The organism is Pseudoduganella umbonata (assembly GCF_014192225.1).
GTDB lineage: Bacteria > Pseudomonadota > Gammaproteobacteria > Burkholderiales > Burkholderiaceae_D > Rugamonas > Rugamonas umbonata.
On sequence record NZ_JACHXS010000003.1, the window covers coordinates 230,686 to 288,356 of the forward strand.

At 67.5% G+C, this 57,671-nt stretch carries 44 protein-coding genes (2 of these 44 only partly in view); 16 read left to right on the forward strand and 28 right to left on the reverse strand.

Annotated features, from left to right (window positions below):
- Nucleotides 1-85 carry the beginning of a methyl-accepting chemotaxis protein gene (locus FHS02_RS09765; protein WP_137313251.1) on the reverse strand. The gene continues 1,505 nt to the left of window position 1, outside the view, so 85 of the gene's 1,590 nt are visible here — the first part of the coding sequence; the start codon lies at nucleotides 83-85; its stop codon lies off the left edge, out of view.
- 399 nt (nucleotides 86-484) lie between these two features.
- Here FHS02_RS09765 and FHS02_RS09770 point away from each other — a divergent pair, with 399 nt between their 5' ends.
- The 4 genes from FHS02_RS09770 (at nucleotide 485) to FHS02_RS09785 (ending at nucleotide 7,319) form a co-directional block, all read left to right on the forward strand.
- Nucleotides 485-1,534, forward strand: coding sequence for a glycosyltransferase family 9 protein (locus FHS02_RS09770; RefSeq protein WP_137313252.1), 1,050 nt, complete (start codon nucleotides 485-487; stop codon nucleotides 1,532-1,534).
- Entirely contained in the window at nucleotides 1,531-2,589 is a 1,059-nt protein-coding gene (locus FHS02_RS09775) for a glycosyltransferase family 4 protein (RefSeq protein WP_175424753.1), read from the forward strand. The genes FHS02_RS09770 and FHS02_RS09775 overlap by 4 nt, the downstream gene beginning before the upstream one ends.
- A 170-nt stretch (nucleotides 2,590-2,759) precedes the next feature.
- Nucleotides 2,760-3,893, forward strand: coding sequence for an FMN-dependent L-lactate dehydrogenase LldD (gene lldD / locus FHS02_RS09780; RefSeq protein ID WP_137313254.1), 1,134 nt, complete (start codon nucleotides 2,760-2,762; stop codon nucleotides 3,891-3,893).
- Nucleotides 3,894-4,193: 300 nt separating this feature from the next.
- Nucleotides 4,194-7,319, forward strand: coding sequence for an alpha-1,6-glucosidase domain-containing protein (locus FHS02_RS09785; RefSeq protein ID WP_137313255.1), 3,126 nt, complete (start codon nucleotides 4,194-4,196; stop codon nucleotides 7,317-7,319).
- A gap of 113 nt (nucleotides 7,320-7,432) precedes the next feature.
- Here the strand turns inward: FHS02_RS09785 and FHS02_RS09790 are convergent, their stop codons facing one another.
- Nucleotides 7,433-7,660 carry a hypothetical protein gene (locus FHS02_RS09790; RefSeq protein ID WP_137313256.1) on the reverse strand — a complete coding sequence of 76 codons (228 nt, stop codon included), beginning with the start codon at nucleotides 7,658-7,660 and terminating at the stop codon, nucleotides 7,433-7,435.
- A 354-nt stretch (nucleotides 7,661-8,014) separates the two neighbouring features.
- Between FHS02_RS09790 and ppc the strand changes: the two genes are divergently transcribed.
- Together ppc and FHS02_RS09800 are read left to right on the forward strand one after the other, a co-directional pair.
- The gene (gene ppc, locus FHS02_RS09795; RefSeq protein ID WP_137313257.1) at nucleotides 8,015-10,849 is read left to right on the forward strand and encodes a phosphoenolpyruvate carboxylase; all 2,835 of its coding nucleotides are present in this window, start codon (nucleotides 8,015-8,017) and stop codon (nucleotides 10,847-10,849) included.
- Between the two features lie 88 nt (nucleotides 10,850-10,937).
- Nucleotides 10,938-12,206, forward strand: a complete 1,269-nt coding sequence (locus FHS02_RS09800) for an alpha/beta hydrolase family protein (protein ID WP_137313258.1) — start codon at nucleotides 10,938-10,940, stop codon at nucleotides 12,204-12,206.
- A 41-nt stretch (nucleotides 12,207-12,247) separates the two neighbouring features.
- On the opposite strand, the gene FHS02_RS09805 is transcribed toward FHS02_RS09800, so the two are convergent.
- Nucleotides 12,248-12,703, reverse strand: a complete 456-nt coding sequence (locus FHS02_RS09805; RefSeq protein WP_137313259.1) for a VOC family protein — start codon at nucleotides 12,701-12,703, stop codon at nucleotides 12,248-12,250.
- A gap of 281 nt (nucleotides 12,704-12,984) precedes the next feature.
- Here FHS02_RS09805 and FHS02_RS09810 point away from each other — a divergent pair, with 281 nt between their 5' ends.
- Nucleotides 12,985-13,860, forward strand: a complete 876-nt coding sequence (locus FHS02_RS09810) for an NmrA family NAD(P)-binding protein (protein WP_137313260.1) — start codon at nucleotides 12,985-12,987, stop codon at nucleotides 13,858-13,860.
- Nucleotides 13,861-13,887: 27 nt separating this feature from the next.
- Here the strand turns inward: FHS02_RS09810 and FHS02_RS09815 are convergent, their stop codons facing one another.
- The 16 genes from FHS02_RS09815 to FHS02_RS09890 all read right to left on the reverse strand — a co-directional run bounded on the left by FHS02_RS09815 (nucleotide 13,888) and on the right by FHS02_RS09890 (nucleotide 37,281).
- A complete protein-coding gene (locus tag FHS02_RS09815) occupies nucleotides 13,888-15,132 on the reverse strand; it encodes an acyltransferase family protein (protein ID WP_137313261.1) in 1,245 nt (414 codons plus the stop codon).
- 187 nt (nucleotides 15,133-15,319) lie between these two features.
- On the reverse strand, nucleotides 15,320-16,429 hold the full coding sequence (locus tag FHS02_RS09820) for a porin (RefSeq protein WP_183444252.1): 1,110 nt from the start codon (nucleotides 16,427-16,429) through the stop codon (nucleotides 15,320-15,322).
- Between the two features lie 69 nt (nucleotides 16,430-16,498).
- Entirely contained in the window at nucleotides 16,499-17,851 is a 1,353-nt protein-coding gene (locus FHS02_RS09825) for an MFS transporter (RefSeq protein WP_175424754.1), read from the reverse strand.
- A gap of 242 nt (nucleotides 17,852-18,093) precedes the next feature.
- The gene (locus FHS02_RS09830) at nucleotides 18,094-20,958 is read right to left on the reverse strand and encodes a TonB-dependent receptor (RefSeq protein WP_137313263.1); all 2,865 of its coding nucleotides are present in this window, start codon (nucleotides 20,956-20,958) and stop codon (nucleotides 18,094-18,096) included.
- Between the two features lie 82 nt (nucleotides 20,959-21,040).
- Entirely contained in the window at nucleotides 21,041-21,979 is a 939-nt protein-coding gene (locus FHS02_RS09835) for a carbohydrate kinase family protein (protein WP_137313264.1), read from the reverse strand.
- Nucleotides 21,976-23,115 carry an ABC transporter ATP-binding protein gene (locus FHS02_RS09840; RefSeq protein ID WP_137313265.1) on the reverse strand — a complete coding sequence of 380 codons (1,140 nt, stop codon included), beginning with the start codon at nucleotides 23,113-23,115 and terminating at the stop codon, nucleotides 21,976-21,978. The genes FHS02_RS09835 and FHS02_RS09840 overlap by 4 nt, the downstream gene beginning before the upstream one ends.
- The gene (locus FHS02_RS09845) at nucleotides 23,116-25,446 is read right to left on the reverse strand and encodes a GH32 C-terminal domain-containing protein (RefSeq protein WP_137313266.1); all 2,331 of its coding nucleotides are present in this window, start codon (nucleotides 25,444-25,446) and stop codon (nucleotides 23,116-23,118) included.
- Between the two features lie 44 nt (nucleotides 25,447-25,490).
- On the reverse strand, nucleotides 25,491-26,471 hold the full coding sequence (locus FHS02_RS09850; RefSeq protein ID WP_137313267.1) for a family 43 glycosylhydrolase: 981 nt from the start codon (nucleotides 26,469-26,471) through the stop codon (nucleotides 25,491-25,493).
- Nucleotides 26,472-26,484: 13 nt separating this feature from the next.
- Nucleotides 26,485-27,381 carry a carbohydrate ABC transporter permease gene (locus tag FHS02_RS09855; protein ID WP_137313268.1) on the reverse strand — a complete coding sequence of 299 codons (897 nt, stop codon included), beginning with the start codon at nucleotides 27,379-27,381 and terminating at the stop codon, nucleotides 26,485-26,487.
- Nucleotides 27,378-28,448 carry a carbohydrate ABC transporter permease gene (locus tag FHS02_RS09860; protein ID WP_137313269.1) on the reverse strand — a complete coding sequence of 357 codons (1,071 nt, stop codon included), beginning with the start codon at nucleotides 28,446-28,448 and terminating at the stop codon, nucleotides 27,378-27,380. The genes FHS02_RS09855 and FHS02_RS09860 overlap by 4 nt, the downstream gene beginning before the upstream one ends.
- Nucleotides 28,445-29,713, reverse strand: coding sequence for a sugar ABC transporter substrate-binding protein (locus FHS02_RS09865; protein WP_137313270.1), 1,269 nt, complete (start codon nucleotides 29,711-29,713; stop codon nucleotides 28,445-28,447). The genes FHS02_RS09860 and FHS02_RS09865 overlap by 4 nt, the downstream gene beginning before the upstream one ends.
- Nucleotides 29,710-30,756: a LacI family DNA-binding transcriptional regulator gene (locus tag FHS02_RS09870; RefSeq protein ID WP_137313271.1), complete on the reverse strand. Its 1,047-nt coding sequence runs from the start codon at nucleotides 30,754-30,756 to the stop codon at nucleotides 29,710-29,712. The genes FHS02_RS09865 and FHS02_RS09870 overlap by 4 nt, the downstream gene beginning before the upstream one ends.
- Before the next feature lie 152 nt (nucleotides 30,757-30,908).
- Complete coding sequence (locus tag FHS02_RS09875) at nucleotides 30,909-33,920, reverse strand: TonB-dependent receptor plug domain-containing protein (protein WP_137313272.1); 3,012 nt, start codon at nucleotides 33,918-33,920, stop codon at nucleotides 30,909-30,911.
- A gap of 620 nt (nucleotides 33,921-34,540) precedes the next feature.
- On the reverse strand, nucleotides 34,541-35,572 hold the full coding sequence (locus FHS02_RS09880) for a cation diffusion facilitator family transporter (RefSeq protein ID WP_137313273.1): 1,032 nt from the start codon (nucleotides 35,570-35,572) through the stop codon (nucleotides 34,541-34,543).
- A gap of 111 nt (nucleotides 35,573-35,683) precedes the next feature.
- Entirely contained in the window at nucleotides 35,684-36,646 is a 963-nt protein-coding gene (locus FHS02_RS09885; protein WP_137317323.1) for an extracellular catalytic domain type 1 short-chain-length polyhydroxyalkanoate depolymerase, read from the reverse strand.
- Nucleotides 36,647-36,936: 290 nt separating this feature from the next.
- A complete protein-coding gene (locus FHS02_RS09890; protein ID WP_137313274.1) occupies nucleotides 36,937-37,281 on the reverse strand; it encodes a hypothetical protein in 345 nt (114 codons plus the stop codon).
- Between the two features lie 197 nt (nucleotides 37,282-37,478).
- On the opposite strand from FHS02_RS09890, the gene FHS02_RS09895 reads away from it, so the two are divergent.
- From FHS02_RS09895 to FHS02_RS09910, 4 genes are all read left to right on the forward strand, one after another.
- Nucleotides 37,479-38,072 carry a cyclase family protein gene (locus FHS02_RS09895; RefSeq protein WP_175424755.1) on the forward strand — a complete coding sequence of 198 codons (594 nt, stop codon included), beginning with the start codon at nucleotides 37,479-37,481 and terminating at the stop codon, nucleotides 38,070-38,072.
- Between the two features lie 432 nt (nucleotides 38,073-38,504).
- Nucleotides 38,505-39,083, forward strand: a complete 579-nt coding sequence (locus FHS02_RS31210; RefSeq protein ID WP_217496916.1) for a PEP-CTERM sorting domain-containing protein — start codon at nucleotides 38,505-38,507, stop codon at nucleotides 39,081-39,083.
- An 11-nt stretch (nucleotides 39,084-39,094) separates the two neighbouring features.
- On the forward strand, nucleotides 39,095-39,661 hold the full coding sequence (locus FHS02_RS31470; RefSeq protein WP_229422567.1) for an FxDxF family PEP-CTERM protein: 567 nt from the start codon (nucleotides 39,095-39,097) through the stop codon (nucleotides 39,659-39,661).
- Nucleotides 39,662-40,095: 434 nt separating this feature from the next.
- Nucleotides 40,096-42,528 (forward strand): membrane-bound PQQ-dependent dehydrogenase, glucose/quinate/shikimate family, encoded by a 2,433-nt coding sequence (locus tag FHS02_RS09910; protein ID WP_137313276.1) that lies wholly within the window; start codon nucleotides 40,096-40,098, stop codon nucleotides 42,526-42,528.
- 67 nt (nucleotides 42,529-42,595) lie between these two features.
- On the opposite strand, the gene FHS02_RS09915 is transcribed toward FHS02_RS09910, so the two are convergent.
- From FHS02_RS09915 to FHS02_RS09945, 7 genes are all read right to left on the reverse strand, one after another.
- Complete coding sequence (locus FHS02_RS09915; RefSeq protein ID WP_137313277.1) at nucleotides 42,596-43,243, reverse strand: TetR family transcriptional regulator; 648 nt, start codon at nucleotides 43,241-43,243, stop codon at nucleotides 42,596-42,598.
- Nucleotides 43,244-43,341: 98 nt separating this feature from the next.
- A complete protein-coding gene (locus FHS02_RS09920; RefSeq protein ID WP_137313278.1) occupies nucleotides 43,342-44,922 on the reverse strand; it encodes an isocitrate lyase in 1,581 nt (526 codons plus the stop codon).
- A gap of 328 nt (nucleotides 44,923-45,250) precedes the next feature.
- On the reverse strand, nucleotides 45,251-46,792 hold the full coding sequence (locus tag FHS02_RS09925; protein ID WP_137313279.1) for a methyltransferase regulatory domain-containing protein: 1,542 nt from the start codon (nucleotides 46,790-46,792) through the stop codon (nucleotides 45,251-45,253).
- A 172-nt stretch (nucleotides 46,793-46,964) separates the two neighbouring features.
- Complete coding sequence (locus FHS02_RS09930; RefSeq protein WP_137313280.1) at nucleotides 46,965-48,578, reverse strand: GMC family oxidoreductase; 1,614 nt, start codon at nucleotides 48,576-48,578, stop codon at nucleotides 46,965-46,967.
- Between the two features lie 201 nt (nucleotides 48,579-48,779).
- On the reverse strand, nucleotides 48,780-49,754 hold the full coding sequence (locus tag FHS02_RS09935; RefSeq protein ID WP_137313281.1) for a LysR family transcriptional regulator: 975 nt from the start codon (nucleotides 49,752-49,754) through the stop codon (nucleotides 48,780-48,782).
- A gap of 45 nt (nucleotides 49,755-49,799) precedes the next feature.
- Nucleotides 49,800-50,579: an SDR family oxidoreductase gene (locus FHS02_RS09940; RefSeq protein WP_137313282.1), complete on the reverse strand. Its 780-nt coding sequence runs from the start codon at nucleotides 50,577-50,579 to the stop codon at nucleotides 49,800-49,802.
- Nucleotides 50,576-50,902: a nuclear transport factor 2 family protein gene (locus FHS02_RS09945; protein WP_137313283.1), complete on the reverse strand. Its 327-nt coding sequence runs from the start codon at nucleotides 50,900-50,902 to the stop codon at nucleotides 50,576-50,578. Before FHS02_RS09945 ends, FHS02_RS09940 begins: the two co-directional genes overlap by 4 nt.
- Before the next feature lie 111 nt (nucleotides 50,903-51,013).
- Here FHS02_RS09945 and FHS02_RS09950 point away from each other — a divergent pair, with 111 nt between their 5' ends.
- Complete coding sequence (locus FHS02_RS09950) at nucleotides 51,014-51,934, forward strand: LysR family transcriptional regulator (RefSeq protein ID WP_137313284.1); 921 nt, start codon at nucleotides 51,014-51,016, stop codon at nucleotides 51,932-51,934.
- 28 nt (nucleotides 51,935-51,962) lie between these two features.
- On the opposite strand, the gene FHS02_RS09955 is transcribed toward FHS02_RS09950, so the two are convergent.
- A complete protein-coding gene (locus FHS02_RS09955) occupies nucleotides 51,963-52,736 on the reverse strand; it encodes an alpha/beta fold hydrolase (RefSeq protein WP_137313285.1) in 774 nt (257 codons plus the stop codon).
- A gap of 250 nt (nucleotides 52,737-52,986) precedes the next feature.
- On the opposite strand from FHS02_RS09955, the gene FHS02_RS09960 reads away from it, so the two are divergent.
- The 3 genes from FHS02_RS09960 (at nucleotide 52,987) to FHS02_RS09970 (ending at nucleotide 56,157) form a co-directional block, all read left to right on the forward strand.
- Nucleotides 52,987-53,943 (forward strand): hypothetical protein, encoded by a 957-nt coding sequence (locus tag FHS02_RS09960; protein WP_137313286.1) that lies wholly within the window; start codon nucleotides 52,987-52,989, stop codon nucleotides 53,941-53,943.
- An 82-nt stretch (nucleotides 53,944-54,025) separates the two neighbouring features.
- Nucleotides 54,026-55,120, forward strand: a complete 1,095-nt coding sequence (locus tag FHS02_RS09965; protein ID WP_175424756.1) for a GAF domain-containing protein — start codon at nucleotides 54,026-54,028, stop codon at nucleotides 55,118-55,120.
- A 221-nt stretch (nucleotides 55,121-55,341) separates the two neighbouring features.
- A complete protein-coding gene (locus tag FHS02_RS09970) occupies nucleotides 55,342-56,157 on the forward strand; it encodes an alpha/beta fold hydrolase (RefSeq protein ID WP_175424757.1) in 816 nt (271 codons plus the stop codon).
- Nucleotides 56,158-56,174: 17 nt separating this feature from the next.
- On the opposite strand, the gene FHS02_RS09975 is transcribed toward FHS02_RS09970, so the two are convergent.
- Nucleotides 56,175-57,047, reverse strand: a complete 873-nt coding sequence (locus FHS02_RS09975) for an alpha/beta fold hydrolase (RefSeq protein ID WP_137313289.1) — start codon at nucleotides 57,045-57,047, stop codon at nucleotides 56,175-56,177.
- Nucleotides 57,048-57,558: 511 nt separating this feature from the next.
- Here FHS02_RS09975 and FHS02_RS09980 point away from each other — a divergent pair.
- Nucleotides 57,559-57,671 carry the 5' end (the start) of an RNA polymerase sigma factor gene (locus FHS02_RS09980; protein WP_175424758.1) on the forward strand. Its footprint extends 601 nt past the window's final position, so 113 of the gene's 714 nt are visible here — the first part of the coding sequence; it begins with the start codon at nucleotides 57,559-57,561; its stop codon lies off the right edge, out of view.

Below are 57,671 nucleotides of genomic sequence, written 5' to 3' on the forward strand. Positions count from 1 at the left end.
GCGTCACCATCGCCAGCATGGCAAGGATGGCGGCGAAGGCGGCAACGACACGGGCACCGGTGTGGCGGCGGAGAAGGTTCGGCATGGGGCAGCGATCTGGGGTTACGGACAGCGCGCATTGTAGGGAGCCGTTGTGACGTGGATGTGACAAAACGTAATATAAATTGCGTTTTGGAACTGCCAAGGCTGCTGCCGCCGCCGGTCATGCTGCCGACATATTGATTGCGTACGCTGGAGGATGCGGTCCTCATGCCGGCGCCCGCTGTCGCGCCGTCCTTTCCGCGTGTAAAATCCGGTAATGCCGTGTAAAAAATGGCGGCGCCCTGGCGACGGGATCGTGCATTGTCCCTACAATGCAGTAGTCCAGCAACAGTCGACCAGGCCCGCGCACGAGTCCCGAGTCCGAGTCCCAAGTCCGTAATGCACTAGTCCGCTAGTCGTTACTTAACCGCTGTCGCAACAAGAAAAATCCAGACGTCCGGTAATGCCTTTCGAATCATCACGCATCCTCATCTGCCGCACCGACAACATCGGCGACGTCGTGCTGACCCTGCCGCTGGCCGGCTTCCTCAAGCAGCATATCCCGGGGGTCGAAGTCGACATCCTGTGCCGCGCCTACGCGGCGCCGGTGGCGCGCTGCTGCCGTTTCATCGACCGCGCGCTCGCGCTGGAAGAAGTGGACATCGACCGCCTGTTCGACGAGGAAGGCTACGACACCGTCATCTTCGCGTTTCCGCACCGGGCCCTGGCACGGGCGGCACGGCGCGCCGGCGTGCGGAACCGCGTCGGCAGCAGCCATCGCGTGCACCACTGGTGGACCTGCAACCGGCTGGCGCACTTCAGCCGCGCGCGCTCGCACCTGCACGAAGCCCAGCTCAACTTCGCGCTGCTGAAACCGCTCGGCATCGACTACCTGCCGCCCCTGGCGGAGATCGTGCCGCTGTACGGCCTGCAGGCGCCCAGCCCTGGGGAGATCGCCGAACCGTTCCGGGCGGCGCCGTTCAACCTGTTGCTGCATCCGAAGTCGAACGGCAATGGCCGCGAATGGCCGCTGGAACGCTATACCGAGCTGGCCGCCACGCTGGCCGCCGATCCGGGCATCGCGATCTGGATCACCGGCAGCCGTGCCGAAGGCGAGCTGCTGGCGCGCGACGCGCAGGCGCTGCTGGCCAGTCCCAACGTGCGCAACCTGTGCGGCCGCTACGACCTGAACGGCCTGGTGGCGCTGATCGGCATCGCGGACGGGCTGATCGCCAGCGGCACCGGTCCGCTGCACGTCGCCGCCGCCCTGGGGCGTAACGCACTGGGCCTGTTCCCGCCGGTGCAGCCGATCGACATCGCCCGCTGGGGCGCGCTCGGCGCCAATGCCACGTCGCTGAGCGGCGCGCGGCAATGCGGCACCTGCACCGGCGCGCAGGCCTGTACCTGCATGGCGGGGATCAGCGCCGCGCAGGTGGCGGACGTGGTGCTCCAGTGGCGCGACCGTGCCGCGGCGGAGCACGCCGGCGACCGCCGCGCCGCGACGAGACCATGACGCCGCGGCTGCTTATCACGCTGGACTCCATGCGCTTCGAGAACACCGGCCTGCATACCTTCGGCCGCAGCCTCGGGCAGGAACTCGTCAGGCAGGGCGCGGGCGCTTTCGACATGAGCGCCTACACGTATCCATCGCAGCAAGGCGCTCTCGGCGAGCAGGTGTCGCATGTCGGGCACCGCAGGTATCACCGCTGGTATTTCCCGCGCGGCGGCGATTTCGACGTGATCCACTTCGCGGACCAGTATTGCCGCTTCGGCCCCGATCGCGTGCGCGGCAGGACGGTGATGACGGTGCACGACCTGAACCAGGTGCACGAGCAGCCGCCGGGCAGCCGGAAGCTCGCCAGGCACCTGCGCAGGATGGCGCGCAAGATCGCCGGCGTCGACCGGGTGGTGGCGATCTCGGAATTCGTCAAGGCCGACATCCTGCGCTTCTTCCCCGAGGCGCGCGACAAGATTTCCGTCGTCCACAATGGCGCCGACCGCAGCTTTGCCCCGGCCGGACACCAGCCGCGCTTCGTGCCGCCGGGCCGCTTCCTGTTCGCCGTCGGCATGGTGTGCCCGAAGAAGAACTTCCACGTGCTGGTGCCGCTGCTGTGCGGCACGGACTACACGCTGGTCATCGCCGGCGTAATCAAGCACGAATACCGGCAAAAGATCCTCGACGAAGCGGCGCGCCTGGGCGTGGCCGGCCAGGTGGCGATCACCGGCCCGGTCAGCCAGCACGACAAGGACTGGTACTACGCGCACTGCGAAGCGTTCCTGTTCCCGTCGCTGGCCGAAGGCTTCGGCCTGCCGGCGCTGGAGGCGATGCACCACGGCCGTCCCGTATTCCTGTCGCGCCTGACCAGCCTGCCGGAAGTGGGCGGCGACGCGGCCTGCTACTTCGACCATTTCGACCCGGAGCACATGCGCGAGGTCTTCGCCGCCGGGCTGGCGCGCTTCGCCGCCGGCGATGGCGCGCAGCGTGCCCGCGCGCACGCGATGGGGTTTACGTGGGAGAAGGCTGCGCTGGCCTATCTCCAGATATACCGCGACTGCCTGGCAGGGTGATCGAGGTTTTTCAGGCGCTCTTGGCATTTCAAGCCTGCCGCAGCACGTTCTCTCATCAATTTGACTACACAGGATCAGTTGCGGTACTACAATTGACCGTTTCGTGAAAACGCCGCGCGTGCCGGCTGGCCGGCAGCACCGGGCAAGGCGATCAACTTCTTACCGACCACATGATCATTTCATCCGCGACCGATTTCCGGGCGGCGGCGCGCCGCAGGCTGCCGCCGTTCCTCTTCCACTACCTCGACGGCGGTGCCGGCGCCGAGCAGACCATGAGCGCCAACATCGCCGACCTGCAGCAGGTCAAGCTGCGCCAGCGCGTGCTGAAAGGATCGGAACAGCTCGACCTGTCGACGGAATGGTTCGGCACCCGCCACGAACTGCCGATCGCGCTGGCACCGGTGGGCCTGACCGGCATGTACGCGCGGCGCGGCGAAGTGCAGGCCGTGCGCGCCGCCTGCAAGCGCGGCATCCCGTTCATCCAGTCGACGGTGTCGGTGTGCCCGCTGGCGGAGGTGGCCGCCGCGGCGGACAAGCCGATCTGGTTCCAGCTGTACGTACTGAAGGACCGCAGCTTCATGCGCGACGTGCTGCAGCGCGCCAGGGCACTGGGCGCGTCGACGCTGGTGTTCACGGTCGACATGCCGGTGCCCGGCGCCCGCTACCGCGATGCGCACAGCGGCATGAGCGGCCCGAACGGACCGCTGCGGCGCATGCTGCAGGCGATCGCCCATCCGCGCTGGGCATGGGACGTGGGCCTGTTCGGCCGGCCGCATGACCTGGGCAACATCTCGGCCTACCGCGGCGCCGCAACCGGCCTGGCCGACTACATCGGCTGGCTGGGCGCGAACTTCGACCCGGCGATCGGCTGGCAGGACCTGCAGTGGATTCGCGACGAATGGCAGGGGCCGATGATCATCAAGGGCATCCTGGAAGCGGACGACGCCCGCGACGCCGTCGCCTTCGGGGCGGACGGCATCGTCGTCTCGAACCACGGCGGGCGCCAGCTCGACGGCGCGCTGTCCACCGCCAGCGCGCTGCCGGCGATCGCCGATGCGGTCAAGGGCAAGACCACGATCTTCGCCGACGGCGGCGCGCGCACCGGCACCGACGTGTTCCGGCTGCTGGCCCTGGGCGCCGACGGCGTGCTGCTGGGCCGCGCCTTCGTGTACGCGCTGGCCGCGCAGGGCGAGGCCGGCATCGCGAAGCTGCTGGCCATCATGGAAAAGGATATCCGGACCAACATGGTCCTCACCGGCGTGAAGTCGGTGCGCGAGATCGGCCCGCACCTGCTGGCACGCTGACCCGGCCGGGGCGCCCTGCCCCGGTACTGACACCGCATTACCGCGCGGGCGCCTGCCGCCCGCTTCTTCCCTCCCCCTCTCTACCCTGGCGCCCCGCGCGCTGCCCGCCCCGGCGCCGCGTCTTTTCGTTGGCTGCCTGCCACTGGCCGATTACCGGTCCATGTAGTGAAAATAAAACAACAGACATGACGGTTCACGCTGGATCGGGCAATCTCAGTAGTATTATTACAAGAACCTTGCCCGACAGGTGGCGAAGCCCGCCTGCGCCTTGGCCCTTCCATTACAACGACAGGGAGACATATGGACATCGGAAGTAGTTTGATTTCACGCTGGGCGGCAATCCTGCTGTGCGGCAGCGTCCTCGCCGCGTGCGGCGGAGAGAGCGACGACAGCGGGCAAAGCGCCGCCGCGCCGCTGCGCCTGGCCGCCGCGGCCAGGACCGCCAGCGCCGCGACGCCCGTTGCACCAGGGACCATCCGCATGCATTTCCACCGCATCCAGGGCGACGAAGCCCAGTGGGGCGTGTATTCGTGGGATGGCCCGCAGGTGCCCAGCCCGGCCTGGATCACCGGCCGCTTCATGTTCACCGGCAGCGACGGCTTCGGCGGCTACGTGGACATCCCGCTGGCGGCGGGGAAAACCGCCATCCACTTTCTCGTGACCGACGGGAGTGGCACCAAGAACTGCGCCGCCGACCAGCGGGCCGACCTGCGGCCCGATGTGATGACGGCCGGCCAGGAAGTGTGGATGCTGGAGGGCGACTGCACCGTCTATGCGGACCAGCCGGCGCTCAGCTACGGCAACCTGGCCAGCGCCAAGGCGCACTGGCTGTCCGCGACCACGCTGGCCTGGCCCGGCGCGCCGTCGAACGGCACGTACAAGCTGTTTTATGCAAGCAATGGCGGCATGGCTCCCACGCCCGATCCCGCCACCGGCCTGGCCGGCGCCGAAGGCAGCCTGCCGCTGCAACCGGCCGCGCTGCCGGACGCGATCCGGCAGAAGTATCCGCACCTGGCCGGCGCCACCGGCCTGCGCCTGGCCGATGCCGACGCTGCCGGCATCGCCCGCCTCGCCAGCGCCCAGTTCGCCATTGCGCAGTACGGCGCCGACGGTACGCTGGTGCAGGTGACGTCGCTGCAGCAGGCCGGCATGCTCGACGACCTGTTCGCGGCCCGTGCCGCCGGTGCGCAACTGGGCCTGTCGTTCGACAGCCGGGGCGTGCCGACCTTCCGCGTGTGGGCGCCGACGGCGAAGGCCGTCCAGCTCGACGTCTATGCCGGCGCAAGCGCGGCAGGCGCGCGGCCGGTGGCCATGGTGCGCGATGCCGCCAGCGGTGTCTGGTCGTACACGGCACCGGATGCCTCGTGGACCAACCGGGCCTACTACACCTATACGGTGCAGGTGCTGTCGCGCTGGGCCAACAACACGCTGGTGACGAACACGGTGACCGATCCGTATTCGCTGAGCGTGTCCGCCAACAGCCGGCGCAGCTTCGTCGCCAACCTGGACAGCCCCCAGCTGAAGCCGGCGGGCTGGGACGAGCAGCGCATTCCCAAGCTGGCCGCGCCAACCGACATCGCGCTGTATGAACTGCACATCCGCGATTTCTCGGCGTCGGATGCCACGGTGCCGGCTACGCACCGCGGCAAGTACCTCGCCTTCACGGACGGCGAGTCGGCGCCGATGCGCCACCTGCGCTCGCTGCAGAAGGCCGGCTTGACCCACGTGCACCTGCTGCCCAGCTTTGATTTTTCCAGCGTCGACGAGACGGCCTGCGTGACGCCGTCGATTCCCGGCGCGGCGGCCGATGCCACGACCCAGCAGGCGGCGGTGGCCGCCACGCGCGACAGCGACTGCTTCAACTGGGGCTACGACCCGGTGCACTACAACACGCCGGAAGGCAGCTACGCCACCGATGCAACCGACGGCGCGGTGCGCGTGCGCGAATTCCGCGCGATGGTGCAGGCGCTGCACGAAGCGGGACTGCGCGTGGCGCTGGACGTGGTGTACAACCACACCAGCCAGTCGCAGCAGGGGCCGCTGTCGATACTGGACCGCATCGTGCCCGCCTACTACTACCGGCTGGGCGCCGAGGGCAATATCCTGAACGACAGCTGCTGTGCCGACACGGCCCAGGAAAACGCCATGATGGCCAAGCTGATCACCGACTCGGTGGCGCTGTGGACGAAGCAGTACAAGATCGACAGCTTCCGCTTCGACATCATGGGCTTCACGCCGCTCGACCTGATGAAGCGCCTGCAGACGGCGGCGAACGAAGCGGCGGGCCGCCCGATCTACCTGTATGGCGAGGCATGGAATTTCGGTGCGGTCGGCAACGACGCGCGGTTCGTGCAGGCGCGGCAGGCCAACATGTTCGGTACCGGCATCGGTTCGTTCAACGACCGCATCCGCGACACGGTGCGCGGCGGCGGCTGCTGCGACACCGGCAACGCGCTGGTCGACCAGCAGGGCTTCGCCAACGGCGTGTGGTTCGACCCGAACGGCCAGTCGACGCAAACGCGCGACGATGCGCTGCGCCTGGCGGACCTGGTGCGCGTGGCGCTGTCCGGCACGCTGCGCGACTACCGCTTCACGGACCGCTTCGGCAATGTGCGCAGCAACGCCGAGATCGACTATTTCGGCCAGCAGGCCGGCTTTGCCGGCAGTCCGGCCGAGACCATCAACTATGTCGAGGCGCACGACAACCAGACCCTGTTCGATGTCAATGCGCTGAAACTGCCGCAAGGCACGAGCCTTGCCGACCGCGTGCGCGTACACGCGCTGGGCAATGCGATCAACATCCTGTCGCAGGGCGTGCCGTTCATCCACGCAGGCCAGGAAATCCTGCGTTCGAAGTCGCTGGACCGCGACAGCTACAACGCCGGCGACTGGTTCAACCGCCTCGACTACAGCTATGCCGCCAACAACTTCGGCGTCGGCCTGCCGCTGGCGGAAAAGAACGAGCAAAGCTGGCCGGTCATGGCGCCGGTGCTGGCCAATCCACTCATCGCTCCGGACACGCGGGCCATCCTGGCGGCGAAAACGGGCTTCGAGGAACTGCTGGCGATCCGCCAGGACAGCACGCTGTTCCGCCTGCGTACGGCGCAGGATGTGATCGAGCGCCTGAAGTTCCACAACACCGGCCCCGGTCAGGTGCCGGGCGTGGTGGCGATGAGCATTTCAGGCGCCGAGCCGTCTCCCTATCCAGGTGCGAAGTACAAGCGGGTGGTCGTGCTGTTCAATGTCGACAAGGCGGCCCGCACCGTCGCCATCCCGGAACTGCGCATCCGCAAGCTGAAGCTGCACGATGTGCAGCGCTTCGGCAGCGACCCGGTGGTACGCGCGGCGGCCTATGATGCGGCGAGGGGCAGCTTCACGATTCCGGCGCGCACGACGGCGGTATTCGTGCAGCACGCCAGCGACTGAGGCACGACCGGCTTCAGGGGCGCTGGCCGGCGCCCCTGAAGCCCCCCCTTCGTCGGGCGCCAGGGCGCAATGCCTGGCGCGGCCGGCCGATGCGGCGCGCCGGCCTCCCCGGCTCAGTCCAGCCGCTTGAGCCGCTGGCCGTGGATGCCCCAGCGGCAATCGGTACCATCGACATTGCCGAACAATGCCCAGCCGGTGCCGATCTTCGCCACCGTGACCTTGCTGCCGAGTTCAGCACTCAGCTTCTCGGCCCAGACACCGGCGGCCCCCTGGCCCTTGAACAGTTCCTTGCCCTCGTAGATGACGGTGGCATCGAATACGGGCATGGCGAATACGGTCATTGCTTCCTCTGGAATGTGCTGGAACGGAGCGCCATCCTACCACTCCCGCCTGCGCCGCTCGGCGCCACGCATCGGCCGCACGAAGCCGCCTCCCCGTTTTCTACTCCGCCACGCCAGATGTAGTCAAACTACATGTAGTAAATTTACCCTAAAAGACACATCTGGATGGAGCAAACTACATTTTTATTGACATGGCAATCACGATTGAAGAATATTCGGTTGAACGGCCGTTCAATGTCCCGATGACATGCGTTGCCAGCTTGCGCCGAATTTTCTCAATGCGGCTGACGGCGATGGCTTCGGCACATCCCCGCGGCCGCCGACAACAATCAACCAATCGACCACTCGACCGACATGCAAAACAGCGCTCTCCACGACCTCGGCAACCAGGCCTTGCCTATCTCTTCCCCCGTACCGGACCAGGACAAGGATGCGCCCCTGAAGGAGGACATCCGCCTGCTGGGCCGGCTGCTGGGCAACGTGATCCGCGAACAGGAAGGCGACGCGGTGTTCGACGTCGTCGAAGCGATCCGCCAGAGTGCCGTGCGCTTCCGCCGGGAAGACGACCGCAGCGCGGGCGCGGAACTGTCGGCCCTGCTCGCCAACCTGGCGCCCGAGCAGACCAATGCCGTGGTGCGGGCGTTCTCCTACTTCTCGCACCTGGCGAACATCGCCGAGGACCGGCACCACATCCGCCGCCGCCGCGCCCACCTGCTGGGCGGTTCGGCGCCGCAGCCGTCGTCGGTGGCGTTCGCGGTAACGCGGCTGAAGGATGCCGGTGTCGGCCGGGAGGCGATCGCATCCTTCCTGCGCGATGCCCTGATCTCGCCCGTGCTGACGGCGCACCCCACGGAAGCGCAGCGCAAGAGCATCCTCGATGCCGGCCATGCGATCGCGCGCCTGCTCGCCGAACGCGACCAGCCGCTGACGCCGCGCGAGCGCGAACGCAACGTGCAGCTGCTGCAGGCACGCATCGCCACGCTGTGGCAGACCCGCATGCTGCGCTATGAAAAGCTGACGGTCGCCGATGAAATCGACAATGCGCTGTCCTACTACCGCACTACCTTCCTGCGCGAGTTGCCGGCGCTGTACGACGACGTCGAGCGGGAGATCGCCCACGGCTACGGCGGCGGCGCGCTGGACCTCGGCGATGCCGACTACCTGCAGATGGGCAGCTGGATCGGCGGCGACCGCGACGGCAACCCGAACGTCAACGCGGAGACGATGCGGCACGCGCTGCTGCGCCAGTCCGGCACCATCCTGGAGTTCTATCTCGACGAGGTGCACGCGCTGGGCGCCGAGCTGTCCACCTCGACCCTGCTGGTGCCGGCCAGCGAGGCACTGCTCGCGCTGACGCGCCGCTCGCCGGACGATTCGCCGCACCGCAACGACGAACCGTACCGCCGCGCGCTGATCGGCATCCATGCGCGGCTCGCCGCCACGGCGCGCGCGCTGGGTGTCGCGGGGATCGTGCGCAAGGAAACGGGCCAGTGCCCGCCCTATCGCGATGCCGGCGAACTGCACGGGGAGCTGTCGGTCCTGGCGGCCTCGCTGGCGGCCAACAACGGCGCCATCCTTGCCGAACCGCGGCTGAACGGCCTGCTGCGCGCGGTGCGGATCTTCGGTTTCCACCTGGCCTCGCTCGACATGCGCCAGGGCTCGGACGTCCACGAGGCGGTGCTGGCCGAACTGTTCGCCCGCGGCGGCGTGGAGCCCGACTACGCGGCGCTCGACGAGGATGCCAAGGTGGCACTGCTGCTGGGCGAGCTGGCCCGGCCGCGGCTGCTGTTCTCGCCGTTCCTCGACTACACCGCGACGACCGGCGCCGAGCTGGAAGTGTTCCGTACCGCGCGCGAGCTGCAGCAGCGCTTCGGCGCGCGGGCGATCCGCCATTACATCATCTCGCACACCGAGACCGTGTCCGACCTGCTCGAGGTGCTGGTGCTGCAAAAGGAGACCGGCCTGCTGCATCCGGAGGACATGCGCGGCACGGTGATGGTGGTGCCGCTGTTTGAAACCATTCCCGACCTGCAGCGCGCGGCCGGCATCATGGCCCGCTGGATGGCGCTGCCCCCGGTCGCCCAGGTCATCGCGCACCAGGGCAGCACGCAGGAAGTCATGCTGGGCTATTCGGATTCGAACAAGGACGGCGGCTTCCTCACGTCGAACTGGGAGCTGTACCAGGCCGAGCTGAAACTGGTGGACGTGTTTGCCGCCGCCGGCGTGCGGCTGCGCCTGTTCCATGGCCGCGGCGGCACCGTCGGCCGTGGCGGCGGCCCCAGCTACGATGCCATCCTGGCCCAGCCGCCGGGTACCGTGAACGGCCAGATCCGGCTGACGGAACAGGGCGAGATCATCGCATCGAAGTTCTCCAATGCCGAGATCGGACGCCGCAACCTCGAACTGCTGGTGGCGGCCACCCTCGAGGCGGGCCTGCTGCCGGCGGGCGCCGCGCGGCAGGCGTCGCCGCTTGCCGTGTTCGAAGGCGTGATGGCCGAACTGTCGCAACGCGCTTATGCAGCCTACCGCGGGCTGGTCTATGAAACGCCCGGCTTCACCGACTATTTCTTCACATCGACGCCGATTGCCGAGATTGCGGAACTGAACCTTGGCTCGCGCCCTGCATCGCGCAAGTCAACGCGGCGCATCGAGGACCTGCGCGCCATTCCATGGGGCTTCTCGTGGGGCCAGTGCCGCGTGCTGCTGCCCGGCTGGTACGGCTTCGGCAGCGCCATCTCCCAATGGCTCGGCGAAGGCGACGCCGGCGAGCGCCTGGCGACGCTGCGCTACATGGCCCGGGACTGGCCGTTCTTCGCCACGCTGCTGTCCAACATGGACATGGTGCTGGCCAAGACCGACCTGGCGATCGCCTCCCGCTACGCCGCCCTGGTGCCCGACGAAGCGCTGCGCCAGCGCATCTTCGGGCGCATCGCGGCCGAACATGCGGCCACCGTGGACTGCCTGCAGCGCATCACCGGCAACGGCGAGCGGCTGGTGCACAACCCGACGCTGGCACGCTCGATCAGGAACCGCTTCCCCTACCTCGACCCGCTGAACCACCTGCAGGTGGAGCTGATCGGCCGCCACCGCGCCCGGCCGGCGGCGCCGGAGGACCGGCACAACCGCGTGCACCGGGGCATCCACCTGTCGATCAACGGCGTGGCGGCGGGACTGCGCAACACGGGCTGACGCCAGCCTCCGGACAGCGTGCAACGGTGGCTGGTCAAGCCGGCAACCGTGTCCTATAGTGGATGAGCGCTTTTACCGGAGCCTCGCCATGACCGCCACAGCCGTGGATGTTCCCGTTTGCCGGCTTGTTCGTTCGCTCGTTCGTTCGCTCGTTCGTTCGCTCGTTCGTTCGCTCGTGTGTTCGCTTGCCGTGCTGCTGCCGGGGCCCGTCCATGCCGACGACGGCAAGGGCTTGCAGCGCGGGGCGAGTCCCGACGACGTCAGCATCTCCGGCGTGTCGGCCGGTGCCGCCATGGCGCTGCAGTACGCGGTCGCCCACTCCGCCTCGATCACCGGCGTCGGCGCGATCGCCGGGCCGCCCTGGGGCTGTGCCGAGGGCCTGCTGGGCAAGTCGATCAACGCCTGCATGTGCGGCAGGCAGCCGATCGCGCCGAAGGCGGATGTGGCCCGCAGCCTGGCACGGGAACGCGCCATCGACCCGCTCGACGCCTCGGGCCGGCCCAGGGCGCTGAAACGGGCCTACGTGTTCCAGAGCGCAAGCGACGCAACCGTCGTGAAGCAGTCCGGCGACGCCAGCCTCGCCTTCCTGCGCGAGTTCGTCGGCCCGGAAACCGTGGCCGACAGCGGCAACGCCGCCGACGGCAGCGATGCCGCCATGCACGGCATCCTGTCGCCCGAGGGAACGGACCAGTGCGGCATCGAGAGCGGTACGGATACCTACATCCGGAAATGCGGTGCCGAAGACAATGCGGGAAAGCTGCTGCGGGCGCTGAAGGCTCCCGGCACCCGCCATGACGCTTCCCTCCGTCACAAAAACATCCCGGAAAGCGACGTCTGGGAGTTTCGCCAGCAGCCGTTCATCGATGCGGTGAAAACCACCGCCCGACCGGTGTCGGGCGACCTTCCCGGCGGGCGGCCCGGCCCGCAGCGGGCGAACTTCGACATGGCGGAGAAAGGGTATCTGTACGTGCCGCCGGCGTGCCGCAAAGCCGGCAGCCAGTGCGATGTGCACGTGGCCTTGCACGGCTGCAGGCAGGACGCCCGGCAGTTCGCCATCCGCTCCGGCTACAACAACTGGGCGGAGCATTACCGCACGATCATCGTCTACCCGGCCATGAAGGCCGGAAGCGATGCATTGCCCGGTAACGTCTGCCGTGTCGAAGCGTTCAAATTTTTCGTGCCCCCGGAACTGGAAGAGCGCAATCCGAACGGCTGCTGGGACTGGTGGGGCTACCTCGAAGCGGGCTGGCCCAGGAAGCCGCGCTACTACACCCGGGATGCGCCGCAGATCCAGGTCATCGAGCGCATCATCTTTGAAGTCACCAGGCCTGTTGCGCGCGAAACGACGGGGCGCTGAACAGATCTTTCCGCGGTACGCTAGGATGACGCCGCGCCAGGCTACGGCGCTTCCGCCGCGGGCTGCAGCATGAGCTCGGTATAGCGGCGCTGCATCTCCTCGGGCGACAGCTCCTCGATGCTGTGGCCGATGTTCCAGCGGTGCCCGAAAGGATCGCGCACGACGCCGCCGCGCTCCCCGTAGAACTCGTCCCGGACCGCGCGTTCGAGGCTGGCACCCGCGGCCAGCGCGCTCGCCACGACGGCATCGGCATCGTCCACGTGCAGGTGGATGGTGACCGGCGGGCTCTGCTCTCCCTGCGGGCCCTGGATACCGTATTCGGGATACTCGTCCGACAGCATCACGGTGACGCCGCCGAAATCGAGTTCGGCATGGCCGATGCGGCCTTCCGGTTCGGTCAGGCGGAATTTCTCGGTAGCGCCGAACGCCCGGGCGTAGAAATCGATCGCCCGGCCGGCGTCGCTGACACACAGGTATGCAAACAGTTCATGGATCATCGGATGTCTCCTGGCTGAAGGAAGAGAAAAGAAGGGAAAAGGCAAGGGCAAGGGCAAGGGCAAGGGCAAGGAACACTATAGAGGCAGCCTGTCCGCGTGTCCCGAACCATCGGCGGCTGAGTTGTTTCGCGGGCCAACGCCGGAACACCGGGCCACGCCGAAGGGTGCGCCGCTTCCCCCGGCAGGTCTCTACACTCCCCATCCGGCAGCCGGACACAGGTGTTTGCCATGCATGCGACATGCAAGCCGGCCGGCGCACGTTGACCCGAGGGAGGATGACCATGCACATCATCGTTGGCGGTACCGGCAATGTCGGCTCGGCGACAGCGCGCGCGCTGTTGCGGCGCGGCGAACCGGTCACGATCGTGACGCGCGACGCGGCGAACGCCGCCGGCCTTGCCGCGGCCGGCGCCCGCGTCGCCGTGGCGGACATCCACGATACGGGCCGGCTGCGCGAGATCCTCCGCGCCGGCACGACGGCGTTCCTGCTGAATCCCCCGGCCGCCCCCGATACGGACACGGACGCGGTGGAGCACGCGCACCTGGATGCCATCGTCGCCGCGGTCGCCGGATCGGGCCTGCACCGGATCGTCGCCGCGTCGACCTACGGCGCGCGCCCCGGCCCGCCGTGCGGCGACCTGACGGTACTCCACGACTTCGAGGAAAAGCTGGGCGCGCTGGGCATCCCGCTTGCCGTGAACCGCGCGGCGTACTACATGAGCAACTGGACCGGCATGCTCGACATGGTCCGCGACGGAGGCAAGCTGCCGAGCTTCTTCCCGGAAGACCTGCCGATCCCGATGGTCGCGCCGGCGGACCTGGGCGAAGAAGCGGCGCGCCGGCTCGTGGCGCCACCGGACGACACCGGCGTGCAATACGTCGAAGGGCCCGCCCTGTACACCCCGCGCGACGCCGCCGACGCGTTTTCCGCCGCGCTGGGCGTGGATATCGAGGTTGACGTCATCCCCCGCCCGCAATGGGAAGACACCTTCCGCCAGCTGGGGTTCTCCGAACAGGCCGCGCGCACCTATGCCTGCATGACGGGCACCGTCGTGGACAACGCAGGCAAGTGGCCGGGTGCGCCCGTGCGGGGCGCCACCACCCTGCAAGCGTATATCCGCGAGGCGGTGGAGCGCGGCAACGGCAACGCAAGATAAAGGCGCACGCGGCGTGTTCCCCGCAGTTCAGGGCGGACCTGCCACCGGCCCAGGGGCACCGGATGGCGCGGCATCGTGCCGCGTGCCGCGCGGAAGCCTGCGGCCGTTCAGGAATACCCCCAGGAAGGACCGGCGCACCAGGAAATGGTAGGACGCCAGCAGCACCGCCGCCGTGATCGCAAGGACCAGGAACAGCTTGATGGACCAGTGCAGCGGCCATTGCAGCATCCACGCCTGCAGCAGCATGACGATGGGCAGATGGATCAGGTACATCCAGTACGATGCGTCGGCGAGATAGCGCCAGCGCACGCTTGGCGCGGCGCGCCAGCGGACGGCCAGCCCGATCACGCAGAACGTGGCGCACCACTGCCCCAGCAGGTAAGCGCAGAGATACAGCGCGCGCTCCACGCTGCCGAGCGGGATGACGGTCAGCCGCGGCACCGTGCCGGCGAGGTACAGGGCGCCCGCGGTGCCGATGAGCGCCCCCGCGAGGTACGCAGGCCAGCGCATCGCCAGTACATCGAGCGTCTGCTGGTGCCGGTGCAGGAACCAGCCCACCAGGAAGGCACTGCCGTATGCCAGCAGGCTTGGCGCGTTCGGGACCAGCCCCGCGATCGGCGACGGAATGCCCTGCCATTGCACCCACCACGCCGCGCCATACAGCGAGGCGGCGACCGGCGCGCCCAGGAGTACCGGCGCAAAGCCGTACCGGATGGACCTGTCGAGCAGGCGGCCGGCAGCGGAGCGTGCCGTCCCGCCGCTGTCGATCCGTACCACCACCGCGCGCAGCAGCAGGACGAGCACGTACAGCACCAGCAGCATGTACAGGAACCATAGGTGCGCCCATGGCACCGGCGGCCCGATCACCGGCATTGGAAACTCCATCTTCGCCATGGCCTTGATGCCGAGCTGGCGCGCGCCCCAGACGATGGCCACCACGGTCAACGGCATCGTCAGTACGTAGAACGCGACCAACGGCAGGGCAACGCGGCGCAGGCGGTTTTTCAGCAGTCCGCGGGTGCCGAGCCGCGCGTGCAGCAGGCCTGCGAAGAAACCGGCAACCACGAAGAACAGCGTCATCCTGAACAGGTGGATGAGGTAGTACAGGATACCCAGCCCGGCACTGGTCGAGCCGTCGGCCAGCGGCCAGCCCGCTTCCCGATATCCCGGCAGGAACGACATGATTGCGTGGAGCACGATGCCGGCGAGCAGCGCCCAGCTGCGCACTGCATCGAGGTGATGAAACCGTTGCTGGTCCGACTGGATGTCCATGGATCCGCCCGATCTGGTTGCCGCACATCGCGCGCTCGCGAATGACCGGCAGGTAATCCGGCCGGTCTCGCGAGCTTACGGCGCCTGTCCGCGTGCTGTCCATCAAAGCGCGCCGGATCATCCAAAAGAGAGAGGCATCCCCGCTTCTGTCCCGAACCGGGTTTCGTCGAACTTCCAGGTCAGGACGCTAGAACGCGTGCCGGACACCCAGCATCGTGCCGAACTGGGTTGCGCCGGCCGCGGTGGCCGAACCCGGCGCACCGCCGCTCACCGACAGCGCCAGCTGCCCGTCGTTATCGATGAAGCCGCTGGTGGCGTAGACCATGGTGCGCTTGCCCAGCGCGTACGTGCCGCGCAGCGCCACGAGGGCCGCCTTGTCGGCGCTGCCCCGGTAGCGCAGCCATGCAAGCTGGCCGGCGACGTTGACGCCCGGCGCCACGTCGTACGACAGCCCGGCCGCGAACACGTCGCTGCGGGGCGTGGCGATGGCATCGTTGGCGCGCCGGATCCAGTTGACGGCGATCCTGCCGTCGGCCACGCGCAGGTAGCCGCCGGCGGTGATGCGCTGGTCCAGCTGGTCCGACCGCACCAGCCCTCCGAAGGCACCGGGGCCGCCGCGCGACGTGTCGACCGCGGCGTTGGCGCCCCACCGGTCCGCCTTGTATGCCAGCAGCGCCGACCACGCGCGGCAAGTGCGGCTGCTGCCCGGCGTTTCGCCGGCGCAGTTCATGCCCGAAGGGCTCGGGCCGGCGTTGACCGTGTCGCGTCCCGGGCTGTAGGTGGCACCCACGGTCATGCCGCCAAAGCTGCCCTTGTACGCCAGCGTATTGTCGGCCCGCGCGTTCGGCAGGTAATTGTCGAACGCGCCGATGCCATAGATATTCGGGCCCATGACGTCGGTGTCCTGCAAGGCCCACAGCAGCATCGACAACTGGCGGCCGACGCTGACCTGGCCCCACGTGCCGCCCAGCCCCACCCAGGCCTGCAGGCCGAACAGCCGCCCCCCCTGGTTCAGCGACCCGCTATCCATGCCGATGCCCGATTCCAGGACGAACAGCGTTTTCAGGCCACCGCCCAGGTCTTCGCTGCCGCGCAGTCCCCAGCGCGACGGAAAGGTGCCGGTGATCGTCGGTACGCGCGCCAGGCCCTTGCCGGCCGGGCCCACGTGGTTCACATATTCGACCCCGGTATCGAGCACGCCGTACAGCGTCACCGACTGGGCCGCCGCAACCAGCGGCACGCCTGCTCCCATGGCCATTCCCATGGCCGCCGCCATGCTCCGGATCTTCGACTTCATGCGTCTCCTGCCTGTCTTGTTTTTCTGGATTGCGGGGTCCGCCGCGCCCGCGGCCTCAGCTGGCCTGCCTCAGCCGCCCTTTACCGCCGCGGCTTCTGGCGGTGCCGGGCGAAAGCCCACATGCAGCGAACCCGCGGCGATGGCGGCAACCAGCGCCGGAAGGGCCAGCGCCTGCAGCAGCGTGACGGGATCGACGTCGCTCGCCACGCCCATTCCCGCCAGCTGGATGCCGAGGATGCCGCCCAGGCGGCCAACGCTCTGCATCCAGCTCAGCCCTGTCGCGCGCGCCGCCACCGGATAGACCGATGTCGCCAGTACCTGGAACCCGGTCTGCCCGCCCATGACCAGCACGCCGGCGGCAAAGCCCATCAGCAGCAGCACGGCACTGCCGCGATCCAGCACGGCGATCCACAGCAGCGCAGCGATGGCCGCGCCGAGGTAAGTGCCGACCACGACCTTCCTGCTGCCGAACCGGTCCATCAGCCAGCCGATCAGCAGTGCGCCGGCGGCGCCGCCCGCCTGCAGGCTCGCACCGCTGAGCGACGCGGTCGCGGCGGGCACCCCCTTGAACGTCAGGAAGCTGGGCAGCCAGTTGATCAGCGTAAAGGTCATCAGCAATCCGGCGCCGTTGGCGAGCCACAGCAGGCCGGTCCTGAGCCGGTAGGCGGGCGACAGGAAGATCGCCAGCGGATTCGCCTCCACCGCGGGCCGGTCCGGCAGCGCGGGCGGCTCGACCTGCCGTCCGGCGATGCGCGACAGCAGCGCGGCGACCGCGCCGCGGTCGCGCCGCCGTTCGGCGAGAAAGCCGATCGATTCGGGCAGCCGCCAGAACAGCCATGGCAGCAGGGCCAGCGGCAGCACCGCCCCGACCACGAACATCGCCCGCCAGCCATGCTGCTGCGTGACGATGGGCGTGAGCCAGCCGACGGCGGCGCCGCCCAGCGTATAGCCGCAGTACATCGACGTGATGACCAGCGCGCGCCGGCGCGCCGGCGCGTACTCGGAGACCAGCGTCACGGCGCACGGCATCGCCGCACCGAGCCCCAGCCCCGTCACGAAGCGCAGCGCCACCAGCGCTTCCAGCGAGCCGCACCAGGCCGTCGCCAGGTTGGCCAGGCCGAATACCGCCACGGCCGCCAGCAGCAGCGGGCGGCGACCTATCCGGTCGGCCAGGATACCGGCCGCGCATCCGGCGATCATCAGCCCCACCACCCCGGCGGTGAATGCCGGCGTCAGCGCGCCTTTGGGCAACTGCCATTCGGCGCCGATGTACGGCGCGAGAAAGCCGATCAGCACCGTATCCAGGCCGTCCAGGAACATGATCAGGAAACACAGGACGAAAACGGCCCATTGCAATCCGGACAGCGGACTGTCGTCCACCAGCGTGCGATAGCCGCCGCCCTTCACAGCTTGTGTGTCCATGGGGCCCTCAGTCCCGGCAGCCGGGGCTGGCAAGCGCGCGAGCGCTCGATTCGGCATGCAGTGCCGCTTCTCGGTTCGATCTCAATGGCGTCTCCGTATCGTTGTCGTGGACGCGGCAGCGGTCTGCCGGTCCGCTGCAGTATCGCTACGGATGGTGGGGCCTGTAAAACCGAGAGTTTGGATGGAAGGTATCCGCGCCGCCGATACCTTCGCCGATACCTTCGCCGTCGCCAGGCCGTGCGTCAGAACATGTACGTCAGGCTGAAGCGGATCGTGCGGCCGAACAGGGGCCGTGCGACACCGCGGTTGCGCGTGCCGTCCGGCGACAGCAGGTCGTTGAACAGCGGATCGCCCTCGGTGAACGACAGCTGGTCGGTCAGGTTCGCCACGTGCAGGTGGGCGCGCAGGCGTTCGGTGACCTGGTACTGCGCGCCCGCGTTGACGATGTGGTACGACGGATACAGCGTCACGTTGGTGTCCGTCGCCTCGGAGAAGCGCGAGCCGTAGTACTGGAACTGCGCATACACGCTGACCGGGATGTCGGTCAGGGGCTTCAGGTCGAACGACGGCATCAGGTTCACCATCTTCTTCGGCAGCCGGCGCGGCCGCCGGCCATCCTCGCTGATCCGCACATAGTGATAGCCGGTGATCACGCCCTGCGCATCCTTGTCCTCCTGGGTGACGGTGTAGTTCGCGCCCGTCACCTGCGGGTTCTGCAGCACGAAATTGCCCTTCAGCTCCAGCCCGTCGACGGCCGCCGGGCGCCAGCTCAGCTCGATCTCGGTGCCGACATTCTTCACGCCGCGCTGGTACAGCTGGGCCACCTCGGGGCAGGAATTGATCTGTGTGACGCCACCCTGCGTGCTGCAGGCGGACGACTCGATGTCCCGGTAGATGTTGACGGCGCTGCGCGGCGAGAACTTGTTGTAGAACGCCGCGACCGAGGCCGAGAAGCCCCGCGTCAGGTAGCGCAGGCCGGTCTCGTACTGCCGGATATGCTCCACCGCGCTGACGTCCACGGGCTTGCCGTTGACCACGGTCGCGGAGGCGGTACTGAGATCGTTCAGGTCGCCCAGGCTGGGCAGGCGGAACGAGTTCGATGCCAGCCCGTACACGGCGAGCGTCCTGCCGAAGCTGTAGTTGCCGCCGAGCGACCAGCCAAAGCCCCGATACGTTTCCTGCAGCGTGTGTGGCGTGCCCGGGAAGCCGATTTCATTGTCGGCCGTGGTGTCCTGGGCCGAGCTGGCAACGATGTTCGCCGGCGTCAGGTCGCGCACGTCGTTGCGGTCGCGCCGCACCACGTCGGCCTTCAGGTCCTGCCAGCGCACGCCCGCGTCGATCTTCAGCCGGCTGCCCAGGGTTTCCCAGTGATCGAGCAGGTAGGCGGCATTGCCGTCGCCCTGGATCCTGCTGACGAAGCCGCCCCAGCCCGGCAGGATCGCCCCGCCCTGCGTCAGGCTGGGTCCCACCTGGTTGCCTTGCGCATCGACGGCAACCAGGTCGACGAGGCGCGACTGATTCGACACGTCGGTCACCAGCAGCGAGGTCTGGTGATTCGGCGCGTAGTGGTAACGGCTCTTGTAGACGCCGAACGTGATGTCGTGCGTGCCCTGCAGCTCGAAGGTTTTTTGTGCCTTCAGGTCGAGCGACGTGCTGCGCGCCTCGACCCTGGCGACGAACGGAATCGCGAAGTTCAGGTTGGCCGAGGCGGGTACGGTGGAGCCATCGTCCAGGTAGCGCCCCGCCACGCCGGCGGCCCTGGCGTGATTGCGGATGAAGTCTTCGCGGCCGATGCCGGCGAACGTCGCGCAGTTGGCGCCGGCGGGCATGTTGAAGAAGCCCACCAGTTTCGCGTGGTTCAGGTTGCACCCGAGCGCCGCGCCATGGGCCGGCGAGATCACGTCGTTCTGGTAGCGGGCATTCAGGAAGTTTGTCGACGTGGCCGTGTCGTTGCCCGTGAAGACGGCGTTGAAGCCGTTGGTGCCGGTGGTGTGCCGCAGCCCCGCCGACAGTTTCAGGCCGCCCTGCAGCTCGTGCGAACCGCCCAGCGTGAACATCCTGAAATTCGGATGCACGCCATCGGCCTGGTCGATCGTGCGCTTGCCGTATTCGCCCAGCATGTCGAAGCGCCGGTTGTATGGCGAGGCGGTGGTGCCGTGGGCGAAATCGATGCCCAGCGGCTGGATCGTGTCCTGGTCGATGACGGTCGGCCGGGCCGGCGTGCCGGGGGCCGTGAAGCGCGGTACCGAAATGGGCAGGTTCTGGTAGAACGCCGTGCGGTCGTTGATCAGCAGCGCATCGGCGCGCAGCGTGGTCCTGCGGTCGTCGCTGGTGTAGACCAGGTTGCCGCGCACCTGGCCGCCGCGGTCGGCCGTGTAGCCGGTGTCGCGAATGCCCTTGCTGCGGCGGTAGAAGCCGCCGATGGCGCCAGTGAGATTGCGGCCGAGCGGCCCGGAAACGAAGGCATCCTGGCGCACGAAGCCGTAATCGGCGTATTCGATCTTGTAGCCGCCCGCCAGCTGGTCGCCGCCGGTGCGCGTCACGTGGTTGATGGTGGCGCCCAGGCCGTTCGAATACAGGATGCCGCCCGGTCCGCCCTTCACCGCCTCCACGCTTTCCGTCATCAGGTCGTCGCGGACGAACACGTCGTTGTTCAGGAACGGCGCTTCCGGCTCCTCGTAGGCCGGCAGGCCGTCGATCAGCTGCGGGGCGAAGCGGTAGCCCCCCGTCACGGGCAGGCCGCGCACGGTGATGTTGTTGCTGGCTTCGCCCGCGCTGCCGCCTTCCGAGTAGATGCCGGGGATGTTCGCCAGCAGGTCGGCCGTGCTGGCCGGCGCCAGCCGCTGGATATCCTCGGCGCTCAGCGTGTTGATGGAAAACGCCGCGTTCTTCTTGGTCGTGGTCCGCGTCACGCCGGTGACGATGACGACGGCCGCAGGATCCGGGGCCACGCTTTCCGCGGCGGGCGGTGTTTCCGCGGCAGGCGGCGTGTCCGCACCGGGCTTGGTCTGCTGCTGCGCGAACACCAGCGCGGGTGCCAGGCAGATCGCCAGCGCGGCGCGGCGGCCGACGTGGCGGGTGATGAAGCAAGCAAGTGAGCGATTCATTCCGTATCTCCTTTTATGATTATCGGCTGGCGCACGCCATGCCGCTCGGTCTGTCCAACGTTGTCATGCTCGTTACAGCGATTCAGTGTTGCGGGTCGACCTCCGCCAGGCGCGGCATGTCGGCACCGCGCCGCGAGCAGGTGATGGCGGCCGCCCGTGCCGCGAAGTCCAGCGCGGCGCGCAGCGTGCGGACCTCCATGCCGGCCAGGGTGGCGCGGTTCAGCAGGCCATGGCGTGCCAGGTAAGCCAGCAGGGCAGCCTGGAAGGTGTCGCCGGCGCCGACCGTGTCGACCACGGCCACCTCCACTGCCGGCAGGTCGAAGGGCGCCAGCGTGGCCGTCGCGGCCAGCACGCCGTCGCCGCCGCGCGTGACGATGGCCAGCGCGACACCGGACTGGATCGCCAGGTCCAGGAAGGCACGCGGCGTCATGTCCGGATACAGCGTGCGCAGGTCTTCGTCGCTGATCTTCAGCAGGTCGGTGCGGGGCAGCATCCAGGCGACCGCGCCGGTCCACGCGTTGCGGTCCGGCTGGATCGTCAGGCGCACATTGGGATCGAAGGCAATCAGGCTGCGGCCCTGCTGGCGCGTGACGAGCGCGCGCAACGCCGAAGCCACCGGTTCGACCGCCATGCAGTAGGAACCCACGTGGATGGCTGCCGCCTCGACCGGCACGCGATCGACGTCCGCCAAGGCCACCGCGCGCTCCGCGGTCGCCGTGCCGTACAGCGTGTAGGCCGGCACGCCGCCGGCATCCAGGTCGACCGTGACCAGCGCGGTCGGCGCGGCCGGGCGCGGCGCGCACGACAGGTCGACGCCCTCCTCGGCCAGCGTGGCGGCCAGCTTGCGGCCGAACATGTCGGCCGACAGGCCGCCGAAGTACAGCGGCCGGGCGCCGAGCCGGGCCAGCCCGATCGCCACGTTGAACGGCGAGCCGCCCACTTTCGCGGCCAGCGCGTAGCCGCCGGGCGCATCGCCGTCGCAGAACACATCGAACAGCGCTTCTCCACAAACGATGATCATGCCACCTCCGAAATGCCGGCCAGTCCCGCGCCGCGATTGTTGAAATCGACCGGTCCCGCTGCCGCCGTGCGCGCACCGATCCGCTGTCCCGCCGCGTCGAACACGTGGACGCGGCCCGCCATCGGGGCGACACGCCACCGCGCGCCAGCGGCCGGCGGCGTGTCCTGCGTTACCGCCATCAGCGGCTTGTCCAGGCCCGCTACGGACAGGTGCACATACGATTCGGCGCCTAGCCGTTCCACCAGCAGCACGCTGCCCTCGATCGGGCCGGCGGGATCGGCGGCCAGGTGCTCGGGACGGAGGCCGACGGTGACGGCACCGGCGGCAGCGCCGTCGGGCACCGGCCAGTCGATCGCGATGTCACCGATGCGCAGCCGGCCCGCGGCGGACAGCACGCCCGGCACCAGGTTCATCTTCGGGCTGCCGATAAAGCCGGCGACGAACACGTTGGCCGGCTCGTCGTACAGGTGCATCGGCGGGCCGATCTGCTGCACGCCGGCCGGCCCCAGTACCACGATCCGGTCGGCCAGCGTCATCGCCTCGACCTGGTCGTGCGTCACATAGACCATCGTCGCGCCCAGCTGCTTGTGCAGCCGGGCGATCTCGACCCGCATGTCGGCGCGCAGCGCCGCATCGAGGTTGGACAGCGGTTCGTCGAACAGGAAGGCGCGCGGCTTGCGCACGATGGCCCGGCCGATGGCGACACGCTGCCGCTGGCCGCCCGACAGCTGCGGCGGCCGGCGTTCCAGCAGGTGTTCCATCTGCAGCATCTTCGCCACCGACTGCACGGCGGCCCTGATCTCGGCCTTCGGCACGCGCGCCAGCTTCAGGCCGAACGCGATGTTTTCGTAGACGCTCATGTGGGCGTACAGCGCATAACTCTGGAACACCATCGACAGCCCGCGCTTCGCCGGCGGCGTATCGTTGACCCGCTCGCCGTCGATGCGGATCTCGCCCGCGCTGATTTCCTCCAGCCCGGCGATCATGCGCAGCAGCGTCGACTTGCCGCAGCCGGACGGTCCGACCAGCACGACGAATTCGCCATCGGCGATCGCGAAGTCAACGTCGCGCTGGATGTAGTGCGACTCCCTGCCCGGATATGTCTTGCCCACGCCATGCAATGTGATCGATGCCATTCAATTCTCCTTGTCGATGGACCCCATGGTCCACACGCGCAGTGCCCGCACGCGGTCGCCGGGCAGCGCCAGCAGCGCCAGCCCGTCGGCGTCGGCCCGCGACGTATAGGTCCGGCTGGTCAGGCTCCTGCGTTCGTTGGCATACGCCTCGACCATCGAGCGGTCGAGGAACACGCGCAGGCGCAGCGGTTCGCCGGCCAGGTCGAACGCGCCGCCCTGCACGCCGTACGACCGGTCGCGCGACGTGCGGGTGCGGTCGATCTCCAGCCGGCTGCGCGCGGTGTCCACGTACAGGTCGGTCCGCTCGGCGCCGCCCGGGGCGACGCGCACGCCCAGGCCGCGCCGGCCCGCCTTGGGCGATGGCGCCAGCTCCAGTTCGATTTCCAGCGCATCGCCACGCACCGCGGCCAGCGCACGCTCTGCTTCCGCCACGCTGGCGTCGGTGAGGTTCACCAGTTGCCGGCGGCGCAGGCTGGCCAGCTCTTCGATCGGCGCCAGCCGCAGGTCGCCGTCGCCGCCCAGCGACAGCGCGACCGGCAGGCCGCCGTTGTGCGCCCAGCCGGCGTCGTACTCGTCCCGCAGCGTGCGCTCGCCCTGGGCGATGGAAAACACGATCGTGCGGCCCGTCTTCGGATCGACGAAGCCGCTCGGTCCGGAGAAATGGCCCTGGCCCACGTCGAACACGCGTGGCGCTTCCAGGTCCGGCGTGAAGCGCGCCGTCTCCGGATCGAACACGCCGATCCAGTAGTACGCCTGCGCGCGCACGTCGTTGAGGAACACGTGCCGTTCGCGGCCATCGCGGCCCTTGCCGACCGGCAGCAGTACCGGCAGCTCCCACGTGGCATCGAAGCCGGGGAAGCGCGCCGCATCGATCGAGAACAGCGGCCCGCGCGGCGTCCAGTTGCGCAGGTCGGCCGATTCGTACACCAGCGCCGTGCCGCTGCCGCCCGGCAGCTTCGAGGCCACCAGCTGGAACCAGCGCTGGCGCGTGCCGTCGCGGAACACGAAGGGATCGCGGAAATCGCCGAAGTGCCCTTCGCCCTGCTTCTGCACCGTGACCGGCACGGGGTGTTTTTTCCAGCCCACGAAATCCGCATCGGCCGGATCGCGCGGCGTGGCCATGCCGGTGCGCTGGTTCGGCCTGGCACTGTCGTTCCCGGCCGTGAAGAACAGCACGGGCGAACCGTCGGCCGCATGCGTCGCGCTGCCGGACCAGATGCCGTCGGTGGCCAGGCCGTCGTCTTCCGGCGCCAGCGCGATGGGCAGTTCGCGCCAGTGGACCATGTCCGGGCTGACCCAGTGGCCCCAGTGGATCTGGTGCCAGAACGGCCCGAACGGATTCTTCTGGAAGAACAGGTGATACTGCCCGGCGTGGTGGAACGGCGCATGCGGCTCGTTCATCCAGCCCGCATCGGGCATCGCGTGGTAACGCGGGCGATGCCGGTCGCCGGCAAACGTCGACGGCGCGATGCGCAGGTCGGCCGGCGCCAGGCGCGGCGGCTTGCCGCCATGGCGCGCCACGTCGGCGGCGATGGTCCGTGCCACAGCGGCGGCATCGGACGGCGCTGCATCGATGCGCACCTCGTCCATCAGGCCGAGGAAGGTGTTCAGGCTGAACACGCCGCCGATCCGTTCCGGTTCGGAGTGGCGGCCGATCGTCAGCGGTTTCACGGGCAAGGCGAAATTCGCGCCCGCCGGCACGCCGGCTTCGGCGACCCGCTCGCCGTCCAGGAACAGCGCCACCTTGCGCGTTGCGGGGTCGTAGCTGGCGGCGACGTGGGACCAGGCATCGCGCGGCAGCTTGCGGGCCGTGACGCGGACATCGAGGATCTCGCTGCCCAGCCCCAGCTTGATGCCCCAGGTGCCGAAGCGGAACACGCCGAACGAGAAGCCCTGCTTCGCCGCCCCGTCGAACTGGCTGAGGAAGGCCGAGTAATGGCCGCCGTCGCCCCATTCGAACGCATGCGGCGCCACCCAGGCGCTCAGCGTGAAGCCGCCGCTGGCCTGCGCGATGGTCAATCCGGGCGCCTCGATGCGGGTCGAGTAGCCGTCGAACAGCAGGCAGCCGGCGAGCACGCAGCCGCCAGTGCGCCACAGCGGCGGCGAGGCGGGCTTGAAGCGGGCCTCGTTGAACACATAGCTGACCGGGTCGGCGCGCCCCGCGTGGCGTTCGGTGGCGCTCTTGCCGCCCGTTTCATCCAGGCTCCAGTGTGCCGGCAACGGCGTGCCGGGCGCCGCCAGCGCGGCAGCCGCAAGACCGGCCAGCGCCAGTCCCGCGATGGCCCGCCAGCGCCGCCGCAGCGGTGGTGTGCAAGCTTCGTGTTGATGCATCGTGTCTCCTCCCTGTCCGGGTTATCGGTTGATGTCCATCGTTGTCATTTTCGTGCCGGAAAAGCATCCGCTTTCACGTACAGGCCGTCCTCCAGGCGCAGCGGGATCGGGTCGCCGATGCGGCCGGCAAACCGGCCATCGGCGCCGGTATCCTCGAACGCCATCAGGCAGTCGCCGCCCGTGACGGGGTCGCGCAGGATCTTGCCCGCGTAGCGGCGGCATGGCACGTCGCCGTCGAGGAAGCCGGGTGCCGGCTGCCACGGTCCCAGCGGGTGGTCGGCAACCAGATAGTGCGTGCCGGAGACACCGCCATGATGACGCTCGCGCATCGCTTCCGACCAGTGCGCGGCGACATTGCAGAACACGCAGTACCAGCGCCCGTCGCGCTCGAACACCTGCGGCACTTCGAGCTGGCCGTAATGGCCGCCGTGGTACACCGGTGCGGTCGCTTCCCAGTGCACCAGGTCCGGCGACACCGCATGGCCGATCACGCCCCGTTCGTACAGCGGTCCGTCGTTGCGGCGGGCGGTATAGAACATGTGGTACATCCCGTCGATCCTGTCGGGCAGGACCCACGGGTCGCGCAGCGCCCGGTCGTGCCAGCGGCCTTCCTGGTATTCCTCGTACCAGCGCTCGTCCAGGTCCAGCGCCAGGCCGTCGCCGACACGCTGCCACGGCCCGTCGATGCTGTCCGCCGTGGCGTGGCCGATGCGCTGGCGCATGCCGTTCTCGGCCCGGCACGTGCCGGTATAGAACAGGTGATAGCGGCCATCGACGGCGATCACGGAACCGGTCCATGTGGTGTAGTCGTCCCAGGCCGGGCCGGCCGACGGGCCGAATACCCTGCCGCGCGGGGTCCAGTCGCGCAGGTCCTGCGAGACGGCGTGGCCGACCGACACGTTCCAGTGCCGCAGGTCGGGATTGCCGATGGCCCGGTCGGCCTGCAGGAAGAACAGGTGCTGCGTGCCGGATTCCTCGAAATGCCAGAAGTCCCAGATATATTTGTCGTCGAGTTGAAGTGTCATAGTGCTTCCAGGGTTAGCCCTTGACGCCGGTTCCGGCCACCGACGCGACGAACTGCCGCTGGAAGGCCAGGAACACCGCGAGCACGGGCAGGGTGATCACCGATGCGTAGGCCATGATCTGGCCCCACGAATTGGTACGTCCGAAAAATTGCTGTATGCCCGGCTGGACCGGCCGGAATGCCTCGCCCTGCACCACCATGATCGGCCACAGGTACTGGTTCCACGCCGAGATGAACAGCACGATGGCGGCGGTGGCGATGACCGGGCCGCTGTTGGGCATGATGATGCGCGCATAGACGGTCCACGGGCCGGCGCCATCCATCTTGGCCGCTTCGTCCAGCTCGGGCGGGATGTCGCGGAAGAACTGGTAGAACAGGAACACGCAGAAGGCATTGGCCAGGAACGGGATGACCTGGACGTGCAGGCTGTTGAACCAGCCCGTGTGCAGCACCAGCTGGCCGTGCTCGATGGCGGGCCACGGCAGCCGCGCCACCAGCGACAGCAGCGGGATCGCGATCACCTCGAACGGCACGATCACCATCGCCACCACCAGGCCCAGCACCGCCTGCCGGCCGCGCCAGCGCATGCGGGCGATCGCGAACGCCAGCATGCTGTTGACGAGGATGCCGCCGGCGACCACCAGCGCGGCGATCACGGTCGAGTTGAGCAGGAACGACGGCAGGTCGCTGTGTTCGAAGATCGCCGTGTAGTTGCGCAGCGACCAGCCGCTCGACGGCAGGTAGGCCGACCAGGAACCCAGGTTGGCGAAGATGGCCGAGTCGTCCTTGAACGACGAGATGAACATGAACAGCAGCGGCGCCACGAACACCAGGCCGATCGCGGCCATGACGGCGAACAGCGCAGTATCACGCAAGATCCTGCGGCCGGCTTTGCTGACGGCGGTGGTCATTTCCCCTCTCCTTTCGCTACCAGCATGCGCTGCAGCACGGACAGCCCCAGCACGACGGCGAAGAACACCAGCGTGATGGTCGAGCCATAGCCCACGTCCTGCTCCCGGAATCCGCTGCGCACGGCGTGGTACACGACGGTCGTCGTCGAATCCAGCGGCCCGCCGGACGTCATGACGTCGACCTGCGTGAACAGTCCGAAGGCCAGCAGCGTGGTCGATACCAGCACGAAGACGATCGTGTTGCGCAGGCCCGGCAGCGTGACGTGCACGAAGCGCTGCCACGCATTGGCGCCCATCAGCGTTGCCGCCTCGTACAGCTCCGGCGAGATCGATTGCAGCCCGGCCAGGAACACGAGCATCTGGAAGCCGGCGCCCTGCCATGCCGACATCAGCGCAATGGCGGGCAGCGCATAGCTGCTGTCGCCCAGCCAGTCGGGGCCGGCGTCCGGGTCGTGCAGCAGGCCGCGCAGCAGTTCGTTCAGCATGCCGCGGTCGGTATTGAGCATGAAGGCCCAGACGATGGACGCCACCACCATCGACGTGACGACCGGCGCGAAATACACGGTGCGGAAGAAGATCCGGCCGCGGATCTTCTGGTTGACCAGGATCGCCAGCCCGAGCGCGGCGCCGCATTGCAGCGGCAGCACCAGCGCCGCGAACAGGAAGGTGTTGATCAGCGACCGGTAGAACAGCGGGTCGGTTGCCGCCAGCACGATGCGCTTCTCGCCCACCGCGATGCGGAACGCCTCCCGGTACGATTGCAGGCCCGGATGCCGCTCGCGCACCTGGCGCCAGGTGGGATAGCGCACGCCCCCGTCGTCGCGCTGCGCCGTGCCTTCGGTATCGCGCAGCGGCTCGACGACGACCACGTCCAATGCCAGCAGCCGTTTGTAGTTGTCGAGGCCCACGTACCGCGTGGGTTCGGGCGACATCAGCCGGTGGTTGGTGAACGTGGCGCCGGCCGCCAGGACCATCGGCAGCACGACGAACAGCAGGAACAGCAGCACCGCCGGCGACGCGAACAGCGCCACCGCCAGCGGATGATCCTGGCCGAGTTTGATCTTCATGAACCGCCTCCCGCCTTGCGCACGGCGAAGCCATAGCCGTTGTTGCGCTTGATATTGTGTTCCATCGCTTCCACCGCTTCGTCCAGCGCTTCGGCGGCATCCTTGCCGCTGCGGATGTCGGCCATGGCCTTTTCGAATGCCGACGACAGCGCCGGGTAGGCCGGCGTTGCCGGTCGCGGCACGGCATAGCGCTTCGCATAGTCGAAGTAGACGCGCCAGGCGCCGCCGGGCCGGTAGTGCTCCGTCAGCGCGGCGCCCTCGGCGCTGACGGGAACCAGTCCCGTCATCCGCGAGGCGGCGGCGATTTCGGCCGGCGAGACCAGGTGGCCAAGAAAGGCCGCGGCGCCGTCGGGGTGCCGGCAGCTGTTCGTGATGCCCCATTGCCAGGACGCCGCGCCGATCTTCGGGCCGTGGCCGAAGTCGGGCGGCGGCATCGCGACCAGGTCATCACCGAACAGGGCGCTGTACTCGCGCGCCTTCCACGACCCGGTGTAGTGGAACAGCGCCCTGCCCTGCTCGAAGGCCTTGTCGTCGGCGGGATGGCGTTCGGCCAGCCGGTCCCTGAACAGGCGCCCGTAGTATTGGCCCACGCCGATCGCCGCGGTGCTGTTCAATACCCCGTCGACGCGAAGGTAGCTGGCGCGGTCGATCAGGTCCGTGCCGGCGCTTTGCAGCCACGGCGAGAAGGCATAGCTGTACCACTCGCCCTTGAAGCGGCCGTTCAGGTCGAGGGGAAAGCGGAAGCGGCCGGTGCGCTTCGCGGCGGCCAGGATGCCGTGGAATTCGGCCGGCGTGTACGGCTGCTCCATCGTGGCGACGCGGGCGCCGAGGGCGGCCAGCTGCGAGCGGCGGGCAAACAGCGCCAGCACGACATCGGCCTGCCCCACGCTGTACAGCCGGCCCTTGTAGGTGCCGCGTCCTCCTTCGAGGAGCGGTGCGACGGCGGCGGCCGGCAGCAGGCCGTCGAGCGTGCGCACGTGGCCGGCCCAGGCGAAGTTGGGCACCGTCGGCTGGTCCATCGCGATGATGCACGGCAGTTGCCCCACCATCGAGGCGGCCGTGATCGATTCCGTGTAGGAGCCTTGCGGGATGGCCTCGACCGTGACCCGCCAGCGCGGCTGAGAACGGTTGAACCGGTCGACCGCGGCCCTGCCCGCAGCCATCTCGGCATCGCCGGTATCGTGGCGCCACAGCCTGATCTCGACCGGCGCGGCCAGCGCGGGAGAAACCAGTACGGCCAGCACGGCCGCCAGTACCGGCTTCATGGCTTGCCTGCCTTGCCGGCCCCGCTGTCCTTCCGGAACGGCGCCGCCACGGTGCCGCGCATGACCGGCAGGCACGGTACGCGCACGGTGCGTGGCGCGTCGTCGCCCGGTTCCAGCACATGGCGCCCGGACAGTTCGCCGATCTCGCGGTACGGCAGCGCCACCGTGGTCAGGCCGGGATCGAGCGCCTCGGAAATCAGCCGGAAATCGTCGAAGCCGACGACCGATACATCGGCCGGCACGCGCAGGCCGCGCCGCTGCAGGATGAAGATCACGCGCATCGCCATCTTGTCGTTGCCGCACAGGATCGCGGTCGGCCGGTCGGCGCTGGCAAACAGCCGCTCCACCGCGCCGGAAAGGTGGGCGAATTCATCGGCTTCATCCGCTTCCGCGCCATGGATCAGCCACTGCGGCACGGGCGCCACCCCATGCTCCCGCAGCGCCTGGTGAAAGCCGCGCAGGCGCAGGTCCGTGGCGACCATGCCGGGGATCAGCTGCAGGAAGGCGATCTTGCGGTGCCCCGCCTGCAGCACGATCTGCGCCGCCGCGTAGCCGCCGCCTTCGTCATCGGGAATCACCTGCATGTAGCGGCCCGGCTCCTCGAAGCAGTTGGCCAGCGCGGTGGGCGTGCTGCCCAGCATCGGCGCCAGCGCGATGCGCCGGTGGAACGGCGTGGCGTACAGGATCGCCTCGACCCGCCGCTCGCGCATGTCGGCCACCAGCCGGTCGGCCACGTCGGCACGGCCGCCCGTCTCGCCGATCAGCAGCACCTTGCCCAGCTGTTCGCAGACGTGGTGGATGCCCTTGATGATCTCGGACGAGTCGGGCGACGTGGTCAGCTGCTCGGCGATGACCGCCACCAGTCCCGTGGGCTTGCCGCGCAACATGCGCGCCGCCGCCGACGGCGTGAACTCCAGCGCCTGCATGGCTTTTTCAATGCGGGTGCGGGTTTTTTCCGACACTTCGGTACCGCCGTTCAGCACGCGCGATACGGTCTTGATCGACACTCCGGCCTTCTCGGCCACGTCGTGAATGGTTGCCACTCGGTCTCCTGGATGCGTTTGTTCTGCCGCCGGACAGCAAAATGTCCAACGTTGTCATTTTCAGGAATGATAAGGACCGGCATTGGCCGTGTCAACAAAAATGGCGCTGTTCGCAGCGAACAGCGCCATCCGCACTACACCGCCAGGCAACCTCAGAACGTCATGCGCACGCCCGCCCTGTACGTACGCCCCACCGCATCGTAGACCGCCGGGTTGAGTGCCAGGCTGAGGTTCGTCTGCGGCACCAGCACCGGATCGCGGTCGGCCAGGTTATCGACCTTGAAGTACGCCGTCACCTGCTTCGTCACGTTCCAGGTGCCGCCCAGGTCGAGGTAGACGGCGCCGGGCATGTGGTTGTCGTAGATGGTCGGATGGGCGGCGGTCGGCAGCGGGCAGCCGGTCCGGCACTCGATGTACTCGTTGTTGAATACCCCGGAGCTGATCCAGCGCTCGGTCAGCGTCAGCCCGAACCTGCCGTCCTCCCACGACTGCGACAGCAGCGCCTTCCACTTCGGCGTGGCACCTGTCATGTTGCCGGCCCCTTCGGTCGGCGTGGTGCCGGGCACGCCCGGATCGGACAGCGAGTGGATCGTGCGGGTCGCCAGGCCGCGCAGCGTGACGGCGCCCGGCAGGCCCCAGTCGGACAGCGGCTGGCGCCAGGCGCCCTCGATGTCCACGCCGCGCGTGTGCAGGGAGGCGAAGTTGAAGCTCTGCGCCAGCACGTAGTTGGTACCCGCCGGGCCGTCGATCGACACGGCGGCGCAGACTTCCTGGTAGCCGGCGTAGCACAGGTCGACCTCCTGCTGCGGGTTCAGCGAGCTGATGACGTTCTTGACCTTGATGTCGTAGAAATCGACCGACAGGCTGAGGTTGCGCGCCCACCCCGGCTGGCTGAGCACCACGCCGAACGAATTGTTGCGGGCGTTTTCCGGCTTCAGGTTCGGGTTGCCGACGTTGCGCTGCTGGACCTGGATCGACGAGCCCTGCGAGTTGTTGACGGCCTGGTTGGTGACCGTCATGGCGGCGTACAGCTCGGAGAGGTTGGGCGCGCGCACGTCCTTCGAGCTGACCGCCCGCAGCCGCACGCCGTCGATCGGTGTCTTCCACGTGGCGCCGATCTTCCATGCCCTGGCGTGTCCGGCGGTGCTGTATTTTTCCTCCCGGTCGGCGATGTTCAGGTTGGCCTCGCCCCACGTGGCGGACTTCAGGAACGGGATGTTGAATTCGACATAGGCCTCCTTCACGTTGAAGCTGCCCTCGCCATTGTGGTAATTGCCGGCGAACCAGTTGTCTCCGGTGACCGACAGCGTGGGATCGAGCGGCCAGGCAGCGCTGTACGGCGACTGGTCGGTGACGCCGGCGCCGTAGGGGTCGCCGACCACAGCGTATTTCTCGCGGCGGTACTCGGCGCCGAACGCCATCGAGACGGGGCCGGCCCAGCCTTCCCACACCTCGCCGTTGACGTTGACGCTGGCGACGTTCTGGCGCGATTCCGTGTGCTGGCGCGGGCCGGTGCGCGGCGCGATGTATTCCCAGCCCGCCATGTTGATCGGCACGTCGCCGAAAATGTTGACCGGCTGGCAGCCGGCCGCGCGGGCCTCGGCGCTGCGGCAGACGATCGCGCCGCTGGCCGGGTCGCGCACCGCGTCGATGGCGAAGTTGTAGCGCCGGTTCAGCGTGATGTCGCGCACGTCGATGATCGTGGTGTTCTCGCCGTGCTCGGCGTACGCGTCGTACGCCCAGTCCTTGCCGAACAGGGCGAACTTGCCGTTCGCGCCGGCCACGAAGCGGCGCTGGGTGCGCGTCGGGTGCACATTGATATTGGCCGGGAACTGTGCGTTCGCGGTGCCGACCGACATCACGCCGGTCGGGTAGCCGGACACGCAGCCGGCGGCCACCGAGGCCGGCAGGTAGGCGTTGTCGCAACCGATCGACAGGTTACCCTGCTTGGCCGCGCCGGGGTTCGGCGAGAAATGCGACTTGACCTGCGCCCAGTTGGCGGTGACGTAGATCTCGTTGTCGGCATCGAGGTTCCACGATACGCGGCTGTAGGCCACCTGGCGCTTGAAGTTCATGGCCAGGTTGGTGCCGGCGCCGACGCTGCCCGAGCGGTCGCCGCCGATGCAGAAGTTGCCCATGCAATCCGTGCCGTACTCGAACGGATATGGCGTGCCGCCGGGACCGAACGCGGTGCCGCGCAGCGGACCGTTCGTGATCAGGCCGTATTTGGCGTACTGGATATGCTGGGCGTGCACGATGCTCCGGTAGCGCGGCTGGCCGGCCGCCTGCATTTCCCGGGTCGATTCCTGCAGCGCGGGATTGTTGTACCAGTTGCGCCCGTTCGCGCCCACTTCGCCGAAGCCGGGCGAATCGATGCCGTTCTGCTTCGTGAATTCGCCGCTGACCGTGACGTGCAGCCGGTCGTCCAGGAAGCCCTTGCCCCAGGCGGCCTGCAGGGTCGCGCTCTTGTCGTCGTCGTACTTCGTCATGCCGCCCGACAGGTTGGTCTTGAAGCCGGCGAACTTCTTGTCGGTGATGAAGTTGACGACGCCGCCGATCGCGTCCGACCCGTAGGACGCCGACGCGCCACCGGTGACGACGTCGACGCGCTTGACCAGCAGTTGCGGGAACTGGCTGACGTCGGTGATGCCGGTGACGTTGGCGCCGACCACGCGCTGGCCGTCCAGCAGCGTCAGCGTGCGGATCGTGCCCAGCCCGCGCAGCGACAGCGACGACAGGCCCTGGATGCCGCTCGAGGTGCTGAACGTGTTGGTGGTACGCCCCGTGCTGCCCTGCAGCGCCGGCAGTTCGACCAGCGTCTCGAACAGGTTCGGCTTGGCGGCCTTCTCGAGGTCCGCGTTCGTCAGGGTGGTGGTGGGAATCGGCTGGCTGAAGCCGCGCGCCGCGATGCGCGAACCGGACACGATCACGGTGTTCGCGGGTCCCGCGGGGGCCGCAGGGTCGGGCGCGGCCGGCGTCGCGGGTGGCGCGTCGGGTTGCGGGACAGCGATGTTGGTTTCCGCCTGCCCTTCCTGAGCCTGAGCCTGAGCCTGAGCCTGGGCCTGGGCCTGGGCCTGGGCCTGGGCCTGGGCGGACAGCGCGAGGATGCCGCAGGCGCCGGCCACCGCAAGATGGATCAGGGTGCGTTGAAATGGTGAATGCATGTTGTCTCCGTTTTCTGGTCGATGGCGCCGTCTGAGCGGTTGGCCGGTATGCCGCGGCGGATGGCATCGATGCCTGCCACGGCTCCAGGAGGCCATGGCGCACTGCCGCAGGTAAAACGCCAGCCATCAGTTGGCGATGGCTGGTCCCTGGTATGGTTTGCATCCGCGCAGGCCTGGTGCGGCGACGGCGTGCGCGGGCAGCCGCGCCCGAAAGAGGCACGGCAGGCGAATGAAGCAAGCAAGGACGGGGCGAGGCGCGCAACGATGCGGTCCCGCACGGGAGAGGTGGCCGGCCGTGCCGGTCAGGTGGTGGTGCATGTCGGTACCCTCTGGCTGGTCAGCCGGTACCCGATGTCATATGGATTTTTCTGGACGTCGCTCTGCGGCGCGTGCGCAGCGCTTGCGCCCCTGGCGGGAGCGGAAGTGCCAGGCCAATGTACGCCAGCGCCGGCCAGGCGAGCAATCACTTTTACGTTGGAACCGATACCACAATGGATATCGGTCGCACTGGCGCGCGGTTCGCCCATGGGCAAAACGCACGACACGAGGCGGCGGGGAGGAAGCGGCTGTGATCCAAATACAACGGAGGCCCGCCCGCGGCACCGGGCCATCGCCGGCGGTCAGTGCAAGGCGGCGCGCAACGCCGAGGCCTCGAAATAGATGTGGCGGACCGCCGGATGCCGGGCGGCCACCGCCGCCTCGAGCCGGCCGATCGCCTGCTCCACCTCGTCGATCGGCATGCCGCGGCGGAACTGGACGGACGCCGCCAGCAGCACGTCGCCGGGGCCCATCTGCATCGTGCGCAGGCTGGCCACGGATTCCAGCGCGCTCTCGCGCAGGAACAGCGCGCGAAGGGCCTCGAGTTCGTCGCGGTCGATGCTTTCGCCGACCAGCAGGCCGCCGGTCTCGCGGGCCAGCATCGCGGCCGCGCCGACCAGCAGCACGCCGATCAGGATCGACGCCACCGGGTCGATATACGGATTGTCGAAATAATGGCCCAGTGCGATGCCGGCCGCGGCGATCGCGATGCCGAGCAGTGCCGCCGTGTCCTCGATGAAGACCGTGAAGACGGAGGCGTCCTTGCTGGCGCGCACGGCCTGCCACAGTGTGGTGCCCGGCTTGCGCACCGCATTCAGGGCCAGGCGCGACACGTTCCAGCTGTAGCCCTCGAACACGGCCGCGGCGCCCAGCACGAGGTAGTTCCACAGCGGGTCTTCCAGCGGCGGCGGCGTCTGCAACGCGGCGACGCCGTGGTAGATCGACAGTCCGCCGCCCAGCGAGAACACCGACAGCGCGACGATCAGCGCCCAGAAGTACAGCGACTTGCCATAGCCGAACGGGTGCTGCCGGTCGGCCGGGCGCGCACTGCGGCGCTCGCCCAGCAGCAACAGGAATTCGTTGCCCGTGTCCACGGCCGAGTGGATGCCTTCGGCCACCATCGCCGCGCTGCCGGTGATGCCCGCGACGATGAACTTGGCGGTCGCGATGCCCAGGTTGGCGACAATGGCGGCGTAGATGACTTTCTGCGACTCCCGGCGTGCGGCGCCATCGGCCGCCCCAGGCGGCGCCGGGTTGGCGGCGGCGCCCTGGCCTGCCCGGTCGTCAGGGCTGGACAGGACCTTGGTTGGCTTGGTATCGCTGCTGTCGTGCATGGGCTCCTCCGGATTGGATATCGAAGGGTGCGGAAATGCCCTGCATGCGTCTGTTCGGTCGCGCACGTGCGCCGGCATGGCCGGCGGCGGCGGCGCGTGAAGAGGATGCGCTCAGACCTGGAGGAAGAAGCGCAGCATCTCCGCGCTGGCCGGCGGCCCTTGCGGATCCGTGAAGCTGCCGCGGCCATTTCCACCCGACCAGGCATGGCCGGCGCCGTGGATGACCCAGTGTTCGGCGACGACGATGCCGTCCGCCTTCCGGTGCACCGCGCGCGTGAAGGACCGGCCAAAGCCGGTTGCCGACGCTTCGAGGCGCACCGGCGGCCGCGCCAGCCCCGCGGCGGCCAGCGATTCGCGTACCACGGAGGCGCCATTGGCCAGGTTCACGGTCGCGTCGTCGTCGCCATGGAAGACGATGACGGGAACGGCCGGTCCGGCTTGCGCCGTCGCGCCACCCGGCGATACCGCGCCATGCCGCATGACGTGCAGCGCACTGGCTGAATCGGTGGCGCACGCATGCGGCAAGCCCGAATGGCAGCCGACGGCGGCAAACAGATCGGGATAGGTGCGGCCCATGACGACCGCCATTGCTCCGCCGGCCGACATGCCCGCGATGAACACGCGCCCGGGCGCGACGGCATGGCTTGCCATCACCGCGCGGGTGGTGGCGGCGATCAGCGCCGGATCGCCGCTGCCGCGCTGCTGGTGTGCCCGGTCGAACCAGTTCCAGCAGCCGCCATAGCCGAAGGCGGATCTTTCCGGATACAGCACGAGCCAGCCGTGTTTTTCGGCGAGGTCGTTCATGCCGGTACCGTCGGCGAAATCGTCCGCGGTTTGCCCCCAGCCATGCAGCATGACCAGCAAAGGCATCTGCTCGCCTGCGTAACTGCCGGGAATGAAGAGTTTATAGCGCAATTCGCCATCGCCGGACTGGTAGCTGCCGGCTACGAATGCCGGGCGGCCGGCATGCCGATCGGGGACGGCGGCGCCTCCGGGATACTGCGGCGATTGCGGCGATTGCGGCAGCGCGCCAGGTATCAGTGCAAGCCACTGTTCCATTACCGTCTGGATCATCTCTTGCATCGTTCCCCCGAAGGATTACACTATATTTATTGATTGCCGCCTGATTGGTTTCTTGCGACGCATTCCGCCTGCGATTGAAAGGCACGACATCAACCGCCGGCTGCATTTGCACAGCCGGTGTTCGAACGGGAATATAATTTTTCTTGCCGATTTAATGCCCCGCCGCCGGCTGCGCTGGCGACATTAGCCGGCTGCGCTGGCGACATTACTCAGGCGATCGGGTCCGGGCGCTCAAGGCGATCGATCCAGCGTGAACAAGCGGACCTGTCGCGGAACCGGCGTCAAGGCGTGCCGGCCGGCTTGAACCCTTCCGTCATCGCCTTGGCGAACACGCTGGTCATCTTCGCCGCCACCTGCTGGTTGGCATTGATCAGCTGGCTGAACGACTGCTGCTGCCCCTGCGCGGCGATTTCCGCCATCGCCGCCATGCTCTCCTGCGTAAAAGTGGTCATCACGCGCGCCGCATGTTCCTGGATGATTCGTGCGGAACTCATCCATGTCTGCTGGAAGTTCGACTGCAACGCTTCCGAATAGGTCTTGCCGAGTTCGGTCATCAGATTAACGGCCGGGTTATTCTCGGCAGAGGGCATGGCGGTCGCGAAGGTGGGAAACGGAAGAGCGTTCATGGTATCTCCTGTCGAGTAAGTTATGGACGGCGCAATGAATTTGTGCGGTGCAACATCAGTATATGCGCAAATCGTTTGCGACCGCACGCTTTTCGTACACTGATTCATCCGCCGTTTTTTTTAATATTATCGACCGCCAATACTCGAATCCTGCCAGCTACTCGGCGGTATTAAGTTTTCCGATAAGGAGGGGCTTCATGAACGAATGGATCGACCTTACGCGCAAGCTCGACCAGGACCTTTCGATCTACCGGGAGGGAGATTACGCCGATCCGCCCCTGATCGCCGAACGGTGGGCGGAGCGCGCCACCGAAGGTTTCGAGGTGTGGCGCCTGATCCTGGGAACCCAGACGGGCACCCACATCGATGCTCCCTGCCACTTTGCCGACGGCGGCGCCACGCTGGACAGGCTGCCGGCCAGCGCATGCGTGGGCACCTACCGCCTGGTGACGGCCGCGTGCCTGGCCGACCGGGACTTTCGACCGGGTTGGGCCGGAGAGACCCACCTGCTGCTCGATGCCCGTGCGCCGCTGCGCGCATCCACCAGTGCCATCGACGCCCTGCTCGCCCTGCCGCCGCTGGTCGTGGCCATGGTCGGCAACCTGCAGGCCGATCATGACGACCCGCTGTGGTTTCACCGGCGCCTGGCGGAAGCGGGCAAGTACCTGGCCGAAGACACGCTCGACGACGTGGGCAGCCTGCCACCCGCGGGCGACATCATCACCCTGCCGTTGCGGCTGGTGGGAGTCAGCGGTTCGCCCGCCCGCGTCATGGTGCGCGGGAAACGGTGAGCGGCAACGGCTGCCGTCCGATCGTCGCTCGAGTCATCCCGGGTACCGCATTGGGCAGCGCCTCCCTTCCCTTCCACTGTGACAAAAAAGACACGAAAAACACGGCGGGGAACAAGGATTGTTTGATAACGCTATCATCCCGCAACCTCATCTGTCGGCGTCGATTTAATATTGGCTCATGCGCCGGAGATGCATGTGGATCCCGCAGGCGCAGGGTTTCCGGCCTCGGGAGGTCAGGCGCGGTGGGACCGCATCGGCTCGATGCGGTGTGTCGTCGCCGGCAATCCTGACAATGTCGGGCTTTTTTGTTAGCGCTATCATCGATTGACACCCAAATCGTTCCGGGACGCGGGTGCCGGCAGCGTGGCCACAAGCCTCGTTGCCGGCGCCGCGTTCGACCGGCACGAACTTTACGATAGGAGCACTTCTTCAATGCAAGCACCCATTCTGCGCCGCGCGCTGCTCGGCGCCGCCCTGCTGGCCGGCCTCGCGCAACAGGCCGGCGCCACCATCACCACCTTCACCGGCGACACGACCGGCGGGCCGACCTGGGACCGGATCGACGAGGACCCCGGCAACTGGTCCTTTACCCCTCCGGTTCCCGACGTAACGTACCGGGCATACGACGTCAATGCCCTGGAGTATCTGGACGACATCAACTTCGCCACGACGTGCGCCTTCGATTGTTCGATGTTCATCTACACCGGCGCGTTCGACCCGGCCAATCCCACGGCCAATTTCCTGTTCGCTGACAGCTATGCAGCGACCAATGGCGCGGTGTTCTTCCACGGGCCGCTCGAAGTGGGCCACTACACGATCCTTGTCACGGGCGAAGATGCCACGACCTCCGGCTTTTTCAGCACCACCGTGTCCGCCATCGGCGCGTACGAGATCAGTCCGCTCAATCCGGTGCCGGAACCAGCTGCCTGGCTGATGCTCGGCGCCGGCCTTGCCGGCCTCGGCGTCGCCGCGCGCCGCCGCCCCGCCGCATCCCTCCACACCGCAGACTGATCGGGAGAACCATGAAAAACCTGCTCCGCAATACGATCGCCGCCACGCTGCTGCTGGCCGGCGTCATCCAGCACGCGTCCGCCGACATCGTGACGGTGACCGGCGACACGACGTTCGGCCCCACCTTCATTCCTCCCGGCCTGTGGGGGAGCGAACCCGATCCATCGAGCACGCCCGTGGGCTACCAGGCTTTCGACATCGTCACCGGCCCCGGCCCAAGCGAGTTCAACTGGGAAAATTCGTTCATGACGAGCTGCGAATTCAACTGCGTCACCTACCTCTACAGTGGCCCGTTCAACCCGGATGACTCGCGGACGAACGTGATGACGATTTCGGACAATGTCTACCATTTCTCGTACATGCAGACATTCCTGGAGCCGGGCAAGCACTATACGTTCGTCGTGACGGGCTACGGCGATGGGGACGTCGGCGCGTTCAGCATCACGGGCGGCAGCACCGGCAGTATCAGCATCAGCCCCGTGCCCGAACCGTCGGCCGGGCTGATGCTGCTGGGCGGCCTGGCGGGCATCGGCGCGCTGGCACGGCGCCGCGCCCGCCGTACCGCGCAGCTTTCGTAACCCTTCCTCATCCGAAGCCGCCCCGCCAGCTTGCCGGTCCACTGGCCGTGGCGGTGACGATAGCGTCGTACAGGGCGGGCGCAATGCCCGCCAGCCGGGTCCGAACGGCCTGCGCACTCCATGTTAAAATCCGCAAATTCGGTAAACCTTGCCTGACAGTCCGATCGGCGATATAGCAGTCGACCCGGCGCTCGACTGACCAGGGCCGCCACCGATCATGGCTGCGCACCGCCTCTCCCTCATCCGCTGACTCCCCGCTCGATACGGTACGCTTGATACAGTATGCTCGACAGGGCAAGGCGAGTTTCGCCGCACTTCGATTAACTAACTGGTTAGTTAATCGAAGTGCGGCAGGATGATCCGGCAGCGGCAAGCGCCTCGGGAGTCGAACGGCGACCTGTCCGCGCAAGGTTATTTCTTGGAGAAATTTTCAAATGACTAACAGTAAAAACCTTCCTTCCGCTGCGCTGAAGGCCTGGTGCATGGCCCTCGGGCTGGTCCTGCTCGCCACCGGCCTGTTCTTCGCCGCCGGCGGTGCGAAGCTGGCAACATTGCACGGCAGCTGGTACTTCCTGATCGCCGGGGTCGCCATCGTGGCATCCGCCGTCCAGCTGATGCGGCGGAAATGGTCGGCGGTGATCGTGTATGGCGCGGCCTTCGCCGGTACGCTGGCCTGGGCGCTGGTGGATGCCGGCCTGGAATTCTGGCCACTGGTCTCGCGCCTGATGCTGCCCACCGGCCTGATGATCCTGGCGCTGCTGACGTGGCCATCGCTGCGCAGGGCCGACGCGCGGCCCGCGGCAGCGGGAGGTGCCTACGGCCTTGCCGCCCTGCTCGCCATCGGCATGGTCGTCGCTTTCGCCAGGATGTTCCAGCCGCATCCGACCGTCGCCTTCCAGGGCACGCCCGCGCCGCTGGTGCCGGTCGCGCCCGGCCAGGAGCAGAAAGACTGGCGCCACTACGGCAATACCGCAGGCGGCAGCCGCTTCGTCGCGCTCGACAAGATCACGCGGGACAACGTGAAGGACCTGAAGGTTGCGTGGACCTTCCGTACCGGCGATATCCCGGTCAGCCCGACGGGCAATGGCGCCGAAGACCAGCAGACCCCACTGCAGATCGGCGACCGCCTGTACCTGTGCACGCCCCATAACAATGTGATCGCCGTCGATGCGGACAGCGGCAAGAAGATCTGGGAGCGCAGGTTCGACGCCAGGGCGCAGGTGTGGAACCGCTGCCGCGGCCTTGCCTGGTTCGACGTTTCGGCGCCGATCGCGCAGCCCAACGCCGCCGGTGCATCCCCGGTCATGCCGGTGTCGCTGCCGCCCGGCGCCAGCTGCCGGCGGCGCCTGCTGATGAATACCATCGATGCGCGCCTCGTCGCGATCGACGCCGACACCGGTGCGCTGTGCGAAGGCTTCGGCAACGGCGGCATCGTCGACCTGAAGGCGGGCCTGGGCGCGGCGGCCGATCCGACGTACCAGCTCACTTCCGCACCGACCGTTGCGGGCACCACGGTCGTGGTGGGCGGCCGCGTGGCGGACAACGTCCAGACCGACATGCCGGGCGGCGTGCTGCGCGGCTTCGACGTCATCACCGGCCAGATGCGCTGGGCGTTCGATCCCGGCCGCGACGATCCGAATGCGCCACTGGCCGCGGGCCAGACCTATGCGCGCAGCACGCCCAATGCGTGGGCATCGATGTCGTACGATGCGGCGACCAACACGGTGTTCATCCCGATGGGCAGTTCGTCGGTCGACCTGTGGGGCGGCAACCGCACGCCGCTCGATCACCGCTATGGCGCGTCCGTCCTGGCGCTCGATGCCACCACGGGCAAGGAGAAATGGGTCTACCAGACCGTGCACAACGACCTGTGGGACTTCGACGTGCCGATGCAGCCGAGCCTGGTCGACTTCCCGAACGGCGACGGATCGACCACCCCCGCCGTGGTGTTCGGCACCAAGGCGGGCCAGATCTACGTCCTCGACCGCGCGACCGGCAAGCCGCTGACGCGCGTCGAGGAACGTCCGGTCAAGACCGCCGGGATCACCCGCGAACAATACGCGACCACGCAGCCGTTCTCGGTGGGCATGCCGCAAATCGGCGCGGATACCCTGAAGGAATCGGACATGTGGGGCGCGACGCCGTTCGACCAGCTGATGTGCCGCATCGGCTTCCGGTCGATGCGCTACGAAGGCCTGTACACGGCACCGGGCACGGACGTGTCGCTGAGCTTCCCCGGTTCGCTGGGCGGCATGAACTGGGGCGGGCTGTCGATCGATCCGAACCATAAGGTCGTCTTCGTCAACGACATGCGCCTCGGCCTGTGGGTCCAGATGATCCCGCAGGACACCAGCGGCGGGCCTGCGGGCAACGGCGGCGAAGCGGTCAACGCGGGCATGGGCGCCGTACCGCTGAAGGGTACGCCCTACGCCGTCAACAAGAACCGTTTCATGTCGCCGCTCGGCATCCCCTGCCAGAAGCCGCCGTTCGGCACGCTGTCGGCCGTCGACCTGAAGACCCGCAAGGTACTGTGGCAGGTGCCGGTCGGCACCGTGCAGGACACCGGCCCGTTCGGCGTCAAGATGCGCATGCAGATGCCGGTCGGCATGCCGACGCTGGGCGGCACCCTGGCGACGCAGGGCGGCCTGGTGTTCATCGCCGGCACGCAGGACTACTACCTGCGCGCATTCGACAGCGCGACCGGCAAGGAAGTGTGGAAAGCGCGCCTGCCGGTGGGCAGCCAGGGCGGACCGATGAGCTATGTGTCGCCGAAGACGGGCAGGCAGTACGTGCTCATCTCGGCAGGCGGCGCACGGCAATCGCCGGACCGCGGCGACTACGTGATCGCCTACGCGCTGGATCGCTGAGCGCGCGCGGCATCCCGGACAGGCGGCGGCGAAAGCGCTGCCGCCTGCCCTGGCGGCGGTGCTGGAATCAGGGTGCGCGCACGTAGCGCAGGACAGTGTCGACGACGGCTTCGCGCCGGGCGGCATGCACCTCCGGGGCGTCGAGGTGCCGGTCGAAGATGAAGCTGACCGTGTGGCGGTTCGACACGTTGTAGAACGACAGCGCGCTGATCGTCATGTGCAGGTCGACCGTATCGATGGAGCGAAACACCCCTTCGGCGATGCCGCGCTGGCACAGGCGGTCCAGCAAGGTGATGGCCGAACGGTTGATCGCACGCAGTTCCGGGATCTTGCGGATGTATTCGCCGTGGTTGATGTTCTCGCCCATCACCATCCGGATGAACTCGGGGTGGGCGGAATGGAAGTCGAAGGTGGCGCCGACCAGCTTGCGCAACGCCGGCTCGGGCGGCAGCGTGTCGATGTGGAATTCGCTTTCGACCTGCCGGAAGCGGCGGTAGCTCTCCTCCAGCGCGGCCACGTACAGGTCTTCCTTGCTGCCGAAGTGGTAGTAGATCATCCCCTTGTTGAGCCCACTTTCGGCGGCGATCGTGTCGATGCGCGCGCCGCTCAGGCCGTGCCTGGAGAATTCCTGGAGCGCGACATTCAGGATCCTGTCGCGGGTGCCGTCTTCGTCGGCCCTGGGCACTGCGGTCTTCGATCTGCTTGCTTTCGTCATCCGGATATTCTAAACGATCGCTTCCTGCCGGGGCTTGCGCCACCGGCCGAAAAAAAAGCTGCGCGCGTCCGCGAAGGAACGCTGCGCAGCCGTCGTCGTCAGAACTGGTTCATCGTGTTGTGCTTGCCGGACGCTTTCAGCGCCGCTTCGCCGCTGAAGTATTCCTTGTGATCGTCGCCCAGGTCGGAGCCCGACATGTTCTGGTGCTTGACGCAGGCGATGCCCTCGCGGATTTCCTTGCGCTGCACGCCGGCCACGTAGCCCAGCATGCCCTGCGCGCCGAAGTATTCCTTCGCCAGGTTGTCGGTCGACAGTGCGGCCGTGTGGTACGTCGGCAGCGTGATCAGGTGGTGGAAGATGCCGGCTTCGCGCGCGGCATCGGCCTGGAAGGTGCGGATGCGTTCGTCTGCTTCGCGTGCCAGGTCGGTGGCATCGTACTCGACGCTCATCAGCTGCGAGCGCTCGTAGGCCGACACGTCTTCACCGCGCGCCTGCATGGCGTCGTACACCTGCTGGCGGAAGTTCAGGGTCCAGTTGAACGACGGGCTGTTGTTGTAAACCAGCTTGGCGTTCGGGATGACCTTGCGGATTTCCTTCACCATGCCGCCGATCTGGGCGATGTGCGGCTTCTCCGTTTCGATCCACAGCAGGTCGGCGCCGTTCTGCAGGGCCGTGACGCAGTCGAGCACGCAGCGCGCTTCGCCGGTGCCTTCGCGGAACTGGAACAGGTTGCTCGGCAGGCGTTTCGGGCGCAACAGCTTGCCTTCGCGCTTGATCACCACGTCGCCGTTGGCCAGCGCATCGGCATCGATTTCCTCGGCGTCGAGGAAGCTGTTGTACTGGTCGCCCAGGTCGCCCGGTTCGCGGGTGTAGGCGATCTGCTTGGTCAGGCCGGCACCCAGCGAGTCGGTGCGCGCCACGATGATGCCGTCGTCCACGCCCAGTTCCAGGAAGGCATAGCGCACGGCACGGATCTTGGCCAGGAAGTCCTCGTGCGGGACCGTGACCTTGCCGTCCTGGTGGCCGCACTGCTTTTCATCCGACACCTGGTTTTCCAGCTGGATGCAGCAGGCGCCCGCCTCGATCATCTGCTTGGCCAGCAGGTAGGTCGCCTCGGCATTGCCGAAACCGGCGTCGATGTCGGCGATGATGGGCACCACGTGCGTGACGAAGTTGTCGATCTTTTCCTGGATCGCGGCGCGTGCCGGTCCCTCGGCCGCGTCGAGCTGGCGGAACAGGCCGCCCAGTTCGCGCGCATCGGCCTGGCGCAGGAAGGTGTACAGCTCGCGGATCAGCGCGGAGACGGCGGTCTTCTCATGCATCGACTGGTCCGGAAGCGGGCCGAACTCCGAGCGCAGCGCGGCGATCATCCAGCCCGACAGGTACAGGTAGCGACGCTCCGTGCTGGCGAAATGCTTCTTGATGGAGATCATTTTCTGCTGGCCGATGAAGCCGTGCCAGCAACCCAGCGACTGCGTGTACTTCGACGGGTCGGCATCGTAGGCGGCCATGTCGCGGCGCATGATGCCGGCCGTGTATCGGGCGATGTCGAGGCCCGTCTTGAAGCGGTTCTGTGCCCGCATGCGCGCGGCCGATTCGGGATTGATGGCGTTCCATCCGCTGCCTTCCTGTTCCTTCAGGCGGGAAATGGACTGGATATCGTTGAGGTATTGGGACATGGTGGCGCTCCAGGTAATGAGTGAAAAGACCGGTTTCCGACTGCCGCGAATCGTTCCACGGACCGTCGTTTGCATGGTTCTATCGTAAGCCATTCCGCACGCCGGTTTCATGTCTTATATAAGACATAAAACGTAATTTTTATCCTTATATTTCAATACGTTACTGTCGCCATTTCGCGATGCGGTAAAACATTTTGCAAATCGAGATGGTTTGCCGCGGCGCGGCCATATTGCATTGCACAATATGAAACGGGTTTCGACAGGATGAAAAAGCGCGGCCGGCGGCACGTGTGCCGCCGGCCGGTACGACGGTACTACCTGTCGGGGATCAGGCCACCGCGCCGAGCTTTCTCAGCATCGGCAGACCCTCGTCGCGGTACTGGACCGCCCGCCTGGTCAGCTCGCGCAGTTGCACCTCGTCCGACTCCGCGGGTTTTCCGTCGACGAGCAGCCGCTGGCCCTGGCGCGCAAGTACCGAAGCGGCGAACGCCGCCCAGCCTTCCACGCTGTCGCTGCCCTGCGAACGTGCCAGCGTGAAGAGCTGCTGAAACCGGTCCACCGTGACGGACCCTCCCGTGGCCGGCAGCGCGAATTCGTGAAAGTCCGTACTGGACCTGGCCAGCGTGCACAGGTGCAGGTTCAGCTTCTGCGCCTGCGGCGTGGCGCGGGCGATCACGTCGTCGTCCTGCAGGACGGCCAGTTTTCCGCTGCCCGCCAGGATGAAGATTGCCTGCACCACCTGCGGCTTGCTCAACCCATGGTCACACGCGCCACGCGCGATCAGGTCGCCGAGCGTGTGGAAGCCCTGGTCCGCCAGCATGTCGAGCACCGGGCCATACACGCTTTCCTGCAATGTCACTTCGCCCAGCGAACCGGTGGTCTTCAGCGACACCCGCTCGCGCGACGTCAACAGCGTGACGCGGCACGCCTGCAGCCGTTCGTCCTGTTCGAGCGCGCTCAGCCGCCGCGCGCCGCGGACCCAGTAGTCGCGACGGAACGTCTGGTTCACGATGAAGTCGCGCACCGTCTGGGCGAAATGCGGGTCCGCGATCTCGGCGACGAGCTTTTGCTGTTCGGCCGTGAGGTTGACCGCATCGATATGGTCGAGGTAGTGCGCCGAACACGCATAGGTCACCTTGGCCGGCTCCAGCCAGCGCGCCATGTTCGCGAAGCCGATCGGTACCCAGTCGCGATTGAAATACTCATGCGCCAGGTAGGCGCGGTTCTGCTCTTTCGCCTTCTCGAAACGGGCCTGGGCATTCGGGTTGGCGCGCACGAACATCGGATTGGTCGCGAACAGCCGGCTGACGAAATCGAAGCTCTGCTCCACGCGCGCCAGCGAGCCGCTGCCGGCCGCACCCATCACGTTGGCATGCTCGGTCAGCAGTTCCCGCACCGGTGCCATGCCGGCCCAGCCCGGCTGGGTGTTGTAGCTGATATAGAGAACACCGCCGACCTTCAGCTTGCGGCGCACGAAGTCGACGATGACGTGCCGGTTCTCGTCGGAGATCCAGCTGAAAATGCCGTGCAGGCCAATGAAGTCGAAATCGGGCAGGTCGCTGCGCGAGCAGAACTCGGCGAAGGACTGGTCGTTGAGGTGCAGGTTGGCACCCGAGGCAGCGGCCAGTTCGCGGGCGAATGCCGCCTGCGACGGATTGAAGTCCGTGCCGTGCCATTCCGTCACCGACGCCGCGGCATGGATGTTGGCGCTCATGCCCTGGCCGAAGCCAAGCTCGCACGCGGTACCGTTCGGCGGCGGCATGAGCCCCGCCATCAGGAACGCCAGCTTGAGGCGTTGCGGGTTCAGTTCGGCGTAGATGCCGAAGGTGTATCCAACGTCGGCAACGTAGCCGGCGGTCCAGTCAGACATGCAAACTCCTCAGTAGATAGAAATTGCCAATCTGATCACTTTACCGGAGCGGGCCGATGTTGACTAGATGCTCATGACCGCTAACGCTTATGAGTTGCTTTAATGAATAGGCGAGGCGGCGATACCCGGCACGCACCGGGAGACGGGACGCGCCGCCAGCCCCGGCTCAGCGTCAGATCGCGTATTTCGCCTTGATCGAGTCGGCCGCGCGTTCGCCGATCACCACGCACGGGGCCATCGTGTTACCCGTCGTAATGCGCGGCATGATCGACGCATCGGCGATGCGCAGGCCATCGATGCCATACACTTCCAGGTTGCCGTTCACCACCGACATGGCATCGCGCCCCATCTTGGCGGTGCACGACTGGTGCCAGTAGGTGACCGCGCCATTGCGCAGGTAGCGCTCCATGTCTTCCTGCCCGAGGTTGCCCGGCATGCTTTCCCGGGTCACCAGGCCGCGGAAGGCGTCGGCGTTGCCCAGGTCCCGGCACATCCGCACGCTGGCCAGCGCCGCGCGCATGTCGTCCGGGTCGGACAGCGTGTTGGCGCGGATGATCATCGCATCGTTGACGTTCGGGCCGGAGAGCAGCAGCTGGCCGCGGCTCTTCGGGTGCGCCAGGCCGGCAAACATGGTCCAGCCATGCTGCGGCGTGCCGCGTGCCGCATTTTCCGCGCTCGGCACCGGGAACTCGACCTGGCAGTGCAGCATGTCCGGCGCATCGAGTGTCTTGTCGCTCTTCCAGTACAGCGTCGCTTCCGAGCCGCCGTTGCCCACTTCCTGCGGTTCGGCGTATTCCCAGATGCAGCCGAACGACACGTGGTCCTGGTGGTTCTGGCCAACGCCGGGCAGGTGCTGGCGCACCGCGATGCCGTGCCGCGCCAGTTCCCGCTCCGGACCGATGCCGGACTGCATCAGTACCTTCGGCGTATTGACCGCGCCCAGCGACAGCACCACTTCCCGTCCGGCCTGGAACGAGCGCAGGCGGCCATCGTGCACCACGTCGACACCCGTTACGCGGTTGCCGTCGAAGACGAGGCGCGACACCAGCGCTCCGGTAAGCACCGTGAGGTTCGGCTGGGCCATGCGCGGGTAGGTATAGGAACGGAAGATCGACAGGCGCTTGCCGTCGCGGATGCGCAGGTCGTTGATGGCCGCGCCGCCGTCGCCTTCCATCATCGCCCCGTTCGGGCTGTCGAAGGTCGGTACGCCGAGCGAGCGCGCCGCCGACAGCATCGCCGCCGCGATCGGCTTCGGCTGGTGGGCGGGCGCGACATAGACCGGGCCGCCCGTGCCGCGATAGGCCGGGTCGGCCGCACCGTGCCAGTCCTCGATGCGGCGGTAGATGTCCAGCACGGACTCGTAGTTCCACGCGGCGTCGCCCGCCTCGGCGGCGAAGTGGTTCCAGTCGGCGCGGTGGCCGCGGGCCCACAGCATGACATTGATGCTGGAACCGCCGCCCAGCACCTTGCCCATGTTCATCGGGATGGCCCGCCCGCCCAGGTGTTCGTTCGGCTCGGCCATGAAGCCCCAGTCCCGCTCCGAGTGCAGGTTCAGCGGCCACTGGGAGGGTTCGACGACGCTCGCCACCTCGTCGCTGCCGCCCGCTTCGAGCAGCAGCACCCGCACTTCGGGATTCTCGGCCAGCCGCGCTGCCACGACGGAACCGGCGGAACCGGCACCGCAGACGATGAAGTCGAAACGGGTGTTCTGCGATGTGGACAGGTGAAGCTGGTTGGCGCGGACGCTTTCGGCTAAGTCGCGCCCGGTTTGGGTAATCGTGGTCATGTTCATTCTCTTCGTTGGATTGACGGCGCCATGGTCCAGTCGAGGATCCGGCGTTCGAATGCCTGGGTTATCAAGCAAGTGTTTCCGATTATATCGATTTTTCCGATTCTATCGATTCAAATTGCTGATGGCTGGCCATCCAATCCATTGATACCTCGACATACATGCCACGCCGCTCGCACCGGCCGGGTCAGTCGCTCCTTATCCCGTCCGCGAGCCGGCCGATGCTTTCGGGCTGCCCTGCGTGCTGGCCAGGACCTGCGCACGCAGCCATGCCAGGCCCGGATCGTCATCGGCGCCCGGGTGCCAGGCCATGCACAGCGTATAGCTCAGGAAAGGAAACGCCAGCTCGGCCAGATCCACGGACGGCGGCATCGACGCCGCCAGGAAAGCGGGCACCGTGCAGACCAGGTCGCCGGCGGCGACGATCGCGCCGACCGCGCTGAAATCGCGCACCGCCATCGCGGTATGCCGCGAGTGGCCCAGCCGGTACAGCTGCTCGTCCAGCGCGCCGTGCAGACTGCTGTCGCGCGACACGTTGACATGATCGAGGCTGGCGTATTCGTCCAGGGTCACGGCCGCACAGCCGCGGGCGTGCCCTTTGCGCTGCACCAGCACATAAGGCGTCGTCATCAGTTCCATGCTCAGCAGGCCGGGCGGCAGCATGCAGGCGGCACCGAAGCACAGGTCGACGTCACCCCGCTCCAGGCGGCAGGCCAGCTCGGACTCTTCGGGCTCGGAAAGCGTCAGCCGCAGCTGCCGGTTCCCGTACGCCTGGACGTGCCGCGTCAGGCCGGGCAGGACCGCCGCAGCGCCGGTACTGTTGGCAACGACGTTGAACGTGCGTGCCGCGTGCGCGGGCTCGAAGTCTTCGTTCTTCGGCCGCAGCGCCGTGGTCAGCGCCGCCAGCGCGGGCTGCAGCCGGCGATGCAGCTTCAGGGCGAACGGCGACGGCGCCAGGCCCCGCCCGCTCTCGGCCGGCACCAGCAGCGGGTCGCCGAACAGCACGCGCAGGCGCGACAGCTGCGCCGACAGCGCTGGCTGGCTGACGTGCAGGCGCGCGGCGGCCCGGGTCACGTTGCATTCCTCCAGCAGCACGTTCAGGGAGATCAGCAATGGCAGGTCGGCTCCGCGCAGTGGCGCCGACGGGCGTGGGAAGGACAGCAGCTTGTTCATGGTCGTCGTGGTTTGCTGGTTGAAAAGTGGCCTGCCGCGCCGCGGTCAGGCCGTCGGGATGGTGCCCCCGTCGATCACGAGTTCGGCCCCGTGGATCGATGCGGCAAGCGGCGACAGCAGGAAGGCCACCAGTTCGGCCACCTCCTCCGGCCTGCCGGGCCGGCCGATGGGGATGCCGCCGAGGGAATCCATCAGCACCTGGCGCGCCTCGTCTTCGCTGCCTTCGCGATGCGCCGCCATGCGCCGGATCATGGCCTGGGCCGCGGTGGTCTCGATGAAACCCGGGGCGACGGCGTTGACGCGGATGCCATGCGGGCCGAACTCGTTGGCCAGCGACTTGCTGTAGTTGGCCAGCGCCGCCTTGGCCGCGGCATAGGCCACGGTGGATTCGTACAGCGGCAGGCGCCGCTGGATCGACGTGATATGGACGATCGCGCCGGAGCGCCGCGCCATCATGCCCGGCAGGAAGGCCCGGTCCAGCCGCACGGCCGCCATCAGGTTCGACTGGATCGCGTCGTTCCACAGATCGTCCGTCAGCGCCAGCGCGCCGCCGCTCGGTGCCGACGACCCGCCGACGTTGTTGACCAGGAAGTCGAGGTGGCCGTACTCGCGCCCCACCACCTCGGCAACATGCGCCGCGCCGTCCGCGGTGGCAACGTCGGCCTCCAGGTAGCGCACCGGGCCGACCGGACCGGCCGGCCGGTTGCGGGCCGTGGCGATCACCGTTGCGCCCCGTTCGGCCAGGGCGCGAACGATCGCCTCGCCCATCCCTTTCGTGCCGCCCGTGACGAGGGCGTGCTTGCCATCGAAGGAGTAGCCGTTCATGCGGAAATCTCCAGTGCGGCGATGCCGTCGGCGCGCAAGTTGAAATGGAAGGCAAGCGTGGCCGGGCTGCCGGGGAAATTGCCGGAAACCGTTGCCGTCAGCGTGCATTGTCCGGCGGCCTCGTCGATGGCGACCGGTGCGATGGTCGACTGGTAGCGCGTCGCCGTCTCGCGCGCCCAGGCGGCGATCGCCTCGCTGCCATGGTGGAGCTTGCCTTCGTCGCGCACCGTGCCGTCCGGTACGATGCAGCCGGCAATGCGCGCGGCGTCCTGGTCGTTCGCCGCGCGGACGTAGGCGGCAACGGTGTCGGGTAACTGGATCATCTGGTTTCTCCTTGGGATTGTCATGCGGAGCTTGCAGTGTAGAGCGACGCGTTGTAGCGAAAAAGTACGCAAACCGCTATGCTCGATGAACCCAAGGTTCATAATTTACAGATGAGTTCTCTCGAATTGATCCGGCTGTTCCTCGCCGTCGCCGAACATCGCAGCTTCACGCTGGCCGCGCGGCGGCTCAATGTCAGCCCGACGGCCGTCAGCAAAGGCGTGCGCGCCCTCGAAGCCAGGCACGGCGTGACGCTGTTTGCCCGCAATACCCGCAGCGTCTCGCTGACGGATGCGGGCGCCGCCCTGCTGGCGCTGCTGAAACCGGCCGTGAGCCAGATCGACGACGCCTTCTCGGCGCTGGCACAGTTCCAGCAGCGTCCGTCGGGGCACCTGCGCGTCACCGCGCCGCGCGCGTTCGGCTTCCTGCTGGCGCGCCACCTGGTGCCGCGCATGCGGGCGAAATATCCCGACATCACCTTCGACCTGTCGCTCGACGACGGGCTCGTCGACCTGGTGGCGGCCGGCTACGACGCGGGCGTCCGGCTGGGGCAGGCGATCGCCCAGGACATGGTGGCGATCCGCCTCAGCCGGCCATTGTCGTGGTCCATCGTCGCCTCGCCGGAGTATTTCCGCCAGCGCGGCGAGCCGGCCACGCCGCACGACCTGCTGGGGCACGCCACGATCCGCTACCGCTTTGCAACTTCCGGCGTGCTGCCGCCATGGCGCCTCGCCGGCAGCGAAGGCGAGATCCAGCTCGATACGGATGCGGCGCTCTGCGCCAACGACACCGGCATGATCGCGGAACTGGCGCGCAAGGGACTGGGCATCGCCTGGCTGCCCGATATCGAGATCGCCGACGACGTGCTGCATGGCCGGCTGGTGCGAACGCTGGTCGGCCAGGTGCCGGAAACCTCCGGCCTGTACCTGTATTTCCCGATGCGCAGCCAGAACCAGCCGAAGATGCGGGCGCTGATCGAGCAGGCAGCGCTGCTGGCCGCCGAGGGCCTGCTCGACGTCACGCTGCCTGCCTGATCTGCCTGCTGCCTGCCTGCGTGTTGCCTTACTTCGTCGCCGCCACCGCTTCCAGGATCACCGCGGCCACCTCGGCCGGACGCGATTGCTGTGGCACGTGGCTGGCCGCCAGCTCGGTTGTTTTCGCGCCGATCTTCTTCGCCATCGCGCGCAGCAGGCCCGGATCGATCATCCGGTCCTGGGCACTGACGATGAACCACGACGGCCGCGTCTTCCAGGCGGAGACCGAGACTTTCTCGCTGAAGGCCTTGGACTGGATCGGACCCTGCGTCGCCGTCATCAGCGCCGCCTGGGCCGCCGGCACGTCCTGGGCGAAATCCTCGCGCATGGCCGCTTCGGGCAGGCTCAGGAAGCCCTCGCGGTCGGCGACGAAGCGCTTGCTGCCGGGTGCGGCCGGGTAGCCCTCGCCCGTCTCGGCGGTCGACTTGCCCGCGTCGGGCGCGAAGGCGGCCACGTACACCAGGCTGGCGACCTTGTCGTGCTGCCCCGCTTGCGTGATCACCGTGCCGCCCCAGGAATGGCCCACCAGTACCACCTTGCCGGGCTGGCTGTCGATGGCGCGGCGGGCGGCCGCGGCATCGTCGGCCAGCGAGGTGAGCGGATTCTGCACCGCCGTCACCTTGATGCCCTTGGCCTGCAGCAGCGGGATGACCCTGGCCCAGTCGGAGCCGTCGGCGAAGGCGCCGTGCACGATCACTACCGACGGCTTTGCGCCGGCCGGCTCGGCGGCAATGGCATGGAAGCCGGTGGCTGCCAGGGTCGCGGCAACGGCGGCGGCGCGGAGGCGGGAAACGATGGTCATGACAATCTCCTTTGATTACAGTGGTGGACCGGCGTGGAAGCGGCCGCCCCTGGCCGGTGCCGGTTCTCGATGGATGAGGCAGCAATACCTTGTGAATCACTGACGTACGCCGGCAACCGGAATCCGGATGCGGCATGTCCGCATTATTTCTTGCGCCGCCCGCCTGCATCCGGGCGGGGCGCCGTTGCGTATGTCACAGCATGCCTGTGGTTGCGGCCCCGCGAATCATCCCAACGGAAGAGATAACAGAATGCGAACCCGTTTATTTGCCTGCATCGTCAATATCGGCCTGGCCCTGCATGGATTACCCGTCCACGCGCTGGACGCCGCTGCCGGCGAGCCGGCGCTGGCCAGCCGGGTGGCGCCGCCCGAACAGGAGGTCGTCGACCGGTTCGTGGCCGCCGGGATGCGCGATGCCAGGCCCCATGCGCTCACGCCCACAGAACGGCTGCGGGTCGGCAAGGCACTGGAGTCGCTGCCGGCGCTGCACCGCCTGGTGCTGGAGAAGCGGCTCCGCCGCCTCGGTTTCGTCGACGGGATTCCCGGCCACGGTTCGGGCCTGTTCTCGCCCGTCGCCGGCACCGGCCAGTTCGACATTACCTTGCGCGCCAGCCTGCTGGGCGAGTCCCTCGGCGATTTCCTGACCACGAAAGAGCGGCGCCTGTTCGCGCCCGACGAGTCCGGGCTGGTCCTGACGGTGGACGGCACCGGGACCGATGCGCTCACCTACGTGCTGCTGCACGAGACCAGCCATGCCGTCGACCGCGCACTGGGGCTGACGGCCGACCGGCGCAGTCCCTTCGTCGACGGCGTCTGGGCGGACCGCGCCACGCTGGTGCCGTCGCTGGCATCGTCGCCGGCGGCCGGTACCGCATTCCGCGGCGGCGAACCGGTTCCGATGGGCAAGGCATCTGACGTCTATGACGCCTTGGCGCATACGCCGTTCGTCAGCCTGTACGCCACGGCGGCGGCGCCGGAGGATTTCGCGGAACTGGTCGCCTGGCATGTCATTTCCACCGTCCACGGCGGCAGCCTGGCAATCACCCTGCGCAACGGCCAGGGCGTCGCGGTGAGCCGGTACGAACCGCTGGCCGCGCCGGCGGCCAGGGCGCGCATCGCCCACGTCGAAGCCCTGCTGCGGCGCGCGGACACGGAAAAGGGGCGCGATGCGCTGCAACGCCTGCTCGACCCGACGGGCGGCAGCTGATCGGCCACACGCGCCGCGGCGCCGTCCACGCGACGCAAGGCGCGTGCGAATTCGACTACAGGCCATCGGGTATACTGCCGCCATGAACAGCCCCATCATCACCACGGCACAGGCAGCGAAAATCCTCGGCGTGTCGGCCCGGACGGCGCAACTGTGGATCGAAAGCGGCGTGATCCCGTCATGGAAGACGCCCGGCGGCCATCGGCGCATGTACGAGACCGACGTGCTGGCCACGCTGGCGCAGGGCAACGACATCAAGTCGCCCGGCTGGGAAGTGCTGGTACTGGCGCCGGCGCGCCACCATGCGAGCTGGACCAACGCCTTCGCCACCCTGAACGTTGCCGGCCTCACCTGCCTCGACAATCCGGTGGCGGCCGCGGTCACGCTCGGCACGACCGTGCCCGACATGCTGGTGGTCCATGTGGAAACGCCGGACGACGTGCAGCCCGGATTCCTGGCGTCGCTGCGCGAGGTTCCCGTGCTGAGCCGGCTGCAGATCGTGATCGCGACATCGCTGCCCGCCGCGCAGGTCGAGGCGATGCTGGGCCCCGGCCTCCATTGCAAGGTGATCCAGCTCCACGGCACGCCGGACGGCCTGCCGCAGGAACTGGCGAAGCATTCGACCTTCAAGCCCGTGACGCTGGCGCCGTTGCCACCCATCCTGCTCGATGCGCCCTTCCCGGTCGGCGCCAACGAACCGCGCCGCCTGGCGGCCGTGCACCGCTCTGGCCTGCTCTACAGCGCGCAGGAAGAAACGCTGGACAATATCGCGCAGCTTGCCGCGCTCAGCCTGTCGATGCCCGTCGCGCTGGTCAGCATCATCAGCGAGGACAAGCAGTGGTTCAAGGCCAAGGTCGGACTCGACCTGACCGAAACGCCGCGCCACTGGGCATTCTGCAATCACACGCTGCTGCAGACGGGCGTGCAGGAGTTCAGCGAACTGGACAACGATCCCCGCTTCGCCGACAACCCCGCCGTGGCGGATGCGCCGCATTTCCGCTACTACGCGGGCGCGCCGATCACGGACGATTGGGGTTTTGCGCTGGGCTCGCTGTGCGTCATCGATACCAAGCCGCGCCAGCTCGGCGACAGCGGCAGGCAGATCCTCGATCGCCTGGCCCGCCAGGCCTCGCGGGAGGTCAGCCGCGCCATCCGGTCGGCAGGCCGACGCAAGTAAGCGTAAGTAAGCGTAAGTAAGCGTAAGCAGGCGCAACTCAGCACGAACAAGCGCAAGCAAGCGCGGGCAAGCCCCGCCGCCCGGCCCGCCGGCCCCGTCCGTTCAGCCGGCCAATCACCCTGACCGATGACTGGCCATACGCAGGTTCGATTGGCCAGGCGCCGCCGTTTGCCCCACGATGCCCATTTCATCAATGGAGTGTCAAGGCAATGGTTCGACAGATGCATGCATACATGGTGCCCACCTCGCACGGCATGGTCGCCGTCAGGGACTCGGGCACCGGTTCTTCCAGTGTGATCCTGATTCACGGTAACTCATCGAGCTCGGCGGTATTTCAGCCGCAGATCGACAGCGCGGCGCTGGCCGGCCACCGGCTGGTCGCCATCGACCTGCCCGGCCACGGCGCTTCCGCCGATGCCACGCACCCGGAGCGAACCTACACGAGGCCGGGTTTCGCCGGCACGCTGGCCGAAGTGATTTCCCACATCGGCGTGGCCGAGCCGGTCCTTGTCGGCTGGTCGCTGGGCGGCCACATCGCGCTGGAGCTGGCGCCGCGCCTGCCGTCGGTGCGGGGGATCATGATCTGCGGCGCGCCGCCGGTCGGCAGCGCCATGGCCGAAGGGTTCCGGCCCGGATCGGCGGTCCGCTACGGCGCGCGGGAGAGCCTGTCCGCCGACGAGCTGGAGGCATTCGGACTTGCCATCTTCGGCCGCACGCTCGATGCGACGCTGCGCGCGGCGATGGCGCGCGCCGATGGCCGTGCCCGCAGGATCATGTTCGAGGCCGCACACGCCGGGGCGGGCGTCAACCAGCGCCACGTCGCCGAGCATTTCGCGGCACCGCTCGCCGTCGTCAATGGCGCCGGCGACACGATGATCAATCTCGATTACTTCGACGGCATCGGCTATGCCAATCTCTGGTCGGGCCGGTGCCACCGCTTGCCGAACGCGGGCCATGCGCCGTTCCGCGACGATCCCGTGGCGTTTGGCGCGCTGCTGGCCCGCTTCCTGGCCGATATCGAGGCGGGCCAGCGCTGAAACCCGGCAGGGCCGCCCTACCGCACCGCCTGCCCGTCCCCGTCCAGCAGGAACTTCAGCAGGATCCGGTTGACCGCGCCCGGGTTCTCCAGGTTGGCGATGTGCCCCGCGTCCGGCACGGTGGTCATCGGGCAATCGATGAGGTTCGCCATCGCGATGGATTCGGCGACGGGGCGGGGGATGTCGCACTGGCCCGCCACCACCAGGGTCCGGCGCGGGTCCAGGCGGTGCAGCCTGGCCAGCCGATCCTTCCGGCCGAAGACGATGCGGCCCAGCGGAACGATGCCATCCCGGAGCCGCTCGGTGGAAAACCCGCACAGCGCGCTGCTGAAATTCCGGAACAGCGCCGACTGCCGGTCGATTGCGGGGCCGAAGAACATCGGCACGATCCTGTCCAGCAGTTCCGGCGCCACCTCCCCCTCCCGTTCGATCCTGGCGAGCATGCCCATGTAGACCGAGCGCGACGCCTCCGGCTCTTCGCCCACGAAGGTATCCATCAGCACCAGCTTGCGCACCTTGCCCGGATGGCGCTGCGCCAGCGCCTCCGCCCACATGCCGCCTGCCGACAGCCCGACGACATGGCATGCGTCGATGGCGAGGCTGTCCAGCAGCGCGGCGTGGTGCTCGGCCAGGTCGTCCAGGTCCCGCGTGCCGTCGGGTGGCGGGTCGGACTGCCCGTGACCCCACAGGTCCGGCACGATGACGCGGAAGTGTCGGGACAGCACGTCGATCTGGGGTTGCCACATCGCGGCATCCCACAGGTAGCTGTGGCCCAGCAGGACAGGAAATCCCCGGCCGGATTCCAGGTAGGCGAGTTTCCTGCCGCCTATCGTTGCATAACGGTACGTCGGGTGCGTCGTGGCGAGTGCCGGGTAATTCGGGTCGTTCATGGAATTCCTTAAGTTCAAGTGATCGGTAATGCCGCCTTATGGACGAAGCATGCGCTCAGCGCCCGGGATCCGGACGGTCCGTTGTATATACGACCGCGACGGGTCATTGGACGCGTTCCGCCATGGCATGCCGATGGGGCCAGCGGCACCGCGCTGCCGAAGCAACGAAAACCTTGCCATACATTGCAAAAAAAGCTTTTCCGATTCGATATTTTCGATATAATCGGCAAAATCGGAATCGAAGTCGCTTGTAACTCCTCCAGTAAGCGCTGATCGGCCCGTCGGCGGAGAGATCCCGGTTACGGGGAGATTATTTCCGACAAGCATTTATAACGTTTCTTTTGAAATAATTAATTCTAAAAACAAATTGAATGCCGCCGAATGAACCATTGGTGTGGGAACTATTTCCCTTCACGGCAGTTATTTATCGACTTGCATCAATCTTATTAATGGCCAGGCATATGAATAATCGATTGGATAACGGATGTGCGTTTGCGGCACGATGCGCGCCATGAATACGACGACCGACCGCCGGACCCATCTGGCCGACCTGCTCATTGCGAGCGGCGCCGGCAACGAGCGTGCTTTCAGCGAACTGCACGCGCTGACCAATCAATACCTGTA

Coding starts and splice junctions, on each gene's coding strand:
- FHS02_RS09815 (WP_137313261.1), bottom strand. CDS start 15,132: ATGGACATCCAGTCGGACCAGCAACGGTTTCATCACCTCGATGCAGTG.
- FHS02_RS09955 (WP_137313285.1), bottom strand. CDS start 52,736: ATGACCATCGTTTCCCGCCTCCGCGCCGCCGCCGTTGCCGCGACCCTG.
- FHS02_RS09885 (WP_137317323.1), bottom strand. CDS start 36,646: ATGATCCAGACGGTAATGGAACAGTGGCTTGCACTGATACCTGGCGCG.
- FHS02_RS09835 (WP_137313264.1), bottom strand. CDS start 21,979: ATGATCATCGTTTGTGGAGAAGCGCTGTTCGATGTGTTCTGCGACGGC.
- FHS02_RS09970 (WP_175424757.1), top strand. CDS start 55,342: ATGCATGCATACATGGTGCCCACCTCGCACGGCATGGTCGCCGTCAGG.
- FHS02_RS09945 (WP_137313283.1), bottom strand. CDS start 50,902: ATGATCCAGTTACCCGACACCGTTGCCGCCTACGTCCGCGCGGCGAAC.
- FHS02_RS31210 (WP_217496916.1), top strand. CDS start 38,505: ATGCAAGCACCCATTCTGCGCCGCGCGCTGCTCGGCGCCGCCCTGCTG.
- FHS02_RS09975 (WP_137313289.1), bottom strand. CDS start 57,047: ATGAACGACCCGAATTACCCGGCACTCGCCACGACGCACCCGACGTAC.
- FHS02_RS09855 (WP_137313268.1), bottom strand. CDS start 27,381: ATGACCACCGCCGTCAGCAAAGCCGGCCGCAGGATCTTGCGTGATACT.
- FHS02_RS09920 (WP_137313278.1), bottom strand. CDS start 44,922: ATGTCCCAATACCTCAACGATATCCAGTCCATTTCCCGCCTGAAGGAA.
- FHS02_RS09880 (WP_137313273.1), bottom strand. CDS start 35,572: ATGCACGACAGCAGCGATACCAAGCCAACCAAGGTCCTGTCCAGCCCT.
- FHS02_RS09830 (WP_137313263.1), bottom strand. CDS start 20,958: ATGAATCGCTCACTTGCTTGCTTCATCACCCGCCACGTCGGCCGCCGC.
- FHS02_RS09860 (WP_137313269.1), bottom strand. CDS start 28,448: ATGAAGATCAAACTCGGCCAGGATCATCCGCTGGCGGTGGCGCTGTTC.
- FHS02_RS09965 (WP_175424756.1), top strand. CDS start 54,026: ATGAACAGCCCCATCATCACCACGGCACAGGCAGCGAAAATCCTCGGC.
- FHS02_RS09790 (WP_137313256.1), bottom strand. CDS start 7,660: ATGACCGTATTCGCCATGCCCGTATTCGATGCCACCGTCATCTACGAG.
- FHS02_RS09925 (WP_137313279.1), bottom strand. CDS start 46,792: ATGTCTGACTGGACCGCCGGCTACGTTGCCGACGTTGGATACACCTTC.
- lldD (WP_137313254.1), top strand. CDS start 2,760: ATGATCATTTCATCCGCGACCGATTTCCGGGCGGCGGCGCGCCGCAGG.
- FHS02_RS09820 (WP_183444252.1), bottom strand. CDS start 16,429: ATGAAGTCGAAGATCCGGAGCATGGCGGCGGCCATGGGAATGGCCATG.
- FHS02_RS09785 (WP_137313255.1), top strand. CDS start 4,194: ATGGACATCGGAAGTAGTTTGATTTCACGCTGGGCGGCAATCCTGCTG.
- FHS02_RS09910 (WP_137313276.1), top strand. CDS start 40,096: ATGACTAACAGTAAAAACCTTCCTTCCGCTGCGCTGAAGGCCTGGTGC.
- FHS02_RS09805 (WP_137313259.1), bottom strand. CDS start 12,703: ATGATCCATGAACTGTTTGCATACCTGTGTGTCAGCGACGCCGGCCGG.
- FHS02_RS09940 (WP_137313282.1), bottom strand. CDS start 50,579: ATGAACGGCTACTCCTTCGATGGCAAGCACGCCCTCGTCACGGGCGGC.
- FHS02_RS09930 (WP_137313280.1), bottom strand. CDS start 48,578: ATGACCACGATTACCCAAACCGGGCGCGACTTAGCCGAAAGCGTCCGC.
- FHS02_RS09770 (WP_137313252.1), top strand. CDS start 485: ATGCCTTTCGAATCATCACGCATCCTCATCTGCCGCACCGACAACATC.
- FHS02_RS09950 (WP_137313284.1), top strand. CDS start 51,014: ATGAGTTCTCTCGAATTGATCCGGCTGTTCCTCGCCGTCGCCGAACAT.
- FHS02_RS09865 (WP_137313270.1), bottom strand. CDS start 29,713: ATGAAGCCGGTACTGGCGGCCGTGCTGGCCGTACTGGTTTCTCCCGCG.
- FHS02_RS09875 (WP_137313272.1), bottom strand. CDS start 33,920: ATGCATTCACCATTTCAACGCACCCTGATCCATCTTGCGGTGGCCGGC.
- FHS02_RS09890 (WP_137313274.1), bottom strand. CDS start 37,281: ATGAACGCTCTTCCGTTTCCCACCTTCGCGACCGCCATGCCCTCTGCC.
- FHS02_RS09915 (WP_137313277.1), bottom strand. CDS start 43,243: ATGACGAAAGCAAGCAGATCGAAGACCGCAGTGCCCAGGGCCGACGAA.
- FHS02_RS09825 (WP_175424754.1), bottom strand. CDS start 17,851: ATGGACACACAAGCTGTGAAGGGCGGCGGCTATCGCACGCTGGTGGAC.
- FHS02_RS09845 (WP_137313266.1), bottom strand. CDS start 25,446: ATGCATCAACACGAAGCTTGCACACCACCGCTGCGGCGGCGCTGGCGG.
- FHS02_RS09895 (WP_175424755.1), top strand. CDS start 37,479: ATGAACGAATGGATCGACCTTACGCGCAAGCTCGACCAGGACCTTTCG.
- ppc (WP_137313257.1), top strand. CDS start 8,015: ATGCAAAACAGCGCTCTCCACGACCTCGGCAACCAGGCCTTGCCTATC.
- FHS02_RS09775 (WP_175424753.1), top strand. CDS start 1,531: ATGACGCCGCGGCTGCTTATCACGCTGGACTCCATGCGCTTCGAGAAC.
- FHS02_RS09840 (WP_137313265.1), bottom strand. CDS start 23,115: ATGGCATCGATCACATTGCATGGCGTGGGCAAGACATATCCGGGCAGG.
- FHS02_RS09960 (WP_137313286.1), top strand. CDS start 52,987: ATGCGAACCCGTTTATTTGCCTGCATCGTCAATATCGGCCTGGCCCTG.
- FHS02_RS09850 (WP_137313267.1), bottom strand. CDS start 26,471: ATGACACTTCAACTCGACGACAAATATATCTGGGACTTCTGGCATTTC.
- FHS02_RS09935 (WP_137313281.1), bottom strand. CDS start 49,754: ATGAACAAGCTGCTGTCCTTCCCACGCCCGTCGGCGCCACTGCGCGGA.
- FHS02_RS09800 (WP_137313258.1), top strand. CDS start 10,938: ATGACCGCCACAGCCGTGGATGTTCCCGTTTGCCGGCTTGTTCGTTCG.
- FHS02_RS31470 (WP_229422567.1), top strand. CDS start 39,095: ATGAAAAACCTGCTCCGCAATACGATCGCCGCCACGCTGCTGCTGGCC.
- FHS02_RS09810 (WP_137313260.1), top strand. CDS start 12,985: ATGCACATCATCGTTGGCGGTACCGGCAATGTCGGCTCGGCGACAGCG.